This window comes from Nesterenkonia sp. F (assembly GCF_000220985.1).
Taxonomy (GTDB): Bacteria; Actinomycetota; Actinomycetes; order Actinomycetales; family Micrococcaceae; genus Nesterenkonia.
In genome coordinates this window covers 1-56,355 of the sequence record NZ_AFRW01000012.1, presented here as the reverse complement: position 1 = coordinate 56,355, position 56,355 = coordinate 1, and the positions used below count along the sequence as shown (strand labels likewise).

At 70.4% G+C, this 56,355-nt stretch carries 51 protein-coding genes, 2 tRNA genes and 1 pseudogene (1 of these 54 only partly in view); 13 read left to right on the top strand and 41 right to left on the bottom strand.

Annotation, left to right across the window (positions count from 1 at the left end):
• Together GU5_RS0100950 and GU5_RS0100945 are read right to left on the bottom strand one after the other, a co-directional pair.
• Positions 1-643: the 5' portion of a glycosyltransferase family 1 protein gene (locus GU5_RS0100950; RefSeq protein WP_029513902.1), read on the bottom strand. It extends 446 nt beyond the left edge of the window; 643 of the gene's 1,089 nt are visible here — the first part of the coding sequence; its start codon is at positions 641-643; its stop codon lies off the left edge, out of view.
• A gap of 63 nt (positions 644-706) precedes the next feature.
• Entirely contained in the window at positions 707-1,549 is an 843-nt protein-coding gene (locus tag GU5_RS0100945; protein WP_010523704.1) for a CDP-alcohol phosphatidyltransferase family protein, read from the bottom strand.
• A gap of 73 nt (positions 1,550-1,622) precedes the next feature.
• On the opposite strand from GU5_RS0100945, the gene GU5_RS0100940 reads away from it, so the two are divergent.
• The 4 genes from GU5_RS0100940 to GU5_RS16550 all read left to right on the top strand — a co-directional run bounded on the left by GU5_RS0100940 (position 1,623) and on the right by GU5_RS16550 (position 5,330).
• Complete coding sequence (locus GU5_RS0100940) at positions 1,623-2,723, top strand: zinc-binding alcohol dehydrogenase (RefSeq protein ID WP_010523703.1); 1,101 nt, start codon at positions 1,623-1,625, stop codon at positions 2,721-2,723.
• A 71-nt stretch (positions 2,724-2,794) separates the two neighbouring features.
• Positions 2,795-3,193, top strand: a complete 399-nt coding sequence (locus tag GU5_RS0100935; protein WP_033227680.1) for a 6-carboxytetrahydropterin synthase — start codon at positions 2,795-2,797, stop codon at positions 3,191-3,193.
• On the top strand, positions 3,190-4,374 hold the full coding sequence (locus GU5_RS16130; protein WP_010523701.1) for a glycosyltransferase family 4 protein: 1,185 nt from the start codon (positions 3,190-3,192) through the stop codon (positions 4,372-4,374). The genes GU5_RS0100935 and GU5_RS16130 overlap by 4 nt, the downstream gene beginning before the upstream one ends.
• A 20-nt stretch (positions 4,375-4,394) precedes the next feature.
• A complete protein-coding gene (locus GU5_RS16550; protein WP_158217708.1) occupies positions 4,395-5,330 on the top strand; it encodes a methyltransferase domain-containing protein in 936 nt (311 codons plus the stop codon).
• On the opposite strand, the gene GU5_RS0100920 is transcribed toward GU5_RS16550, so the two are convergent.
• The 4 genes from GU5_RS0100920 to GU5_RS0100905 form a co-directional block, all read right to left on the bottom strand.
• A tRNA-Ile gene (locus GU5_RS0100920) sits at positions 5,312-5,385 on the bottom strand. The genes GU5_RS16550 and GU5_RS0100920 overlap by 19 nt on opposite strands.
• 92 nt (positions 5,386-5,477) lie before the next feature.
• Positions 5,478-6,743 carry a glycosyltransferase gene (locus GU5_RS0100915; RefSeq protein WP_010523699.1) on the bottom strand — a complete coding sequence of 422 codons (1,266 nt, stop codon included), beginning with the start codon at positions 6,741-6,743 and terminating at the stop codon, positions 5,478-5,480.
• A 71-nt stretch (positions 6,744-6,814) separates the two neighbouring features.
• Positions 6,815-7,468, bottom strand: coding sequence for a CDP-alcohol phosphatidyltransferase family protein (locus GU5_RS0100910; protein ID WP_010523698.1), 654 nt, complete (start codon positions 7,466-7,468; stop codon positions 6,815-6,817).
• Positions 7,469-7,545: 77 nt separating this feature from the next.
• Positions 7,546-8,403, bottom strand: a complete 858-nt coding sequence (locus tag GU5_RS0100905; RefSeq protein WP_010523697.1) for a phage holin family protein — start codon at positions 8,401-8,403, stop codon at positions 7,546-7,548.
• Between the two features lie 151 nt (positions 8,404-8,554).
• Between GU5_RS0100905 and GU5_RS0100900 the strand changes: the two genes are divergently transcribed.
• Entirely contained in the window at positions 8,555-9,004 is a 450-nt protein-coding gene (locus GU5_RS0100900; protein ID WP_010523696.1) for a hypothetical protein, read from the top strand.
• Between the two features lie 73 nt (positions 9,005-9,077).
• On the opposite strand, the gene GU5_RS0100895 is transcribed toward GU5_RS0100900, so the two are convergent.
• From GU5_RS0100895 to GU5_RS0100880, 4 genes are all read right to left on the bottom strand, one after another.
• Positions 9,078-9,953, bottom strand: a complete 876-nt coding sequence (locus GU5_RS0100895) for a siderophore-interacting protein (protein ID WP_083830244.1) — start codon at positions 9,951-9,953, stop codon at positions 9,078-9,080.
• Positions 9,954-10,086: 133 nt separating this feature from the next.
• Positions 10,087-10,962: a formyltetrahydrofolate deformylase gene (gene purU / locus GU5_RS0100890; RefSeq protein ID WP_010523694.1), complete on the bottom strand. Its 876-nt coding sequence runs from the start codon at positions 10,960-10,962 to the stop codon at positions 10,087-10,089.
• Positions 10,963-11,092: 130 nt separating this feature from the next.
• Positions 11,093-11,641 carry a TIGR00730 family Rossman fold protein gene (locus GU5_RS0100885; protein WP_010523693.1) on the bottom strand — a complete coding sequence of 183 codons (549 nt, stop codon included), beginning with the start codon at positions 11,639-11,641 and terminating at the stop codon, positions 11,093-11,095.
• A 39-nt stretch (positions 11,642-11,680) separates the two neighbouring features.
• Positions 11,681-12,160: an NUDIX domain-containing protein gene (locus GU5_RS0100880; protein ID WP_010523692.1), complete on the bottom strand. Its 480-nt coding sequence runs from the start codon at positions 12,158-12,160 to the stop codon at positions 11,681-11,683.
• A 170-nt stretch (positions 12,161-12,330) separates the two neighbouring features.
• Here GU5_RS0100880 and GU5_RS0100870 point away from each other — a divergent pair.
• Positions 12,331-12,402: transfer RNA gene (locus GU5_RS0100870), tRNA-Asn, on the top strand.
• 262 nt (positions 12,403-12,664) lie between these two features.
• Here GU5_RS0100870 and GU5_RS0100865 read toward each other — a convergent pair.
• The 5 genes and pseudogenes from GU5_RS0100865 to dapE form a co-directional block, all read right to left on the bottom strand.
• A complete protein-coding gene (locus tag GU5_RS0100865; protein ID WP_010523691.1) occupies positions 12,665-13,396 on the bottom strand; it encodes an SDR family oxidoreductase in 732 nt (243 codons plus the stop codon).
• A gap of 34 nt (positions 13,397-13,430) precedes the next feature.
• A complete protein-coding gene (locus GU5_RS15725; RefSeq protein WP_255348830.1) occupies positions 13,431-14,540 on the bottom strand; it encodes a TRAP transporter fused permease subunit in 1,110 nt (369 codons plus the stop codon).
• Positions 14,541-14,625: 85 nt separating this feature from the next.
• Positions 14,626-15,081, bottom strand: a pseudogene (locus GU5_RS17735) (TRAP transporter large permease subunit); the annotation flags it as partial.
• A 515-nt stretch (positions 15,082-15,596) separates the two neighbouring features.
• Positions 15,597-16,601 carry a TAXI family TRAP transporter solute-binding subunit gene (locus tag GU5_RS0100855; RefSeq protein ID WP_010523690.1) on the bottom strand — a complete coding sequence of 335 codons (1,005 nt, stop codon included), beginning with the start codon at positions 16,599-16,601 and terminating at the stop codon, positions 15,597-15,599.
• A gap of 170 nt (positions 16,602-16,771) precedes the next feature.
• Positions 16,772-17,995: a succinyl-diaminopimelate desuccinylase gene (gene dapE, locus GU5_RS0100850; protein WP_010523689.1), complete on the bottom strand. Its 1,224-nt coding sequence runs from the start codon at positions 17,993-17,995 to the stop codon at positions 16,772-16,774.
• A 30-nt stretch (positions 17,996-18,025) separates the two neighbouring features.
• On the opposite strand from dapE, the gene dapD reads away from it, so the two are divergent.
• Entirely contained in the window at positions 18,026-19,000 is a 975-nt protein-coding gene (dapD, locus tag GU5_RS0100845; RefSeq protein ID WP_010523688.1) for a 2,3,4,5-tetrahydropyridine-2,6-dicarboxylate N-succinyltransferase, read from the top strand.
• 19 nt (positions 19,001-19,019) lie between these two features.
• Positions 19,020-20,033, top strand: coding sequence for a hypothetical protein (locus GU5_RS0100840; RefSeq protein ID WP_029513895.1), 1,014 nt, complete (start codon positions 19,020-19,022; stop codon positions 20,031-20,033).
• A gap of 122 nt (positions 20,034-20,155) precedes the next feature.
• On the opposite strand, the gene GU5_RS0100835 is transcribed toward GU5_RS0100840, so the two are convergent.
• The 7 genes from GU5_RS0100835 to GU5_RS15720 form a co-directional block, all read right to left on the bottom strand.
• Positions 20,156-21,334 (bottom strand): IS30 family transposase, encoded by a 1,179-nt coding sequence (locus GU5_RS0100835; protein WP_139084252.1) that lies wholly within the window; start codon positions 21,332-21,334, stop codon positions 20,156-20,158.
• Positions 21,335-21,618: 284 nt separating this feature from the next.
• Positions 21,619-22,902, bottom strand: a complete 1,284-nt coding sequence (locus GU5_RS0100830; RefSeq protein ID WP_010523685.1) for a citrate synthase — start codon at positions 22,900-22,902, stop codon at positions 21,619-21,621.
• A 186-nt stretch (positions 22,903-23,088) separates the two neighbouring features.
• Positions 23,089-24,186, bottom strand: coding sequence for a succinyldiaminopimelate transaminase (dapC, locus tag GU5_RS0100825; protein WP_010523684.1), 1,098 nt, complete (start codon positions 24,184-24,186; stop codon positions 23,089-23,091).
• A gap of 17 nt (positions 24,187-24,203) precedes the next feature.
• Positions 24,204-24,524, bottom strand: a complete 321-nt coding sequence (gene fdxA, locus GU5_RS0100820; protein ID WP_010523683.1) for a ferredoxin — start codon at positions 24,522-24,524, stop codon at positions 24,204-24,206.
• Between the two features lie 185 nt (positions 24,525-24,709).
• On the bottom strand, positions 24,710-25,297 hold the full coding sequence (locus GU5_RS16125; RefSeq protein WP_010523682.1) for a hypothetical protein: 588 nt from the start codon (positions 25,295-25,297) through the stop codon (positions 24,710-24,712).
• Positions 25,294-25,887, bottom strand: a complete 594-nt coding sequence (locus GU5_RS17820) for a hypothetical protein (protein WP_369750441.1) — start codon at positions 25,885-25,887, stop codon at positions 25,294-25,296. Before GU5_RS17820 ends, GU5_RS16125 begins: the two co-directional genes overlap by 4 nt.
• Positions 25,866-27,239, bottom strand: a complete 1,374-nt coding sequence (locus GU5_RS15720) for a GTP-binding protein (RefSeq protein ID WP_369750440.1) — start codon at positions 27,237-27,239, stop codon at positions 25,866-25,868. Before GU5_RS15720 ends, GU5_RS17820 begins: the two co-directional genes overlap by 22 nt.
• A 511-nt stretch (positions 27,240-27,750) precedes the next feature.
• Between GU5_RS15720 and GU5_RS13300 the strand changes: the two genes are divergently transcribed.
• Complete coding sequence (locus tag GU5_RS13300) at positions 27,751-28,407, top strand: GNAT family N-acetyltransferase (RefSeq protein ID WP_083830242.1); 657 nt, start codon at positions 27,751-27,753, stop codon at positions 28,405-28,407.
• On the opposite strand, the gene GU5_RS0100800 is transcribed toward GU5_RS13300, so the two are convergent.
• Positions 28,328-29,341, bottom strand: coding sequence for an EamA family transporter (locus tag GU5_RS0100800; protein WP_010523680.1), 1,014 nt, complete (start codon positions 29,339-29,341; stop codon positions 28,328-28,330). The genes GU5_RS13300 and GU5_RS0100800 overlap by 80 nt on opposite strands.
• A gap of 72 nt (positions 29,342-29,413) precedes the next feature.
• Here GU5_RS0100800 and GU5_RS0100795 point away from each other — a divergent pair, with 72 nt between their 5' ends.
• Positions 29,414-30,328 carry a LysR family transcriptional regulator gene (locus GU5_RS0100795; protein ID WP_010523679.1) on the top strand — a complete coding sequence of 305 codons (915 nt, stop codon included), beginning with the start codon at positions 29,414-29,416 and terminating at the stop codon, positions 30,326-30,328.
• 330 nt (positions 30,329-30,658) lie between these two features.
• Here the strand turns inward: GU5_RS0100795 and GU5_RS13295 are convergent, their stop codons facing one another.
• From GU5_RS13295 to GU5_RS0100715, 16 genes are all read right to left on the bottom strand, one after another.
• Positions 30,659-32,476: an ABC transporter family substrate-binding protein gene (locus GU5_RS13295; protein WP_237704634.1), complete on the bottom strand. Its 1,818-nt coding sequence runs from the start codon at positions 32,474-32,476 to the stop codon at positions 30,659-30,661.
• A complete protein-coding gene (locus GU5_RS0100785; protein ID WP_010523677.1) occupies positions 32,457-34,508 on the bottom strand; it encodes an ABC transporter ATP-binding protein in 2,052 nt (683 codons plus the stop codon). The genes GU5_RS13295 and GU5_RS0100785 overlap by 20 nt, the downstream gene beginning before the upstream one ends.
• Positions 34,505-35,356: an ABC transporter permease gene (locus tag GU5_RS0100780; protein WP_139084249.1), complete on the bottom strand. Its 852-nt coding sequence runs from the start codon at positions 35,354-35,356 to the stop codon at positions 34,505-34,507. The genes GU5_RS0100785 and GU5_RS0100780 overlap by 4 nt, the downstream gene beginning before the upstream one ends.
• Before the next feature lie 79 nt (positions 35,357-35,435).
• A complete protein-coding gene (locus GU5_RS0100775) occupies positions 35,436-36,392 on the bottom strand; it encodes an ABC transporter permease (RefSeq protein WP_237704633.1) in 957 nt (318 codons plus the stop codon).
• A 587-nt stretch (positions 36,393-36,979) separates the two neighbouring features.
• Positions 36,980-38,077: an ABC transporter ATP-binding protein gene (locus GU5_RS0100770; protein WP_010523674.1), complete on the bottom strand. Its 1,098-nt coding sequence runs from the start codon at positions 38,075-38,077 to the stop codon at positions 36,980-36,982.
• A complete protein-coding gene (locus tag GU5_RS0100765; protein WP_010523673.1) occupies positions 38,064-39,086 on the bottom strand; it encodes an ABC transporter ATP-binding protein in 1,023 nt (340 codons plus the stop codon). Before GU5_RS0100765 ends, GU5_RS0100770 begins: the two co-directional genes overlap by 14 nt.
• A gap of 65 nt (positions 39,087-39,151) precedes the next feature.
• Positions 39,152-40,147: an ABC transporter permease gene (locus tag GU5_RS0100760; RefSeq protein ID WP_010523672.1), complete on the bottom strand. Its 996-nt coding sequence runs from the start codon at positions 40,145-40,147 to the stop codon at positions 39,152-39,154.
• Positions 40,140-41,066, bottom strand: a complete 927-nt coding sequence (locus tag GU5_RS0100755; protein WP_010523671.1) for an ABC transporter permease — start codon at positions 41,064-41,066, stop codon at positions 40,140-40,142. Before GU5_RS0100755 ends, GU5_RS0100760 begins: the two co-directional genes overlap by 8 nt.
• A gap of 152 nt (positions 41,067-41,218) precedes the next feature.
• Positions 41,219-42,823 (bottom strand): ABC transporter substrate-binding protein, encoded by a 1,605-nt coding sequence (locus tag GU5_RS13290; RefSeq protein WP_010523670.1) that lies wholly within the window; start codon positions 42,821-42,823, stop codon positions 41,219-41,221.
• 260 nt (positions 42,824-43,083) lie between these two features.
• Positions 43,084-44,424, bottom strand: a complete 1,341-nt coding sequence (locus tag GU5_RS13285; RefSeq protein WP_010523669.1) for a YihY/virulence factor BrkB family protein — start codon at positions 44,422-44,424, stop codon at positions 43,084-43,086.
• Between the two features lie 144 nt (positions 44,425-44,568).
• The gene (gene mnhG / locus GU5_RS0100740; RefSeq protein WP_010523668.1) at positions 44,569-44,928 is read right to left on the bottom strand and encodes a monovalent cation/H(+) antiporter subunit G; all 360 of its coding nucleotides are present in this window, start codon (positions 44,926-44,928) and stop codon (positions 44,569-44,571) included.
• A complete protein-coding gene (locus GU5_RS0100735) occupies positions 44,928-45,194 on the bottom strand; it encodes a monovalent cation/H+ antiporter complex subunit F (protein WP_010523667.1) in 267 nt (88 codons plus the stop codon). Before GU5_RS0100735 ends, mnhG begins: the two co-directional genes overlap by 1 nt.
• On the bottom strand, positions 45,191-45,706 hold the full coding sequence (locus GU5_RS13280) for a Na+/H+ antiporter subunit E (RefSeq protein ID WP_010523666.1): 516 nt from the start codon (positions 45,704-45,706) through the stop codon (positions 45,191-45,193). The genes GU5_RS0100735 and GU5_RS13280 overlap by 4 nt, the downstream gene beginning before the upstream one ends.
• The gene (locus GU5_RS0100725) at positions 45,706-47,307 is read right to left on the bottom strand and encodes a monovalent cation/H+ antiporter subunit D family protein (protein ID WP_010523665.1); all 1,602 of its coding nucleotides are present in this window, start codon (positions 47,305-47,307) and stop codon (positions 45,706-45,708) included. Before GU5_RS0100725 ends, GU5_RS13280 begins: the two co-directional genes overlap by 1 nt.
• Complete coding sequence (locus tag GU5_RS16545; protein WP_010523664.1) at positions 47,304-47,894, bottom strand: sodium:proton antiporter; 591 nt, start codon at positions 47,892-47,894, stop codon at positions 47,304-47,306. The genes GU5_RS0100725 and GU5_RS16545 overlap by 4 nt, the downstream gene beginning before the upstream one ends.
• Positions 47,891-50,854: a DUF4040 family protein gene (locus GU5_RS0100715; RefSeq protein ID WP_010523663.1), complete on the bottom strand. Its 2,964-nt coding sequence runs from the start codon at positions 50,852-50,854 to the stop codon at positions 47,891-47,893. The genes GU5_RS16545 and GU5_RS0100715 overlap by 4 nt, the downstream gene beginning before the upstream one ends.
• Positions 50,855-51,412: 558 nt before the next feature.
• Here GU5_RS0100715 and GU5_RS0100705 point away from each other — a divergent pair.
• The gene (locus GU5_RS0100705; RefSeq protein WP_139084248.1) at positions 51,413-51,943 is read left to right on the top strand and encodes a hypothetical protein; all 531 of its coding nucleotides are present in this window, start codon (positions 51,413-51,415) and stop codon (positions 51,941-51,943) included.
• A 201-nt stretch (positions 51,944-52,144) separates the two neighbouring features.
• Complete coding sequence (locus GU5_RS0100700; protein WP_010523661.1) at positions 52,145-53,080, top strand: cation diffusion facilitator family transporter; 936 nt, start codon at positions 52,145-52,147, stop codon at positions 53,078-53,080.
• Between the two features lie 130 nt (positions 53,081-53,210).
• Here the strand turns inward: GU5_RS0100700 and GU5_RS0100695 are convergent, their stop codons facing one another.
• Positions 53,211-53,846 (bottom strand): DNA-3-methyladenine glycosylase I, encoded by a 636-nt coding sequence (locus GU5_RS0100695; protein ID WP_010523660.1) that lies wholly within the window; start codon positions 53,844-53,846, stop codon positions 53,211-53,213.
• Positions 53,847-53,949: 103 nt separating this feature from the next.
• Here GU5_RS0100695 and GU5_RS0100690 point away from each other — a divergent pair, with 103 nt between their 5' ends.
• Positions 53,950-56,085, top strand: a complete 2,136-nt coding sequence (locus GU5_RS0100690) for an alpha/beta fold hydrolase (protein ID WP_010523659.1) — start codon at positions 53,950-53,952, stop codon at positions 56,083-56,085.
• Positions 56,086-56,205: 120 nt separating this feature from the next.
• Here GU5_RS0100690 and GU5_RS17815 read toward each other — a convergent pair.
• On the bottom strand, positions 56,206-56,355 hold a 150-nt coding region (locus tag GU5_RS17815; RefSeq protein ID WP_010523658.1), incomplete at its 5' end, for an acylphosphatase.

Below are 56,355 nucleotides of genomic sequence, written 5' to 3'. Positions count from 1 at the left end.
GCCGGTGGTCGGGCAGCTCCTCGAGGGCACGCACCAGCGTCTCGACGTTCTTGTACGCCATGAAGGACCCCATGTAGACCAGGTCGCGGCTCGGAGCCTGCTCGGGATCGCGGGGCTCGGGCACAGGCTGCGGGGCATTCGGGATCAGCTCGATGGGCCGGCGCGCGAGCCGATGGTCGCGCATCAGTCCGCGCGTGGTCTCCGAGACGGTGGCCACGGCGTCGGCCCGGTTCAGCACGAATCGCTGCGGAAGATAGCTGAGGTGGTAGAGCCGCCAGCCCAGCCGCACCGGGGCCGGCAGATCCCGCGGCGGGGTCCGGTGCTCGTAGTAGATGAGGTCGTGCAGCGTGAGGATCAGCGGGTAGTTCCGCCCGAATCCACCCATGGTCTGCATCGGCGAGAAGACGACGTCGGGCCGGTGGGGATTGATCTGCCGGGCCACCCAGGGCTCGCGGGGCGAGGTCGGCGAGGAGATCCTCAGCCGGGGCAGCCCCTTCGGCAGCAGGTTCAGCTGTTCCTCGTCGCTGATGAGCAGGGTGACCTCGGCATGCTCGGCGGCGGCCTCGATGAGGCCGGCCGAGAAGCGGGAGATCCCGTCGTGGACCCGGGGGCGGGTGTAGCGGGCGTCGAAGAAGAGTCGCAGCACACCGCCATTGTGCCAACTGCCTGCGCAACAGCGTGGAGCGCCGTGTGGACCGGTGTGTGGTCAGCCGCGCCCCGGTCCGACGGCCCTCCGCTCCAGATCAGCGATGTCCCGGCCGAAGGAGACCGCGACGAGCAGCACCGCCAGCCCCGCGGCGACCAGACGCCCGTCCGCCGGGTCCGTCGACGGAGAGGCGTCGGTTCCGCAGAACCAGCGCGTCCAGTCCTCCCACGGCAGGGGCGCGATCGCCGCCAGCAGCAGCGCCCCCGGCGCCGTGCCCAGCGCCCGCCGCAGGCCGCTGGGACGCAGTGCACCGCGCCATCGACTGCGGAACCGCCCGCCGAGGGCGAACAGCGGCTTGGCCGCCCCGGCCAGCACCGCCCACCACTCCAGCAGTCCGCCCGCGGCCGCGGCGAGCACGAGCAGCACGACGGCGTCGGCGATGTCGTCGTAGTGACGTCCGGCCGTCGTGCCCCCGCCGCAGGCCCGGGCCACGGCACCGTCGGCCCCGTCCAGCAGCAGGATCACGACGGCGAGCGCCACCGCCGACCAGGAGAGCACCAGGTGCTCGGACGGAGCCGTCTCGGCGAGGAGCCGTCGGATCAGCACGGCGACGAACAGTCCCAGCAGCGTGGTGCGCAGCAATGTCACCGCATCAGCCGCACGGAAGGGGGCGGCGCCGACGAGCGCGTGCCGCTGACACAGCCCGAAGACGAGCAGCCCGCCGAGCACCGCCGTCCGGGGGAAGCCATCTCCCTCGCCGCCGGAGACGCCTCCCGGGGACGTCGGCCCCTGGTCGAAGATCGCGGCCAGCGGATCGCCCGACAGCGTCATCCCGCCGAGCAGCACCGCAGCGGCCCCCAGCACCGGCGCCAGGCCGCGTGCTCTCCCGACTGTCGGCTCCATGGCGGCGATCCTAGAGCCCCGTCGACGCCGGTCACAGCCCCTCCCGGCGGGGAAGACATGGCAGGATACGGCTATGGACCTCGGCACGTTCCGCTCCGGCCGCCCCACGGCCTCCCGGTCCGCCTCGGGGCAGGCCTCCGACGCAGATCCCGACGCGCCCTCCGACATGCCCTCCTCCCGCACCCCGCTCAGCCGCCAGTACTGGACCGTCGCCCCGGGACGCGGCGAGATCCGCCGAGCACCGGTGCCCGAGCCGGGTCCCGGCGAAGTGCTCGTCGAGACGCTGCTCAGCGGCGTCTCCCGCGGCACCGAGACGCTGATCCACCGCGGAGAGGTGCCCGAGACGATGGCGTCCCGGATGCGTGCGCCGCTGCAGCTCGGCGATCTGCCCCATCCGGTGAGCCACGGCTATCTGGCCGTCGGCGTGGTCCGAGCAGGGGTGGGCCCCGAGGCCGAGCAGCTGATCGGCCGGACGGTCTTCTGCCTCGGAGGACACCGCGACCACCTCGTGGTGCCCGCCGCCGACTGCCACCCGCTGCCGGAGGACTGCCCCGCCGACCGGGCGCTGCTGGCCGGCATCGCCGAGCCGGCACTCAACGCGATCTGGGAGGCGCCGGCGACGCTCGGCGACCGCCTCTGCATCGTCGGCGCCGGTCTCGTCGGCCTCACCACGGCTCTGCTGGCCTCCTCCCTGGGGCCCGAGCGGCTGCAGGTGATCGACGTCGACGGGGACCGCCGGGGCCTGGCCCGTCGGCTCGGGCTGGAGGCGACGACTCCCGAGGAGGCGGTCGGCGACGTCGACGTGGTCTTCCATGCCTCGGCGACGGAGGACGGGCTGGCCGCGGCGCTGCGGCTGGCCGGCGACGACGCCGTCGTCGTGGAGCAGTCATGGTTCGGCCGCACAGCGCCGGTCGTGCCGCTGGGAGCAGACTTCCACGCCCGTCGTCTGCGGCTCCTCGCCTCCCAGGTCGGCGAGGTCGCTCCACCGCGTCGGGCGCGACGCAGCCGGCGGCAGCGGCTGAGCCTGGCGCTGGGGATGCTCGACGCCCGCTGCGACGCGCTGCTGACCGGCCGCTCGCCGCTGGAGGAGCTGCCGACCGTGATGGACGCGCTGGGCGCCGGAGATCCCGCCTGGGCCTCGACCCTCTGCCATGTCATCGACCACATGAGGTGACGACGTCCGACCACGTGACACGAGCACGACCCGTGGACGGCCCCGTCCCGCTCGACCCGAAGGAGGTCCGGATGCCTCGACGCATCGCCCACCACCGCCTGACCGTCGATGATCACATCATGATCGCGCACAGTCTCGACGACCCGTTCTTCGGTCCCGCGCAGCGGCTGCACGGCGCCACTCTGCATGTCCACGCGACCTTCGAACGCACTCAGCTCGATCCCCACGGAGTCGTCATGGACATCGGGGCCGCTTCGGATCTGCTCTCAGTCGTGCTGGATCCGCTGCGGCACCGCAACCTCGACGAGCACCCGGCCTTCACCGGCACGGCCAGCACGACCGAGCGGATCATCGTCCATATCGCCGAGAAGCTGGCCGAGGCGCTGCCGAGCGACCACGGGCTGCTCGCCCTCGAGGTCGCCGCCGAGGAGAATCCGCAGGCCCGTGCCGCAGTACGGGTCGAGCTGTGAGCACTGCACGCTGCTCGCCCGAGGACGTCGGCTCCGACCGGCACGACGACCCGAGCCGGCCTTCGCCCGGCGGGGTGATCTGGGTGCAGCCGCGGCTGCCGGCACCCAGCGGCGGCGCGGTGTACAACGAGCAGGTGATCGCCGCCCTGGCGCATCACGGCCTCGACGTCCATCGCGTCGAGGTCTCCGGCGCCTGGCCGTGCCCCGACGAGTCGGCACGGCGGGAGCTGCACGCACAGCTCTCCGCGGTCCATGACCAGGTCGGGCGTCAGCCGGTGGTCGTCGACGGGCTCATCGGCGGCGGACTGCCCGAGCTGTTCTCCGCCGACGGTGCCGCCGATGGTGCTGCCGACAGTTCCGACGACAGTGCCGACAACAGTGCCGATCCCGACGCGGACGTCCTGCTGGTGCACCTGCCGCTGGCCGTCGAAGCCGGTCCGGAGTCCGCCGGGCTGGACGCCGCCGAGGGGCGGGCGGTGCGGCAGGCTCGTCGCGTGGTGGCCACGAGCCGGTGGGCCGCCGAGGAGATCCGTCGGCGGCACGGACGCCGCGCCGTCGAGGTCATCTCCCCCGGCGCGACACGATCGACGTCGGGCGCAGCCTCCGGCGCCGAGGCCTCCGCTCGCCGGCGGTCTGCGTCCCGGCCTCCGCGACTGACGATGGCCGCCTCCTTCACCCCGCGGAAGAATCATCGGCTCCTCGGCGAGGCCCTGGAACCCCTGCTCGACCGCGAATGGGTCCTCCAGCTCGCCGGCCCCGGAGCCGAGACTGCCGCAGGAGCCTTCGTGCTGGCTGAGCTGCGTCGACGCCTGCCCGGACGCGTCGACCACCGCGGGGCGCTGCCTCCCGAGGCGATGCCCGGGCTCTGGGAGCACACGGACCTGCTGCTGCTCCCCTCCTGGACCGAGACGTTCGGGATGGTGGTCACCGAAGCCTGCGCCCACGGCGTCGCCGGCGTCGTCTCGGCCGGCACCGGCGCGGAGGAGGCCCTGGGCGACGCCGGAGCCGCCTGCGATCCCCGGGACCCCCGGCAATGGACAGCGCAGCTGCGCGCCTGGCTCGACGATCCGACGCTGCGCCGCCGATGGGCCGAGACCGCCCGGAGGCGGGCGGATAGGCTTCAGCCATGGACACGGACCGCAGCAGACTGGCAGACCCTGATCCGGAGCGTGGCACGATGATCGACCCGCATTCCGGGCCCGTGACGGATCCCGATGCCGACGCGCCCGCCGAGCGCATCAGCGCCGACTGGCTCACGCTGCGCGAGGCCGCCGATGCCGCGGCCCGCGAGTCCACGCGCGGCCCCGTCGCCGATCTGCTGTCCGCTCGACGTCCCGGCCGCATCGTCGACGTCGGCTGCGGCACCGGCTCCGGCGGACGCTGGCTGCAGGATCAGCTGGCCGGCGACGAGGAGTGGGTGCTGCTGGACCACGACCCCGAGCTGCTCGCCGCCACGGCGCGCCGACTCCGTGCGCGCGGCGCGACCGGTCCGATCAGCACCCGCTGCGACGACGTCGCGGGTCTCGACGCGATCCTCACGGCCGCGCAGACCCCGACGCTGGTCATCGCCTCGGCCCTGCTGGATCTGCTCACCGCCGCGCAGATCGACCGGCTGGTCGCCGGAACCGCGCGTCACCGGACGCCGATGCTGCTCGCGCTGACGGTCACCGGAGCGATGACCGCCGACCCGCCGCATCCCGACGATCATCTGGTCTCCGGAGCCTTCGACCGGCATCAGCGCCGCGGGGGCCGCTGCGGACCGCAGGCCGCCGCGACGCTGGAGCAGGCCGCACAGGCTCGTGGGCTCCTCGTCGACCGCCTGGGGACGCCTTGGATCCTCGACGCAGCCGTCGGCGACGACGCCGCGCTGCTGGAACAGCTCGTTCCGGACCGCGCCAGGGCCGCCGCCGAGCAGCTGGCCGGAGAGTCCTCCGCAGCACCCGGCGCGAGGGACGAGACCGCGTCCGATCCCGACCGGGCGCGGCGCTGGGGCGAGGCCCGCCTGGCGCAGATCCGCTCCGGCGCCCTGCGGCTGCGGATCGACCACGTCGACGTCCTGGTGCGGGATCCGGCGGACGGCGCCCGCCGGGGGCGAGCCCGCGACGCGGCGGAAGTCGGTGGGGCGTGCGGGACTTGAACCCGCGACCAAAGGATTATGAGTCCTCTGCTCTGACCTGCTGAGCTAACGCCCCGCGGCCGCATCGTGCGCCGAGGACGCACAGCCGGGACGGCCGGGGACCATCCTATCGCCGATGCCCGGGCGTCCGGATTCGGCGCCCGCCTCTCAGCAGCCGAGGCGGTTGGGCTCGGCCCAGTCTGCGCCGCGGTAGAGCTGTTCGAATGCCGCCATGGTCTTCGCCTGGGAGTGCCGCTGGGCCATGGTGCGACTGTGTCGCCCCATCTCCGCCCGCTCCTCGGGGCTGCGGCGGAAGAGATCCTCGAGCTTCGCAGCCAGGTCGGCGACGTCGCCCGGGACGAACAGATGGCCGTTGCGGCCTTCCTCGACCAGATGCGGCAGCGCCAGCGCATCGGCGAGGATCACCGGTCGGGCCGCCGACATCGCCTCCAAAGAGACCAGCGACTGCAGCTCGGCAGTGCCGGGCTGGCAGAACGCGTCGGCACGGATATAGGCGCGCCGGAGCTCGTCGTCGTCGACATGGCCGCGCAGATGCACCCGGTCGCCGAGGCCCAGGCGTTCGATCTGCCCGGCCAGGCGGTCGCGCTGCTCGCCGTCGCCGACGATCTCCAGGCCGATGTCCAGCGCCGGGTCCGTCTGCGCGACGGCGTCGATCAGCACGTCGACGTGCTTCTCCACCGCCAGCCGACCGACGAAGAGCACCGTCGGCCGCGGATGCGGCTGGACCGTCTCGCCCTCCCGCAGGCTGTAGTGGTCGACGTCGATGCCGTTGGAGAGCGGCAGCACCCGCTGGAACCCGGCCCGACGCTTCATGGTCTCGGCCGCCAGCGGCGTCGGCGTGGTCACCACCGAGGCTTTGCCCATCAGCCGCGACATGTCCCGCCAGGAGTTCTCCGCGACGATCCGGCGGAACCACCCCGGGAACGGCAGGAACGGATCCAGGTTCTCCGGCATGAAGTGGTTGGTGGCGATGGTCCGGATCCGCCGCCGCTCAGCCGCCTCGAGGGCGGCCTTGCCGATCATGTAATGGCACTGCACGTGCACCACGTCGGGCCGGATCTCGGCGAGGAGCCGGTCCATCGCCGGCTCGACCTGCCAGGGCAGGCACAGCCGGTAGTACTCGTGGGTCGGGGCCTTGTGGGAGCGGAATCGGTGGACGCTCGCCTCCGGGGTCTCCTCCACGACGCCCGGCCCCGCAGTGTTGCGGGCGGCCGCGACGTGGACCTCATGGCCGGCCGCGGCCATGTGCCGGGCCAGCCGCTGGCAGAACACCGCCGCGCCGTTGACGTCGGGCGGGTAGGTGTCGGCGGCGATGAGGATGCGCAGCGGACGCGCGGCGGCGCCGTCGACCGCCGAGGGGTCGACGGCGGACTGGTCGGAGGGGGTCTCGGGGCTCGGCTCGGTGCTGGGCATCAGCGGGTCCTGTCCTCCTGGGCGACGACGGACGGCGGCGGGCGACGACGGGCGGGCATGCCGCGGGGTGGTCATGTCTGCTCCCCCGCGACCCACCGGGAGCGGTCCCGGGGGTCGATCCCCTGTGCGCGCAGCCGCCTCGCCTGACGGTGCGCACGTCGAAGATAGTCGACCGCGGCCAGGATGTGCATCAGACACCCCGCGGCCAGCACGCTCTCCGCGATCGGCGTCCACTCCGTGCCGGCCAGCACCTCGGCGCGGGCGAGCAGCACCAGCGGGGCGCCGACCATCAGCACGGCGGTGCGCACCTTGCCCAGCGCAGTCACCGCAAGCTCCGGGGAGCCGGCGAAGAGCACCGCCGCATTGATCGCCAGCACCGCGTCGGGGACGAGGATGCTGAGGACGAACCACAGCGGTGCGATGTCGACGGCGACCAGGGTCACCGCCACGATCGCCACCGAGAGCCGATCGGCCAGCGGATCCAGCCAGCGGCCGACGGTGGAGTGCTGGTCGAAGCGCCGGGCGATCCAGCCGTCGATCCAGTCGGTGCCGCCGAGGACGACCAGCACCACGAAGGCCGCCACCAGCTCCTCGGTCAGGGCCAGCTGGATGAAGACCGGCACGAGCAGGAACCGCAGGACGGTGACGATGTTCGGCACCGTCCAGAACGTCCTGCGCACGGTGTAGTCGAAACCCTCCCGGGTTCCGGCGCCGATCAGTCGCACGGTCTCCTCGTCGGTCGGATCGGCGAGGCTCCGGCTCGCCGGCGGAGATCGCGGCGCGCCGAATGCCGCACGGCGATCTATCTCTTGGTCAGCTCGCGCAGGAAGACCGCTCCGGCGGCCGTCGAGGCGCCCAGCACCGCCAGCGGCTTCCAGCGGGCCTGCACGTAGTCGGCCGCGCCGCCGCGCTCGCCGGACTCGGCGGAGCCCGACGAGTCGGCGCCTCGCCCGCCGTCGGAGTCGTCGGCGCCGGAGAAGCGGCGTCGGGCGGAGCCGGCGGCGCCGCGCAGCTCGGCCTTCAGCGACTCCTTGTCGAGGCGCGCGCGGACCTGGTCCTGCAGCGACCCGATGTGGTCGCGGCGCAGCGACGTCCGTCGCAGCAGCTCGCGATACGGCGGCTTCTTCGGAGCACCCTCGCCGGTCTGCTCTGCCTCGCGCTTCTTCCGCTCGGCGGCCTCCTTCTTGGCCTCCTCCTTGCGCCGACGCCGCTCGGCGTCCTCGCGGTCCAGAGTCTTCGGATCGAACCCGCTGCCCTCGCGCGCCACGCCCAGGTCCAGGCGCAGCCCGCGGATGGCGTCCTCGGGCAGCAGCGGCAGCGCCTTCTTCAGCCGCAGATAGCCGAAGAGGGCGAAGAGCAGCGCGATCAGCAGGAAGATGCCGGCCACGATCAGCGCGGCGGCCCAGACGTCGAAGATCAGGGCGAAGGCGCCGACGGCGGCGACGATCAGGGCCACGATCAGGAAGGTGACGAAGACCAGGCCGACGACCATGAGCCCGACGGCGACGCCGGCGGTGACGCCCTTGGTCTTCAGCTGGCCGATCGCCAGCTGGATCTCGTCGCTGATCTGCTTCGGCCCCAGACGCAGCACGACCTTGATGAGGTCGAACAGCGTCGGCCGAGGGGCGGTGCGCGTGTGCCCTGCGCCGTGCTGTGACAAGGCAGCTCCTCCGTCCTGGAAAGTGTGGTCGGACCTGCGAGCCTGCCGGGCAGACTCCCGGGTCAAAACTACCATCACCCCGGCTCGGCGACGGACGCCCCGGCGCCTGACCGGCGGGAAGCACCCCCGCTCGTCCCTCTAGGATGGATCCATGGCCGACGACTGGGACTTCGACGAGCTCTACGCCAACACCTGGACCGAGGAGGATCGGCGCACCCATGCCGACCGGCCGATCTCGACGAAGCGGTTCCCGGTCGCCTGGGGTCTGGCGCTGCTGCTCGGTCCGCTCGGCCTCGCCTGGTTCTACCTGGGCCGCCCCGCCGTCGGCACCGCCAAGCTTCTGCTCACCGCGGCCGGCGTCGTGCTGCTGCTCGCCCTCGAGCGCGCCGTCCTCGGCCAGACGCTGCTCGCGCTGGCGGCCGCCTGGGCGGTCATCGATCTGTTCATGCTGCTCGCCGGGGCGCTGCGGGACCGGCACGGGCGCCGACTGGCCGGCTACTCCCGGTGGGCCGGCCCCTGCGCCGCACTCACCGTGCTGCTGCTGGTCGGGCTGCTGGTGGCGGGGATGATCCTCGGCGGCATCGGCGCCGTCTCCGGGTGAGCGCCGCGAACCGGCGCGGCCGCCCGGCGCAGTCCGGGACGGCGCGATGCGGGTCGGCTCAGCCCGGGCCGGCTCAGTCCGGGTCGATGGCGCCGATCGGCTGACGCTTCTCCGCCTGGAACTGGTCCTCGACGCGGCCGTGGGCCCAGTAGGCCGAGAGCGACATCCCCTTCCGCGGCAGACCGCACTCATCGACCAGACGCCGACGCAGCCGCTTCATCTCCTCGCGCTCGCCGTGGACGAAGACCTGGACGTCGCCGTCGGGGATCTCGAGCTGCTCGACGTGCTCGGTCAGCCGGGTGGTCTCCGGGGTGAACGCCGCCCCGCGGTGCAGCCAGCGCACCTCGACGCCCTCCGGCGCGGTGAGCGGGACTTCGTCGGCGGCGGTGGGGACCTCGACGACGGCGACGCCGCGGGCGCCGGGGTCCATCGCCTCCAGCGCCGTCGCGATGGCCGGCAGCGCCGATTCGTCGCCGGCCAGCAGATGCCAGTCCGCCTCCGATCGCGGGGCGTAGCCTCCGCCGGGGCCGAAGAAGCTGATCAGATCCCCCGGACGGGCCTGCTCGGCCCAGGGACCGGCCAGCCCCTCGTCGCCGTGGGTGACCATGTCGAGCGCCAGAGTGCCGGCGGCGCGGTCGATCGCGCGGATCGTGTAGGTCCGGGTGACCGGCATCTGCGCCATCGGCAGCCGCTCACGCAGCGCCTCCATGTCATAGGGGCGCTCCAGGCCCAGGGCCGGGTCGGCGAAGAGCAGCTTGATGTACTGGTCCGTCGCCTCCTTGAATTCGATGCCGGCGAAGCCGTCCCCGCCGAGCGTCACCCGCACCAGATGCGGGCTCAGTCGGCGGACCGATTCGACACGCATCAGGTGCTGCACGCGCGGCTTCCGCGCCGCGGGCGATGCGGAGGAGCTGGAAGGTGCGGAGGAGCTGGAGGGTGCGGACGACATCGGCGGTTCCTTCCGGGAAGACGGCGCCTGCAGTCTACAGAAGAGGATCGCCTCACCTACATCAGGTGAATTGCATAATCCCTCTATGACGTAATGTCGCCCAGGCCGGCGACCCGCCTCCCGGCACGCCCGATCAGAAGACGATCGTGGTCTGCCCGTTGCGGATGATCCGGTCCTCGCAGTGCCACTGCACCGCACGGGAGAGCACCGCCCGCTCGACGTCGGCGCCGTAGCGGGTCAGCTGCGCGACGTCGTCCTCGTGCGAGACGCGGATGACGTCCTGCTCGATGATCGGGCCCTCGTCGAGGTCCTTGGTCACATAGTGCGCGGTGGCCCCGATCAGCTTCACGCCGCGGTCCCGGGCCTTCTGGTACGGCCCGGCCCCGATGAAGGCCGGCAGGAAGCTGTGGTGGATGTTGATCACCGGAGCGCCGACCTGCTCGAGGAAGTTCTCGGAGATGATCTGCATGTAGCGGGCCAGCACGATGACGTCGACGTTGCCCTGCAGCAGCTCCAGGTGCTTCGCCTCGGCGGCGGCCTTGTCCCCCTTCTCCACCGGCACGTGGAAGTACGGGATGCCGAAGGGCCGCACGTCGTCGGCGAGGTCCGGGTGGTTGGAGATCACCATGGTGATGTCCATGGGGATCTCGCCGCGGCGGTGCCGCCAGAGCAGGTCCAGCAGACAGTGATCGGTCTTCGAGGCGAAGATCGCCACCCGCTTCGGTGTGGCGGCGTCGGTGAGGCTCCACTCCATGTCGAAGCGGTCGGCCAGCCGGGTGCGGATCGCCTCCTCCACGCGCGGACGCTCGGCCGCCAGTCCCGGCAGATGGAACACGGTGCGCTGGAAGAACCGTCCGCCCGAGACCCCGGTGCTGTACTGGTCCAGCGTGGTGATGTTGCCGCCCAGATCCGTGATGACCTCCGAGACGGCGGCGACGATCCCCGGCTGGTCGGGGCAGCTGATGATGAGCCGGGCGACGTCGGTCGGGGTCGTGTCTGCAGCGGGCATGCTCACTCCTGATCGGCGGATTCCAGGCGCTCCGGGCGGCGGCCGGGGCCGTGGAGAGGATAGCAGTCGGGCGGGCCCGACGACCCGACGCGAACCAGCACGACGGCGACGCCGGCGGCGTCGATGATCGTCAGCCGGGGCGGCTCTCCTCCAGCAGGTCCAGCAGCGGCTCGACGTCCTCGCCGGTCCAGAGGCCCTCCCGCCGGCTGCGGGAGAGGAAGCCGGCTTCGACCATGTGATCGGCCAGCGCCAGCAGCGGCCGCCAGAACCCGGCGACGTCGAGCAGCCCCACCGGCTTGGCGTGCAGTCCCAGGTGTCGCCAGGTCCAGATCTCGACGAGCTCCTCCAGCGTGCCGACGCCGCCGGGCAGCGCGAGGAAGCCGTCCCCCAGCTCGGCCATGCGACGTTTGCGAGCGTGCATGTCCTCGACGACCTCCAGAGTGGTCAGCCGCGTATGGGCGTCCTCGTGGTCGACCAGGTGCCGGGGCATCACCCCGTGCACGACTCCCCCGGCGTCCAGCGCGGCGTCGGCGAGCACGCCCATCAGGCCCATGCGCCCGCCGCCGTAGACGAGCTCGACGTCGCGTCGGGCGAGCGTCGCCCCCAGCTGATCGGCGGCGCGCCGGTGGATGGGATCATGACCGGTGCTGGAACCGGTGAACACGGTGAGACGCGGCATGGGCCCTTCCTCCGGACGTCCGGCGGGGCGGACGGACGGTCAGACGACGGCGGCCTCGGCCTGCAGCGCCGGGGCGATCTGGTCGCGCAGCAGCGGGGCCAGATCCGCGGGCGGCTCCTCTGCGGTCATGTCGACCCAGCGCAGCTCCTCGATCTCCGCCGAGGGCGTGTGGTCGGCGCCGGCGGGCACGGCGTCGTGGACGAAGACCACACCCTCGACCTCACGACCGACCTCGTTCGCCGCCGGAGCGCGGAAAGTGCCCAACCGCCTCAGGTCCTCCTGCCACAGCTGGACGTCGAGCTCCTCGCAGCATTCGCGGGCGGCGGTCTGCAGCGGCGTCTCCCCCTGCTCGGGCTTGCCGCCGGGCAGCATGAAGCGGTCGGTGCCGGCCTTGCGCACGGTCAGCACCTCGCCGTCGGAATTGCGGATGACCACGGCGCTCACACGGATCGGCGCGGCGGCGTCGCCGGCCGCCGGAGCGGTCTGGGTGTCCTCATCGGGGGTCAGCACGCGCTCCATGGTACTGCTCGACCGCCGGACTGCCATGTCCGAAGCCCGGCTCCAGGTCAGCGGCCCGCCGAGGGGCGACCTCAGCGGTGCACAGCGGCCCGGCGGCGTGATGCTCCCCGCCATCCTCCGGGCAGATTTCGTCCCGCTGTCGTGATCCTGCTACACTTTTTCAGTCGCAATCCTCCATAGCTCAACGGCAGAGCACTCGACTGTTAATCGAGGGGTTGCTGGTTCGAATCCAGCTGGGGGAGCTTCTCGCTGAGGGTCCCGGTTAATGAGAACCGGGACCCTCAGTCGTTCCCGGACTACTCGGCGGCCCGACAAGCGGACCGGCGCTGAATCAGGGGACGACCGCAACGGCGTCCCGCTTCCGGACGCATCTCCGCCGCCACGTCGCCGAGATATGTCTCGAAGGTGGACACCGTCCGCGCTCGAGGCCCTCCGAACCGATCACGAGCCCTGCTCGCGAGGCGGGCGCGCCCCGATCGAGCACCCACCTCGCGGCGGAGTCGCTCACTGCGCGACCGGCCGGATCGACAGCTCCTCGACCATCGAGGCCGCCGGGGCGTCCACGGCGAGCCGCACCGTCTCCGCCACCGTCTCCGGGGCGATGTAGACGGTGCCGTCATAGTTCCTGTTGCCCAGCTGGGACTGCAGGTCACGCTGCATGTCGGTGTCCACGCGACCCGGGTGGATCGAGGTCACCCGCACGACGCCGCGCTCCTCGGCGCGCAGCGCGTCGGTGAGCGCGCGCAGGGCGAACTTGCTGCCCGCATACGGGCCGTTGCCCGCGCCCGACCTGTGCCCGGCCCCGGAGTTGATCGCGACGACCTGCCCCCGAGCCTGGCGCAGGGCCGGCAGCAGCCGCCGGGTCAGCTCGGCGACGGCGAAGACGTTGACCTCGAACACCCGTCGCCACTCGAGGGCCGGGATGGATCCGATCTCTCCGCCGAAGGCCACACCGGCGGAGTGGACCAGCAGGTCCAGCTTCTCCAGGCCCAGCGCCTCGACGGCGGCGTCGAGCTGGTCGGCGTCGGACAGATCGGCGACGAAGCCGGCGGCGTCGTCGAGGGAGTCGACGACCTCCTGCACCCTCTCGGGCGAGGTGCCGCCGACCAGCACCCGGTGAGTGCGGGCCAGGTCCTCGGCGACGGCGCGTCCGATCCCCCGCGTCGCACCGGTGACCAGGGCGATCGGACGGGGGTCGGACTCGGTGCGGTGCTCTTCAGCGCTGTTCTGTGTCATGGCCCCAGCCTAGCGCCGGCGCAACGGGCCCGCCTCAGCCCGGAGAGGACGCGGCGGCGGGCTCGGTGCGCACGGCCCCGGCCGGCCCGGAGTCCCCGGACTCGACCCCGGTGTCGGCATCTCCCCCGCCGCGTCGACGGCGGCCGAGCTGCAGCAGCAGGCCCAGCCCCATCGCCGCCAGACCGCCCAGCGAGACGACCAGATGCGGATAGATCAGCGCCAGGCCGCCGGCGACGAGCAGCACGCGCTCCAGCCAGGTGGCCCGCACCGCCAGATGCCCGGCGAGCCCGGAGGCGATCCCGACCATCCCGACGATCACCGTCACCAGCCCGATGAGCAGCTCCTGCCAGGATCCCTGCAGCAGCAGCGCCGGCTGGAGGATGAACACGTAGGGGATGAGGAACCCGGCCACCGCGATGCGCAGCGCCGAGACCCCGGCGGCCATCGGATTCGCATGCGCGATGCCCGCGCCGGCGTAGGCGGCCAGGCAGACCGGCGGGGTGATGTCGGCGAGGATGCCGAAGAAGAAGACGAACAGGTGCGCGGCGATCAGCGGCACGTCGAAGTTGTTGTACAGGATCGGCGCGGCGACGGTCGCGGTGACCACGTAGTTCGCCGTCGTCGGCAGCCCCATGCCGAGCACGATGCAGGCGATCATCACCATCACCAGCACCAGCAGGAAGTTGCCGCCGGCGAGCTCGACCAGCCCGCCGCCGAGCTGTCCGCCCAGTCCGGTGGACGTGACCGTGCCGGCGACGATGCCGGCGGTCGCGCAGGCGGCGATGACCGGCAGCGCGGTGCGCGCGCCGGCGGAGAGCAGCTCGACCATCCCGCGCAGGCCCAGCCGGGTCGAGGTCCGCAGGAAGCTCAGCAGGAAGGCTGTGCCGATGCCCAGCAGCGCCGCACGCATCGGCGACAGCCCGGAGAGCAGCGTGGAGATGATCACCACCAGCGGCAGCAGCAGGTCCACGCGCACCAGCAGCGAGCGCCAGCTGGGCAGCTCGTCGACCGGCAGACCCTTGATGCGGTGACGCTTGGCCTCGAAGTGGATGGAGAGGAAGGCTCCGAGGAAGTACAGCAGCGCCGGGATGACGGCGATGACGATCAGGTCGTTGTACTCCAGGTCCGGCACGTTCTGCGCCATGATGAACGCCGCCGCCCCCACTGATCGGCGGCATCAGCTGACCGCCGGTCGAGGCGGTGGCCTCGGTGGCGGCCGCGACGTGCGGCTTGAACCCGGCCTTCTTCATGATCGGGATGGTGAACGACCCCGACGCCACCGTGTTGGCCACCGAGGAGCCCGAGACCATGCCCTGCAGTCCGGAGGCGCCGATGGCGGCCTTCGCGGGTCCGCCGGTGTACTTCCCGGCCGCGCGGAAGGCCAGGTCGTTGAAGAACTGGCCGATGTTGGTGCGCAGCAGCACCACCGCGAAGAACAGGAAGAGGAAGATGAAGTTCGACGAGACCTGCAGCGGCGTGCCGAAGATGCCCGAGCCGATGGAGAGGAAGGTGTCGGTGGCGAAGCCCTCCAGCGTCATCCCCGCGTGCGAGAACAGCGGGCTGCGGTCGCCGAAGAGCGCGTAGGCCATCGCCAGCAGCGCGATGATCACGATCGGCACGCCCACGCAGCGGCGAGTCGCCTCCAGCACCAGCACGATCCCGAGGATCGCGACGAGCTGGTCCATGTCGCTGTAGCCCAGCACCTGCACCGAGTTGCCGGTCAGCCGGGTGTACTCGACGAAGATGTAGAGATTGCAGAACAGCCCCGCGGCGGCCAGCACCGCGTCGTAGACCGGCACCGAGCCGCCGGCGCCGGTCAGCGCCCGGCGCCACCGGGGCACCGGACCGACGGCGCGCAGCAGCCGGCGCGAGGCCGGATACAGCAGGAAGATCAGCGAGGTCGCCCCGGCCAGGTGCAGCGAGCCGTGCATCCAGTTGTTGAACGGCCGCTCCAGCGCCGCATAGAGGTGGTACAGCGTGAAGACGACGGAGATCGCCCCCACGATCCAGCCCCACCAGCCGATGTCGGTGCGATAGCGGCTGGAGGTGTCCTTCTCGCGGAGGACTTCGGCGGCCTGGTCCCGGCTCGCCTCGTCCTGAGCAGCGTCATCCCCGGCGGTCTCGTTCCGGGCGGTCTCGTTCCGGGGGCCGGCCCCCGGCTGCGGAGCAGCCGAGGGCCGGTCGGCGGAGGGGACGTCGGTCACGGCAGCTCGACGCCCTGCTCGTCGTAGTACCGCTCGGCGCCCGGGTGCAGCGGCACGTCGCCGATGCCGACCAGGGCCTCGTCCTGAGTGATCGAGCCGCCGACGTCGAGGGTGATCTGGTCGGAGTTCTCGAAGATCGCCTGGGTCATCTCATAGGCGACGTCCTCGCTGACCTGCGAGGTCGAGGCCACCAGCGAGGCGAAGACCGAGACGGTCTGGACGTCCTCGTCGAGGAAGTCGTAGGCGTCGGCGCTGATGTCGTAGGCCTCGGCGCCGGACTCCTCGGAGATGGTCTCCGCCTGCTCGTCCTCGACCGGCAGCAGCTCCACGTCGGTGGAGGCGGCCAGCTGGGTCAGCCCGGCCACCGGCGTGCCGACGACGAAGATCGTCGCGTCGATCTGCCCGTCGGCGAGCATCTCGGTGGAAGTGCCGAAGTCGGTGACCTCCGGCGTGTAGTCGCCCTCCTCCAGGCCATAGGCCGAGAGGATCGCGTCGGAGATGGCGCGGGTGCCCGAGCCGGCGTCGCCGACGGCGACCGTGGCGCCCTCGAGGTCCTCGACGGAGTCGATGTCCGCGTCCTCGCGGACGATGATGTGCGCAGCCTCCGGGTACAGGTTGGCGATCCAGCCGACGTTGTCGATCTGCTCGCCCTCCAGCCCCTCGAGCTCGCCGTTGACGGCCAGATTGGCCGTGTCGTTCTGGGTCATGCCCAGCTGCCACTCCTCCTGGTAGATCTGCCCCAGGTTCTCGGCAGAGGCGCCCGATTCGACGTAGTTGACCGAGACGTCGTCAATGCTCGACGAGAAGATGTCGGTCAGCTCGCCGCCGAGCGGATAGTAGGTGCCCGACGTGCCGCCGGTGCCGAAGGTCAGATCGGTGACGAAGTCGCCGTCGCCGGAGCCGCCGTCGCCTCCGGACTCGCCGTCGTCGCCGCCGCAGGCCGACAGGGCCAGCATGGCCGCCGCCGCAGTCGCCGCGGCCGCAGTGCTTCGGATCCTCATGGTCTCCTCCTGATGATGCGATGTGACGCGTCGTCACGGATCGGGGCGGGGTCGCCGCCGGTCCGGTCAGGCCAGACTAGGGCCGCAGGCCCCTCCGCAGAAGAGCGGTGATGACCTGGTGACCGAACCGTAATCCGTCTCACACCCGGAGGATATCCCGGACGACCGGCTCAGCCCAGCCAGCGGCTCAGCGCCGCGTGGCAGGCGCGCAGCGCGGTGGCCGAGACATGCTCGTCGTCGGTGTGGGCCAGCAGGGCGTCGCCGGGGCCGAAGTTCACCGCCGGCACGCCCAGCGCGGAGAAGCGCGCGACGTCGGTCCAGCCGTACTTCGGCTTCGGCTCGCCGCCGACGGCCTCGACGAAGGCCCGCGCCACCGGGTGGCCCAGCCCGGGACGCGCGGCGGCCGAGGTGTCGGTGACCTCGGTCTGCTCGTCGGACACTCCGGCGGAGCGCAGCAGCGCGCGGATCCGCTCGTGGGCCTGCTCCTCGGTGGTGTCCGGGGCGAAGCGGTGGTTGATCTCGATCGTGCAGACGTCGGGGATCACGTTGCCGGCGATGCCGCCGGAGATGTCCACCGCGTTCATCCCCTCGCGGTAGGCCAGCCCCTCGACCTCGACGGTGCGCGGCTGGTAGGCCTCCAGCGCGGCGAGCACCGGTGCGGCCCGGTGGATGGCGTTGCGCCCCATCCAGGCGCGCCCGGAGTGGGCGGCGGTGCCGTGGACGGTCGCCCGGATCCGGCAGGTGCCGTTGCAGCCGCCCTCGACGACGCCGTCGGTGGGCTCCAGCAGCACGGCGAAGTCACCGGTGAGCAGCTCCGGCACCCGCCGCATCACCCGTCCGAGCCCGGACAGGTGGGATGCGACCTCCTCATGGTCGTAGAAGACCCAGGTCACCTCCCGGTCCAGCGAGGCTCCGGCGGCCAGCGCCCGGACCTGCGCGGCGACCTCGGCGGCGAGCTTCAGCTGCACTGCGACGCCGCCCTTCATGTCGACCGCGCCGCGGCCGTAGAGGATCTCGCCCGCCCACTGCGGCGGCACGGTCCCGCGGGCGCGCTCCGGATGCGCGGAGCTCGGCAGCGGGACGGTGTCCAGGTGTCCGGCCAGCACCACCCGCTCGGCCGCTCCGGTGTCGGTGCGGGCGATGATCGTGTCGCCGTCGCGATGGAGGTCCAGCACCTCCAACCGCGCCAGCGCGGCCGCGACGGCGTCGGCCAGCGCGGTCTCCTCGCCGGAGACCGAGGCGCAGGCGATGATCCGCTCGGTGAGCTCGACGACGTCGGCGTCAGGGTCGAGCACCGTCGGCGAGACGCCGAGCGCATCCCGGCGATCCGCGGCATCGGCGGTTCCGGCGGATTCTGCGGACACGGACGGACTGGAGTCATGGCGCTCGGACATGCGCCCACTCTAATCCGTAGGATGGTGGACATGACTTCGCTGGACTCCTCCGCAGACGCCTCCGCCCGCCTCGCCTCCGGCCACGGCCTGGCCACCGTCGCCGCCGACGGCACGGTGCTCGACACCTGGTTCCCGGCCCCGGTGCTGGCGCCGCTGGTCGAGAACGACGACGCCGAGCTGCTCGCCTCGCTGCGCGAGGCCGAGTCCGAGGACCCCGACCGCGGGGTGTCCACCCAGGTGGTCTCGGTCGAGGCCGACCTGGGCGCCGAGGCGAGCTCGACCTCCGACGTCTGGCTGCGGCTGCACCTGCTCTCCCACCGATTGGTGCAGCCGCGCACCATCAACCTGGAGGGCATCTTCGCCCATCTGACCAACGTGGTCTGGACGAACTTCGGCCCCTGCGCGATCGAGGACTTCGAGACCACGCGGCTGAAGCTGCGTCGCCGCGGACACGTCACCGTCCACAGCATCGACAAGTTCCCCCGGCTGGTCGACTACGTCACTCCGAAGGGTGTGCGCATCGGCGACGCCGACCGGGTGCGGCTCGGCGCCCACCTCGCCGAGGGCACCACCGTGATGCACGAGGGCTTCGTGAACTTCAACGCCGGCACGCTGGGCACCTCGATGGTCGAGGGCCGGATCTCGGCCGGGGTCGTCGTCGGCGACGGCACCGACGTCGGCGGCGGCGCCTCGATCATGGGCACCCTCTCCGGCGGCGGCAGGGAGAAGATCACGCTCGGCGAACGGGTGCTGCTCGGCGCCAACGCCGGCGTGGGGATCTCCATCGGCGACGACTCGGTCGTGGAGGCGGGGCTGTACATCACCGCCGGCACCAAGGTCGCCGTCCTCGCCGACGACCGCACCGTGCGCGAGACGGTCAAGGCCTCCGCGCTCTCCGGGGTCTCCGACCTGCTCTTCCGCCGGGACTCCACCTCCGGCCAGGTCCAGGCGGTGCCGCGGATGGGCGAGAAGATCGAGCTCAACACCGCGCTGCACAAGAACTGAGCCGGGCCGCCGCCGTCCGATGAGCCGCTCCTCCCGCCCCATCGTGGCCACCCGCGACATGGTCCGTCGGCGCCGCCGCCGACGGGCCGTCGCGGTGCTGGCGGTGCTGGCGGTGCTCGTCGGCGGCACAGGATACGGCGCCTGGCGCTATATCGACGAGCAGGAGTATCTGCTCGACCCCGGCTGCACTGTGCCGCTCGGCGCCCAGGAGCACCATCTGGACCCCGAGCAGTCGGCGCATGCCGCACTCGTCGCGGCGATGTCGGCCGACCGCGGGCTGCCGGTCGAGGCGGCGGTCGACGCGCTGGCGATCTCGCTGAAGGAGTCCGAGCTGCGCGTCTCGCCCGGCGGCGAGGACCGTCCGGCGCGGGCCCTCTTCCGCGACTCCGGCCCCGACTGGACTGATCGTCAGCAGCAGGTGCAAGTCCTCGCCCCGGTGTCCGGGTTCTACGACTCCCTCGTCGAGGCCCGGGAGCGGGAGAAGCGCTCCTGGACGCCGCAGCTGGACGTCCAGCAGGCCGCCGACGTCCTCGACCGCCCGCTGGACCCCAGCGTCTACGACGAGCAGATCGATCCGGCCCGTGCCTTCGCCCCGCCGCTGACCGGCCGCCAGCCGCTGGGCGTCGCCTGCGAGTTCAGCCGGCAGGACGTGCCGGCCGCCGATCCGCAGGGCATGGACGCGCAGATGTCGGCCGTGCTGGGCCGCATCCTCGACCTCCCAGGCGGCGACGACCGTGACGACTCGGAGGAGCAGGTCATCCGCCGCGAGGACGGGGCCGACGGCGCGACTCGGCTGGTCGTGGAGATCTCCGAGACCGACGAGCAGCCGGCGCTCGACCGCGCCTGGCTGGTCGGCCAGTGGGCGGTGGCCACCGCCGACGTCCACGGCGTGTGGTCCGTGCAGGCGGCCGGCTACCAGTGGCGGCGCGAGACCGGCCGCTGGGAGCAGCTCGAGGAGGACGCCTCGGGCGACGACGCCGGGCAGGACGCCGGACCGCGCACAGTGCGCATCGGGTTCACGCCGCGGGACTGAGCCGACCGGTCCCCGATGGCCGCCGGCTCCGCCCCTCTGCTCGCCGCGCCGCCTCCGGCCGGCACGACGACGTCCCCGCCGGATGAGAGGCGGATTCAAGGGGTCGTCGCAACACCGAAGAACTAGATAAGTTCTAGCAGACGCTCGGCTGGGGAATCCCAGCCGAGCGTTTTGCGTGGTCGACGATTCAGCTTCTGCGCGACCATCTCGAGGTCCAACGGACCATGAGCTGAGAGATCGGTGCCTTTGGGGAAGTACTGTCGCAGCAGCCCGTTGGTGTTCTCATTGGAACCTCGTTGCCAGGGCGAAGCCGGATCACAGAAATACACCGGCACACCAGAGGAGATCTTGAAGCTCTTATGCGCGGCCATCTCCGAGCCTTGGTCCCAGGTCAGTGATCCCCTGAGGTGCCCGGGCAGGGTTGCCATCAGATCGACCAGCACGTCGCGGACCGTCTCAGCGGTGTGCTCGCCGGCGGGCAGGTGCCCCAGCATCACATAGCGGGTCGATCGCTCCACCAAGGTCACGATCGCGGACTTGTTGGCCGCGCCCATGATCAGGTCACCTTCCCAGTGCCCTGGTACGGCACGGTCCTCGATCTCTGCGGGGCGGTCGCTGATCATGATCATCGGATCTTTGAACCGCGGCTGGCGCTGGACAACACTGCGATGGGGCTTCCGGCGGGTACGTCCGGTGCGCAGCGCTGACTGGATCTCACGCTTGAGCCCACCACGGGCCTGGACGTAGATCGCTTGGTAGATCGTCTCGGTGCTCACCCTCATCGCCTCGTCATCGGGGAACTGTCGAGGCAGGATCCCACTGATCTGCTCCGGGGACCACTCTTCGGCCAGCATAGAGGCCACCGCATCCCGCAACGGCCCTGGTCGGGCCAATTTCGCCGTCTTCGGCCTGGACCTGGAGAGTGCAGACCGGCGGTGCGCCACCGAGGGCAGGTACAGGTCCTGGTCACTGGTGTGAGCATCTAGTTCACGTTTGATCGTCGAGGCCGCTCGGCCCAGGGGCTCGCCGATGGCCCGCAGCGACCAGCCTGCCCAAGGTAGATCCGCGATCTGCTCACGTTCTGACAACGACAACAGTCGAGGGCTGACCGCCTCGGGAACGGCGCCGGCCACCGGCACAGTAGAGTCCATAGCGACTATCTTCGTCTGCCCGGTGGTGTAGTCGACGAACCTGCCATCGGGGTAGTGCCGCCCGTTCTGGGCCCGGCGGATCCCGCGTTCCCAATCGCGGCCAGAGCGGGGATGAACCCCCGCCTGTTCAACCGCGGCGCGTTGAGTCAGTCCAAGATCACGCAGCTTCAGGTACTCGGCCTTGCTCGGATGCTCAATCCGGGTGGATTTGATGCCCGCGCTCCTGGCCCAGGAGTATCCAGTGTTGCGGTTCACGCCCAACTGACGTGCTGCCACAGTCACGCTTCCGACCTCGGCCAGCAGCGTGAGGAACTGTTTCTTTCTCTCTGCAAACGACACGGTGGTCGCAACCTCCTGAGAATCAGGGTGTTGCGACCACCGCTAGAACCCGCCAGACCGGCAGGGGCGTCGCGGTGGATCGAGCTCCGCGGTCCTCAGACCCCGGGGTAGTTCCGCTCGGTCGCGCCGGTGTAGATCTGGCGCGGGCGCCCGATCTTCGTCGACGGGTCCTGGATCATCTCGCGCCACTGGGCGATCCAGCCGGGCAGCCGGCCCAGGGCGAAGAGCACGGTGAACATCTTCTCCGGGAAGCCCATGGCCTTGTAGATCAGCCCGGTGTAGAAGTCCACGTTCGGGTAGAGCTTGCGCTCGATGAAGTAGTCGTCCTCCAGCGCCTTCTGCTCCAGCCGCTGGGCGATCTCGAAGAGCTCGTCGTCGCCGCCGAGCTTGGCCAGCACGTCGTCGGCGATGCCCTTCACCACACGGGCTCGCGGGTCGTAGTTCTTGTAGACCCGGTGGCCGAAGCCCATCAGGCGGACGCCGTCCTCCTTGTTCTTGACCTTCTCCATGAAGGCCTCCGGAGTGATGTCGCCGCCCTGGATCTGCCGCAGCATCTTCAGCACCGCCTCGTTGGCGCCGCCGTGGGCGGGACCGTAGAGGGCGTTGATGCCTGCGGAGATGGAGGCGAACATGTTCGCCTGGGCCGAGCCGACCAGCCGCACCGTCGACGTCGAGCAGTTCTGCTCATGGTCGGCATGCAGGATCAGCAGCGTGTCCAGCGCCTTCACCAGGTCCGGATCCAGCTCGTAGGGCTCGGCCGGCACGCCGAAGCAGCCGCGCAGGAAGTTCTCCACCAGCGTCAGGTTGTTGTCCGGGTAGAGCATCGGCTGGCCGATGGACTTCTTATAGGCATAGGAGGCGATGGTCGGAACCTTCGCCAGCAGCCGGTAGGTGGAGCGCTCGACATGCTCGGCGTCGTAGGGGTCGAGCGAGTCCGGGTAGTACGTCGACAGCGCCGAGACCGCCGAGGAGAGCACCGGCATCGGGTGGGCGTCCCGCGGGAAGCCGCCGAAGAAGTCCTTCAGCTCCTCGTGCAGCAGAGTGTGCCGACGGGTGACGTTGTCGAAGGCGCTCAGCTGGTCGGCGGTGGGGAGCTCGCCGTGGATGAGCAGGTAGGAGACCTCGAGGAAGTTCGAGTGCTCGGCCAGCTGCTCGATCGGATAGCCGCGGTACCGCAGGATCCCCGCATCGCCGTCGATGTAGGTGATCGCGGAGGTGGTGTTCGCGGTGTTCATGAAACCGGGGTCATAGGTGACGTTGCCGGTCGTGCCGCGCAGCGGGGCGATCTCGTAGCCGTCGTTCCCCTCCACGGCGGCCTTCACCGGAAGCTCGAGGTTCTGATCGTCGTGGATCAGACGAGCTGGTGACTGCTCTGTCATGCGGTCTCCTTGTCGGGCACACTCATCTGGCAACACAGCTAACCTACCTGGTCGTCACCTCGTGGGCCAGTTCGTGCACAGCATCGATGGTCGGTGATGGTCGGCCGCACCGGACGGAGTCGTCCGGCCCGGCACAGCGGGGATCGACGCATCTCGCGCCCATCCCGCGGGGCTGCCGCGGTCCGGTCAGCCCAAGCGTTCGACGGCGGCGTCGACGCGCTCGTCGGCGGCGGTGAGCGCCACCCGGACGTGCCCGGCCCCGTGGTCGCCGTAGAAGACCCCGGGGCCGACGACGAGACCCTCGTCGGCCAGCGAGGACACGATCCCCCAGGTGTCCGAGGAGCCGTCGGAGCACCACAGGTAGAGCCCGGCCTGCGACCCGGTCACCTGCAGTCCTCGGGCCTGCACCGCCGACAGCAGCTTCTCCCGACGCCGGCGGTAGATGTCCCGCTGGGCGGCGACGTGCTCGTCGTCGGTCAGCGCGACGCGCAGCGCCTCCTGCACCGGGGCGGGCATGATCATCCCGGCATGCTTGCGGGTGTTGATCAGCCCGGCGATCAGCTCCCCGCATCCGGCGACGAACGCCGCCCGGTAGCCGGCGAGGTTCGACTGCTTCGAGGCCGAGTAGACCGCCAGCAGTCCGCGGTGGTCTCCCCCGCAGACCCGCGGGTCCAGGATCGAGGGGACCTCGTCGACGGTCCAGGGCAGCTCCGCGTAGCACTCGTCGGAGGCGACGACCGCGCCGATGCGGCGGGCCAGCTCGACGATGGCGCGCAGCTGCTCGGCGGTCTTCACCTCACCGGTGGGGTTCGACGGCGAGTTGACCCAGATCAGCTTCACCCGCGCCAGCGTCTCCTCGTCCAGCGCCGCCGGATCCTCGGCCGCGACCGCCTCGGCCCCGGCGATCTGCGCACCGATGTCATAGGTCGGATACGCCACCTGCGGACGCAGCACGACGTCGCCGACGCCGAGGCCCAGCAGCGTCGGCAGCCAGGCGACCAGCTCCTTGGAGCCGATCGTCGGCATCACCGCCTCCGGGTCGAGGCCGGCGACGCCGCGCCGTCGGGCGAACCAGCCCGAGACCGCCTCGCGGAGCTCGCGGCGGCCGTGCGTGGTCGGGTAGCCGGGAGCGTCGGCGGCGGCCGCCAGCGCCTCGCGGACCACCGGCGGAGTGGGGTCCACCGGCGTGCCGATGGACAGGTCGACCACGCCGTCCGGATGCCGTCGGGCCCGCTCGCGGTACGGGACCATGGCGTCCCAGGGGTATTCAGGGAGGGTCAGCATGCGCGCGCCGGCCGTCCTCAGTGTTCCTGCGGCGGCAGCGCGGTGATGACCTCGTGGTCCTTCTCGATCATCCCGACCTTCGCGGCGCCGCCCGGCGAGCCGACGTCGTCGAAGAACTCGACGTTGGCGCGGTAGTACTCCTGCCACTCGTCCGGGACGTCGTCCTCGTAGTAGATGGCCTCGACCGGACACACCGGCTCGCAGGCGCCGCAGTCGACGCACTCGTCGGGATGGATGTAGAGCGAGCGCTCGCCCTCATAGATGCAGTCCACCGGGCATTCCTCGATGCAGGCCTTGTCCTTCAGGTCCACACAGGGAAGGGCGATGATGTAGGTCATGGACTCCTCTGTCTCTCCTCAGCCGCCGAGGGCGGCACGGGATCGGCCGATCGTGGGCGAGGCGATCGACTGTGCTTCTCGGGTGCTCTCCGACCGGCCCGGCGTCGAGCGCGACGGGGGCGACGTCCTCGGACGATCGGTTCCCCCAGTCTACCGAGCCCCGGCCCCGATGTCCTGACCGGGGGTCATGGTCGCGTCACAGTCCCGCCGGGCGCGGGACCGAAGTCGACGCCGGCCCCGGTGCTGTCCGCGGTGCTGTCCTCGGCGCGGTCTGCGACACCGGCCTCGACACCGTCCTCGACACCGGCCTCGGCACCGGCGTCCGATCCCTCGGCGGGCAGCGGCTCGCGGGCGATCAGCCAGCGCACCGCCAGCATGCTGACGAAGGTGACTCCCACCGAGCCGAACCACCAGACCAGCGAGGCGATCGTCGGACCCGGCAGCGCCTGCATGGCCTCGGCGCTGTAGGGCACCGCCAGCTGATCGGCGCCGGGCCAGACCATGGTGACCGTGACCAGCGAGAAGGTCACCACCCCCATCGTCGTCGATTCGACGACGGAGTCCGCCCGGAGACCGATCCACAGCTGGGCGAGCAGGCAGATCAGCAGGGCCAGGGCCGCGCCCCAGGGGAGCACCAGACCGCCCTGCGTCTCGCCGATCACCCAGATCCCGGCGTGCAGGGCGGTGCCGAGCACGCCGAGCACCGCGCCGATGCCGATGGCCAGGCCCATCAGCACCGGGCGGAAGCCCCGGCGCGGATGCGCCGTCGTCACTGGGCCGCGCTCTTCTTCTTCCGGGACTGCTTGCTGCGCTCGGAGGAGTCCAGGATCACCTTGCGGATGCGCACCGCCTCGGGGGTGACCTCCACGCACTCGTCCTCGTTGGCGAACTCCAGCGACTCCTCCAGCGTGAGCTTCGTCGGCGGGGTCAGCCCCTCGAAGCTGTCCGAGCCGGCGGAGCGCATGTTGGTGAGCTTCTTCTCCTTGGTGACGTTGATCTCCATGTCCTCGTTGCGCGAGTTCTCGCCGACGACCATTCCTTCGTAGACCTCGTCCTGCGGGTCGATGAAGAAGGTGCCCCGCTCCTGGATGTTCATCATCGCGAACGGGGTGGCCGTCCCGGAGCGGTCGGAGACCAGCGAGCCGGAGATGCGGTACTCGATGTCGCCCTTCCACGGCTCGAAGCCGTCGGCGTAGGACGAGGCGATGCCCGCGCCGCGGGTCTCGGTGAGGAACTTGGTGCGGAAGGCGATCAGGCCGCGGGCCGGCACGCGGAACTCCATGCGGATCCAGCCGGTGCCGGTGTTGTTCATCGTCTCCATGATGCCCTTGCGCCCGGCCATCAGCTGGGTGATCGCACCCATGTACTCCTCGGGGGCTCGATGATCATGTGCTCCATCGGCTCCTGCATCACCCCGTCGATCTCCCGGGTGAGGACCTTGGGCTTGCCGATGGTCAGCTCGAAGCCCTCGCGACGCATCTGCTCGATGAGCACCGCCAGCGCGAGCTCGCCGCGGCCCTGGACCTCCCAGGTGTCGGGGCGGTCGGTGTCCAGGACCTTCAGCGAGACGTTGCCGATGAGCTCCTTCTGCAGACGGTCCTTGACCTGCCGTGCGGTGACCTTCGCGCCCTTGACGCGGCCGGCCATCGGCGAGGTGTTGATGCCGACGGTCATCGAGATCGCCGGGTCGTCGACGACGATGTCCGGCAGCGCGTGCGGGTCCTCCGGGTCGGTGAGCGTCTCACCGATCATGATGTCGGGGATGCCGGCGACGGCGACGATGTCGCCCGGTCCGGCCTCCTCGGCGGGGACGCGCTCGAGCCCCTCGGTGATGAGCAGCTCGGTGATCTTGACGGTCTTGTGGGAGCCGTCCTTGCGGACCCAGGAGACCTGCTGGTTCTTGCGCAGCGTGCCGTTGAAGACGCGCAGCAGCGCCAGCCGGCCCAGGAAGGGCGAGGCGTCGAGGTTGGTGACGTGGGCCTGCAGGACCTGCTCGGCGTCATAGCGCGGGGCGGGGACGTGGCGCAGGATCGCCGAGAACAGCGGCTCCAGGTCTTCGCTCTGCGGCAGGCCGCCGTCCTCAGGCTGCTCGAGCGAGGCGCGGCCGGCCTTGCCGGAGGCGTAGACGACCGGCACGTCGAGCACGGTGTCCAGGTCGATGCTCGGGTCCTCCTCGGCGATGTCCGAGGCCAGACCCAGCAGCAGGTCCTGCGAGTCGGAGACGACGCCGGAGATGCGGGCGTCGGGCCGGTCGGTCTTGTTGACCACCAGCAGGACGGGCAGCTGAGCGGCGAGCGCCTTGCGCAGCACGAAGCGGGTCTGCGGCAGCGGACCCTCCGAGGCGTCGACGAGGAGGACGACGCCGTCGACCATGGACAGCCCGCGCTCGACCTCGCCGCCGAAGTCGGCGTGGCCGGGGGTGTCGATGACGTTGATAGTGACCTTGTCGACCCCGGCGTCCTCCTGGGCGTGCGGCCCGGAGTAGAACACGGTGGTGTTCTTGGCCAGGATCGTGATGCCGCGCTCCTTCTCCAGCTCGCCGGAGTCCATGACGCGGTCCTCGACGTCGCCGTGGCCTCCGACCGCCTTCGTCTGGGACAGCATGGCGTCGACGAGGGTGGTCTTGCCGTGGTCGACGTGGGCGACGATCGCGACGTTGCGCAGATCCCGGCGCTCGTCAGAGCCGAGGTGGGCGCGGGCGGCGGTGATGGTCATGGTGGAGTGCGTACCTTCCAGAAAGGGGTGTTCGGCCAGCACGACGGACCGGGACGACGACGTCGCCCCGCGGTGGTGCGGGCATCAGCTCCTCCCAGTCTACTGGTCCGCCGGGCCAGCGCCGCACCGGGCGGTGTGCAGGGATCGTGGGGAGGGCGGTCTCGGGCCGTGGTGCCTGCCGGTTCTCCCCGTCCAGCTGGGCGGGGCGATGCGGCGACCGCCCGGTCGACCAGTTGTCCCCGTCCAGTTGGGCGGGGTCGCCGATCCGCCCGCCCGGCCGACCAGTCCTCCCCGTCCAGCTGGAAGGGGCCACCGATCCGCCCCGTCCTGTTTCATATTCCCCGTCCAGTTGGAGGGGGCTCGGGAAACTCGACGGGGCGGAGCGGTCCACGACGTCTCGGGGACGAGCCGGCCGGCGGTGCACACGTCGAGGCCGGGCCCGCCGGCGAACAGCAGGACGTCGACCGAGCCCGGCGCCGCGAGGCCCGGCCCCGCCGGATACAGTGGCACCATGCCCGCGGCTCCCCCTTCCGCCCCCGCGTCCGACGCCAGGGGACCCTCCCCGTTCGACGGGGACGCCCTCCGGCCCCTGCGCCGCGCCGATGCCGAGGCGGTGCGGCGGGCCTTCGCCGCCGATCCGCAGATGGCCCGGCAGGGCGACGTGGACGACCTCGAGTCCGCACGAGCGTATGTGCTGCACGTGACCGACGCCTCCCGCGGCCGGCATGCCGCGGCGGTCGACGTCGACGGCGCGGCAGTCGGCGTCGTCGGGCTGCGGGTCACCGCCGAAGACCGGCGCGGCTGGCTGTTCTACTGGGTCCGCCCGGAGCATCGCGGTTGCGGGCTGGCCTCCGCCGCCGCGGCGACGACGGCGCACCACGCACTCTCGACCGCCGCGGACGAGGCCGCCCGGCCCACGACCGCGCCGGTGCTCCGCGCCGGCGGGCCCGTGACCGGCCTGGAGCGGCTGGAGCTGGGTCACCGGGCCGACAATCCGGCCTCCGGCGTCGTCGCGCGAGCCGCCGGATTCGTCCGGGAGGGACTGGAGCGCGGCAAATTCCTGGTCGACGGCGAGCGCGTCGACGTCGTCACCTACGGACGTCTGCGGGACGATCCGGCCCCGTCGACCCCGCTGCTGCCGTGGGACCGGGCGCCGGCTCCGGACTGACCGGGCCGCCGCCCGTCGACGTCGCACCGGCCGGATGCGGACGGGACGGTCGCCGTCGGCCCGGGATCGACAGGCTCCGGCGGCTCCCCAACAGCACTCCGCCGACCACCAGGGCCCCGCCCAGCAGCTCCGGCACGGTGACCCGCTCCCCCAGCACGATCCAGGCCGCACTCATCCCGACCACCGGGACCAGCATGGAGAACGGCGAGACCACTCCGGCCGGGTGACGGGCCATCAGCCCGTTCCAGATCCCGGAGGCGACGACGGTGCCCAGCACCACGGTGTAGAGCAGCCCGAGCAGCGCCGGCACGGCCTCGGGCGTCGCCGCAGAGGCCAGCGAGTCGTGGATCGTCTCGGGACCTTCGACGACCAGTGAGAGCAGCAGCATCGGCAGCGGCGGCACGATCGACATCCACATCGCGAAGCGCATCGGCTCCGCGGCGGCCGCCTTCCGGTTGCAGAGGTTGCCCACCGACCAGCTCAGCGCCCCGGCGACGACGAGCAGGAAGGGCAGCACGCCGCTGAGCTCGGCGCGCTGGATCCCGACCACGATCAGGCCGACGACGGCGACGACGATGCCGACGATCTGCACGCCGCGGACGCGCTCGCGCAGCAGCACCGCCCCGAGGACCAGGGTGGCCGGGGCCGAGGCCTGCAGCACCAGCGAGGCGATGCCGGCCGGCAGCCCCGCGGCCATGCCCCAGTAGAGGAAGAGGAACTGGAAGGTGCCGAAGCCGAGCCCGTAGCCGATGAGCCAGCGCCAGGGCACGTCCGGGCGCGGGACGAGCAGCAGGGTCGGGATCGCCAGCAGGGTGAAGCGCAGCGCGACGAGGAAGAACGGCGGGAAGTGTCCCAGCGAGGCGTCGATGGCCAGGAAGTTCAGACCCCACAGGGCCGCGACGACGAGAGCCAGGAGGCGGTGGCGGATCGGCATGGCTCCAGTCTGCTCACCAGGGGCGCTGAAGCACTATCGAATTCTCCTGCATCGTCGCTGTAGCCTGACTTCATGGACGTGCGTCATCTGGACCTGCTCCGCGAACTGGCCGACCGCGGCAGCATCACCGCCGTCGCCGAGGCCACGCATCGCACCGCGTCGGCGGTCTCCCAGCAGCTCAAGGCCGCCCAGCGACAGGCCGGGATGGCGCTGGTCGAGCACCACGGCCGCGGACTGCGGCTGACCGACGCCGGCCGGGTGCTGGCCGAGGCCGGCGAGGAGGTCAGCACCGCGATCGCCGCCGCCCAGGCGCGCTGGGACGCCTTCCGCGCGCATCCGACCGGCAGGGTGGGGCTGGCGATGCTGCCCAGCGCGGCCGCCGTGCTGCTGCCCCGGACGCTGCGCGCGGCGCACGCCGAGGGGATCGAGCTGGAGTGCCACGACGCCGACATCGCCGAGGCACGCTTCGCCGAGCTGACGCTGGACCACGACGTCGTCGTCGCCCACAGCCTCAGCGGCCCCCGCCCGGCGGGCACCGAGGGGCTGACCGTGGTGCCGCTGGCGCGCGAGCCGATCGACGTCGCCCTGGCCGCCGATCATCCGCTGGCCGCCGCCGCGGAGGTCACCGCCGCGCAGGCCGCGGAGTGCGCCTGGTACGGGGTGCCGCGCGACTACCCCTTCGACACCGTGCTGCAGGAGATCGCTCGCGCCGCAGGAGCCGAGCTGCGGGTCCTGCAGCGGCTGCGGGACAACCGCCTGATGGAGGCGCTGGTCGCCGACGGCTCGGGACTGGCGCTGCTGCCTCGGTTCACCTCGCCGATGACGGCGACGACGACGCTGCGTCCGCTGGCCGACGTCGATGCCCGGCGCCACATCAGTGCGATCATGCGCCCTGACCGGGCCGAACGCTTGGCCGTGCGCCGGGTGCTCGAGGCGCTGCGCGACGCCGGCGCCGAGGCCGAGGGCCGCCACGGCGACGGGGCGTGAGGCCGCCGTTGCGAAGCAGCGGCCCGAGGGATGCCTCCATCAGCGATCCACGATCCGCTCGTGGCCAGTCTCTGGGCGACAAACGCCCCCGAATCATCACTCCGACTGGGAGGCAGACGATCATGTCCAGAGACCGTACCGGTCAACTCTGCTCATCCTTCCGAAGAAGCAGCACCCTGAGGAGCTGGCGGGGGCAGGACCTTGTTGAACAGCGGACGCCCCACAACAGCAACAACTAGTGCCCGAACACACGAGCGGTGGGAGGACCTCGAGCCTCCCACCGCTCGTGTCACGGTCAGGCAGTGTCCGTCCGGAGTGGTTCTGCCGAGATCAGCTCTCCTCGGAGTCGCTCTCCGAGGCTCCGGCGCTGTCCTTCTCCCAGCCGACGTTCTCGACCGGCGTGACGCCGAAGAGGTCGAGGCCGGTATACGGCTCCGGGGTGAGGTTCGCCAGGCCCTCCTTGGCCGTCATGATGGACGGGCCGTTGTACAGCGGCATGATACCCCAGGTCTTCTCCACAACCTCGGCTTCCAGGTCCATACCTTCGGAGATCTGCTCCTCCGCCGTGGGCAGCGACTGGACCTCCTCGATCTGCTTGTCCAGCTCCTCCGTGCCGGTGCCAGAGAGGTTCAGGCCCGAGCCGGTGCAGTACACCTGGCACATGTAGGCCACTCCGTAGGGATCGGAGCTGGTGAAACGCAGTGTGAAGATGTCCCAGTTCTGTCCTGTGTAGTCCTCGGAGAAGTCGGCGGCGGCACGCGGATCGATCTCCACCTCGACGCCGATCTCCTTCATCTGCTGCTGCATGGCGCGCGCCCGAGTCTTGGCGACGGGGTCATCGCCGAAGAGTGGCAACGTGGCCGTCAGACGCGTGCCGTCCTTGGAACGGATGCCGTCCTCGCCCTCGGTCCAGCCAGCCTCTTCGAGCATCGCGTTGGCCTCCTCCGGGTTGTGCTCCAGCCCGGCCTCCTCATAAGCGTTCTCGTACCCCTCTTGGAAGGGATAGAGGTTGAAGGAGCCGGCCGGCTCTTCCTCATAGTCGAGCCCGTCGAAGGAGACCTGCTTCAGCTGTTCACGGTCGATGCCCATCATCATCGCCTGACGGACCTCCAGGTCCGAGAACTTCTCGCGCGTGGCGTTGATGGTGAACAGGTTGTTCTGCGGGGCCACAGAGCGGTAGGTGGTCACGCCGTCCATGTCTGCGACCTGGGCCAACCGATCCTTTGTGCCTGTGCCGGTCATGTCGACCTCGCCGGACTTGAAGGCGTTGATCGAAGCAGTCGGTTCGAGCTGTCTGAAGACGACCTGGTCCAGCATCGGCGCATCGCCCCACCAACCGTCGTTCGGCACGAAGGTCAGCGTGCCGCCGTTCGCGTCGAACGTGTCGACCATGTAGGGCCCAGCCCCGTACTCGGGGTTCGGCTCCTCGATATAGGCGTTGTTGAATTTCTCCGGCGTGTCGATCTCCGGGTGCATGAGGTTCCAGAACAGTCCCTCGGTCCAGGGGTACTCGGTCTCGAACGTCACCACGGCCTGACGCTCGTCCTCGCCCTGCTCGACGGATTCGATCTTGCTGTAACCGTCGGTCGAGCTGGGCTGGTACTCGTCGTTCTCCCCGCTCTGCGCCTTCCAGGCGTTCTCGTACGAGACCCATGTCATCGGCGTCCCGTCATTCCACTGAGCGTCCGGGTTGATCGTATAGGTGACCACGGTCTTCCCGTCGACGACTTCAGTAGTGATGTCCTCGAGGTAGGCAGGGTTCGGCTTCGCTTCCCCCTCCGGCGACATCAGAATCATCTGCGGGTTGTACCAGGTCCAGACCCGGGATGTGTCGGCGGATCCCTGCGCATGGTTCGGGTTCATCTGCTCGGGAATCTCACTGATCGGGAAGGTCGCAGTACCACCCTGCTGGAGATTCTCGCGCGGCTGCGGGTTGTAATCCGCCTGCTCAACCTCTGAACTGCCGGAAGTGCCGCCGTCGGAGTCGGCCCCACCGTCGCCTCCGCCGCAGCCAGCCAGAGTCAGTGCGAGGACGCCGGTGATGGCGACCGTGCCTTTCGTCTTCCTCATCATGGTGTTTCTCCTTTCGTGCCTGTCGGCATGGGAATGAGTGATCTTCTTGGAAGGGTCAGCGGTAATGGCAGGCATTCGTGTGCAGACCTGCCTCCCCCGTCAGACGCGGGACTTCACTCGTGCACCGCGCCTGATCCGCGGCGTTGAGCGTCTGATACAGCGGACAACGGCTCGCGAAGGCGCAGCCCGAGATGTCCTCCGTGGGACTCGGGAGGTCGCCGGCGAGCACCACGCGTTCCCGGGCCCTCTCGACAGCGGGGTCGGGCACGGGCACCGCAGAGAGCAGCGCCCGCGTGTAGGGGTGCCGGGGACTGTCGAAGACGGGGTCGACGTCACCCTCCTCGACGAAACTCCCCAGGTACATGACTGCCACGCGGTGCGCGAGGTGCCGGACCACGGAGAGATCATGGGCGACGAAGAGGTAGGACAGCCCAAGTCTGGCCTGCAGCTCCTGCAGCAGGTTGATCACGTCCGCCTGGATCGAGACATCGAGGGCCGAGACCGGTTCGTCGAGCACCAGCACCTTCGGTTCCGTGGACAGTGCGCGGGCGATAGCGATGCGCTGGCGCTGACCGCCGGAGAAGGCGGTCGGGAACCGGTCGCTGTGCGCCGGGTCGAGCCCGACCAGCTCCATGAGCTCCTCGACTCGCTCCACCGCATCCGAGGCCTTCACGCCGAAGCTGCGCAGCGGCTCGGAGATGAGCTCGTAGACGGTCATGCGCGGGTCCAGGGACCCCATCGGGTCCTGGAAGACGATCTGGATGTCCCGCCGCAGCTCGCGCTCCTGACGTCGGTTCTTCACCGTCGCGACATCGGTTCCGGCGATCTCCATGCGGCCGTCGTCGAGCGTGACCATATCCATGATCTGCAGCAACGTGGTCGACTTGCCACAGCCGGACTCACCGACGATCGCCAGCGTCTCGCCCTCACGGATGTCGAAGGTCAGCCCCTTGACCGCTTTCACCTCGCCGACCTTGCGCTTCAACAGCGAGCCCTTCATCAGCGGGAACGTCTTCGCCAGGTTCTCGACGTCGAGCGTCACCCGTCGCTGGTCGCGGGGGATGCTCTCAAGCTGTCCCTCGACGGCTTCGGGCACCGGGAAGACGGGTTCCCCGTCGACCGCTCCGGCCGCAATCTCCTCGGCGCGGCGACACGCGGCCTGATGGCCCGGTCGACCTTCTACGTCGACCAGCACCGGCTCGCCCTGCCGGCAGGCCTCCTGGACGATAGGACACCGGTCGGCGAACGGACAGGCGTCGGGGAGCTCGATGAGCATCGGCGGATTGCCCCTCACCGGCACCAGCGGCTGCTTCTCCTGCTTGTCCACGCGCGGCACGGCCCCGAGCAGCCCGAGAGTATAGGGCATGCGGGGATCGTCGAAGAGCACGTCGGCCGGGGCCATCTCGATCGCCCGGCCGGCGTACATGACCATCACGTCATCGGCGACGTCGGCCACGACGCCGAGGTCGTGGGTGATCATGATGACCGCCGCACCAGTCTCCCGCTGAGCGGTCTTCAGCAGGTCCAGGATCTGCGCCTGGATGGTCACATCCAGGGCGGTGGTCGGCTCATCGGCGATGATGACCTTCGGATCGTTGGCCATCGCGATGGCGATCACCACACGCTGACGCATGCCTCCGGAGAACTCGTGCGGGAAGGACTTCAGACGCGCGGTCGCGTTCGGAATGCCTACAAGCTGGAGCAGCTCGACAGCACGGTCCCAGGCGGCCTGCGTGGAGATCTTCTGATGGCTCTTCAACGCCTCGACGATCTGGTCGCCGACGGTGTAGACCGGAGTGAGTGCGGTCAGCGGATCCTGGAAGATCATCGAGATCCCGGATCCGCGCAGCTGCGAGAGTTCCTTGTCCGACTTCCCGATGAGCTCCTCGCCGTCGAAGGAGATGGATCCGCCGATGGTGGCGTTGTCGTCCAGCAGGCCCATGACCGCCATCGACGTGACGGACTTTCCGGATCCCGATTCACCGACGATGCCGAGGGTCTGACCCGGCTTCAGCTCGAAGGAGACACCCCGCACGGCATCGACGCGCCCGGCCTCGGACGGGAAGCTCACCGCCAGGTCCTGCACTGAGAGAAGAGAGGAAGTCATGCATGGCCTCCTGCGCCGGACGTCGGGTCGAAGGCGTCACGGAGCCCGTCGGAGATGAGCGCCAAGGACACCGTCAAGAGTGTGAGGACGGCTGCTGGGAAGTAGAACAGCCACGGAGAACTGGTGATCGTGTCGGCGCCGACGCGGATCAGCGAGCCCAGCGACACGTCAGGGAGCTTGACGCCGAAGCCGAGGAAGGAGAGAGCGGTCTCCATCTGGACGGCCTGGATGACGCCGAGCGTCCAATTGACGATCAGCAGCGAGGCGATGTTCGGCACCATGTGACGCAGCACGATCATCACCCCCGGCACGCCCATGTAGCGCGACGCTGTGATGAACTCGCGCTCGCGGAGCGACAGCGACAGCGTCCAGATGGTGCGCGCCAGGAAGAACCAGGTCATGAAGATCAGCACCAGCGAGATGACCCGCCAGTCGCCGCCGGAGTCCTCGGACATCATCGCCACGATGAGGAATGTCGGCGTGGCCATGAGGAAGTGGATGAATCCGACGAGAGCCTTCTCCACATTGCCGCCGAAGTAGGCCGCCGAGGCTCCGACGAGAGCCGCCAGCACCGTCGCTCCGCTCGAGACGGCCAACGCGATCATCAATGAGCGCTGGAGACCGAAGACCACCTGGGCGAAGAGGTCATTGCCACCCGAGTTCGTGCCGAACCAGTGGTCGGCACTGGGCCCCTCGCTCAGCGCGAGAAAGTCCAACTCGACGTGGTCGTACCTCTGGAAGAACGGGCCGGTCAATGCGAAGGCGACGATGAGGCCGAACACCACCAGACCGACGACGGCCGACTTGTTCCGCATGAACCGTCGTGTATACAGTTTGGTCTTGCTCATCGGCCGGCGCGGCCGCCGAGGCCGCGTCCCATCGCCGGTGGCCCCGCCGCTCGCCTGGACGGTCGTCACGTTGCTCATCTCAGCTCACTCTCACTCGCGGGTCGAGTGCGACCACGGCCACATCAGCGATCAAAGCTCCGATCGCCGTCATCAGCGCCGCGAAGGCGGCGACGGCGACGACGCCGTGGATGTCGTTGTCGCCCAGTGTGGTGATGAAGTACTCCCCCATCCCGTTCCAGGCGAAGATCTTCTCCGTCAACACGGCTCCGGTGAAGATCGCCGGGATCTGGAAGGCGACCTGGGTGGTGACCGGGATGAGCGAGGTCCGCAGCGCGTGACGACGGATCGCCTGCTGCTTCGTCAGTCCCTTGGCCCGGGCAGTGCGCACATAGTCGGCCTTGATGTTGTCCAGCAACAACGTCCGCTGGAGCAGGTGGTATCCCGAGTAGCCGATGAAGATGATCGCGATCGTCGGGAGCAGCACATGCTGGAGCCGGTCGACCAGGACGGGGAAGAAGCCCTCGACGCCGAGCGATTCGGACCCGGTCACGTAGAGCACATGCGTGCCGACCGCATCATTCAGCGCGATCGCACCCAGCACGAGAGCCAGAGCGATGACCGGCAGCGGGATGTTCATCGTCACCGTGGAGGAGCCGATGCCCAGCCGGTCCAGGAGCGAGTACTGGCGGGAGGCGGTGAACACGCCCAGGGCGACGCCGATGAGCACCTGGAAGACGGTCGCCCCCAGGACCAGCATGGCGCTGACCCAGATGCGGTACTCGATCTGGTCGTTGACGGACCCTCCCGCAGGACTCAGGCCCCAGTCCCAGTGCACGAGGATGTCCGTCAGCCAGGTCCACCACCGCTCGAAGAGCGGGACGGAACTCGCGAGATTGCGCGGCTCCAGGATGTTGTTGATCTCGCCCGAGGTCAGCGGAGGACGATGTCCCATGAAGTTGCTGTGCGGGTCGAGATACGCCCAGGCCAGGAAGTACGTGGCGTTGGTCGCCACGAAGATCATCCCGACCCAGGTCAAGATGCGTCGTGTCAGATAGCGGATCAACGGAGTCCAGGTCTTTCGGCTCGGTCGTGCTGTGGCTGCGTGGCTGGATCACGGCGTCAGCGCCGTGCCCGCCCCGCGATGCCTTCGACGGTCGCCGGAATCCGAGCACTGCTCATGGGGTTCTCCTCCCTGCCTCTGCGGACCACGGAATCAGGAACGTCGCACATGCTCTGCATGACGTGATGCACCTAACACCATGGCTGGACAAGCACCAGAATACGGCCGCTCCGCGTGACGCCAAGATGTCGAGATGCCCCGTGATCCGATCGTTACTGCCCGGTCACTCCGCTCGACAGCTCGCCGAAGGGTCGAGATGACCCAGGTCACACCGCGCAACGAAACCTGCCGGCAACAGCGCCGCCGTCGCGCGTTCTGCAAGATTCCTTTCAGAGTTTCCCGCGATCACGCCGATCCGACGACCCAGCCTGCGCCCGGCCGACGCACAGTCCGTGACCAGCGTCACGACCTAATGCACCGCACGACGAAACACCCGGGATACACCACGAGGGCCCCGGAGTCATCTCCGAGGCCCTCGCCGCATCGTCGTTCATGACAGGATGTTACGCAGAATCGTCGTTCCGCCGCGCGTCGTCCGGCGCTCCCTCGACCTCCCAGTCGGGTGCGGCATGGTGACAGGCTGAGAGCTGCGAGACGCCGGGCCGGGAGACCAGCTGCGGCTCCTGGGTCGTGCAGATATCGGTGGCCTTCCAGCAGCGCGTGCGGAAGCGGCATCCCGACGGCGGGTCCGCCGGATTCGGCGGATCACCGGCGAGCACGATCTGCTCCCGCTGTCCGCGCAGCGTCGGATCCGGCACCGGCACCGCCGAGAGCAGCGCCTGGGTGTAGGGATGCGACGGCTCCCGGTAGATCTCCTCCTCGGTGCCCAGCTCGGCCAGCCGCCCCAGGTACATCACCCCGACCCGGTCGGCGATGTGGCGCACCACCGAGAGGTCGTGGGCGATGAAGATGTAGGACAGCCCCAGCTGCTGCTGCAGGTCGTCGAGCAGGTTCATCACCTGAGCCTGGACCGAGACGTCCAGAGCAGAGACCGGCTCGTCGCAGATGATGACGTCCGGGTTCAGCGCCAGCCCGCGGGCGATGCCGATGCGCTGACGCTGTCCGCCGGAGAACTGGTGCGGATAGCGGTTGATGTGGTCGGGATTCAGCCCGACCAGCGCCAGCAGCTCCTTCACCCGGTTCCGCACTCCCTGGGCCGGCTTCTCCTCCGGGTGGAGGGAGAACGGCTCGGCGATGATGTCGCCGACCGACATCCGCGGATTCAGCGAGGTGTAGGGGTCCTGGAAGATGATCTGGATCTTCCGCCGCAGCCGGCGCAGATGCTCGCCCTTCGCGGCGAGGAAGTCCTCGCCGCGGAAGGACACCGCGCCGGCGTCGGGATCCTCCAGCCGCATCAGCAGCTTGGCCAGCGTGGACTTGCCGCAGCCGGACTCGCCGACGATGCCCAGCGTCTCGCCCCGGCGCAGCTGGAAGCTGACGTCGTCGACGGCCTGCACCGCCCCGACTCTGCGCTGAAAGACGATGCCCTGGGTCAGCGGGAAGTGCTTGACCAGGTTCTGCACGTCGAGGACGACCTCGGCGTCCGCGAACGGATCTTCTCCGCGGCCCGCGGCCGCGGACGTCGTCTCAGGCAGGCTCATGCTGGTCCTCCTCGGCGGTGATGAAGTCCTCCGCGTAGTGGCACGCGGCGGTGTGCCCCGCGGCGATCTCGCGCAGCTCCGGCCGCTCGGTGCGGCAACGGTCGGTGGCGAAGGCGCAGCGGGGACTGAACGGACAGCCCGGCGGCATGTCGGTCAGCGCCGGAGGCAGCCCCGGGATGGCGTCGAGGCGCTCGTCCGCACCGTCGACCCGCGGGATAGAGGCCAGCAGCCCGCGCGTGTAGGGATGCGCGGCGCTGCTGTAGATCGAGTACACGTCGGAGGCTTCCATGACCCGGCCGGCGTACATCACGGCGATCTTGTCGGCGACGTCGGCCACCACGCCCAGATCGTGGGTGATGAGGATGAGTCCCATGTTGAACTCCTCCTGCAGCTGTTTCAGCAGCCGCATCACCTGCGCCTGGACGGTCACGTCCAGCGCGGTCGTCGGCTCGTCGGCGATGAGCACGTCCGGGTCCAGAGCGATCGCCATGGCGATCATGATGCGCTGGCGCATGCCGCCGGAGAACTGGTGCGGGAAGTCCCCGGCGCGCTTCTCCGCCGCCGGGATGCCGACCCGCTCCATCATCTCCACGGCCTTCTGCCGCGCCTCGCGACGCTTCACCCCGCGGTGGACGCGGAACATCTCGCCGATCTGCCAGCCGACCGGCAGCACCGGGTTCAACGAGGACAGCGCGTCCTGGAAGATCATCGAGATGTTCATCCCGCGCAGCCGCCGACGTCGCTCGTCGGGCATCTGCAGCAGGTCCTCGCCGCGGTAGCGGATCTCGCCGCCGGCGATGTGTCCGGGCGGCATGTCCAGGATGCCCATGATCGCCTGGGCGGTCACCGACTTGCCGGAGCCGGACTCGCCGAGGATGGCGAGCGTCTCGCCGGCGTGCAGCGTGACGTTCAGGCCGTTGACGGCCTGGGCCGTGCCGGCCTTGGTGCGGAACTCCACCTGGAGATCGCGCACCTCGAGCAGCGGCTCGGCGGTGGAGGAGTTGGTCATCGTCTCGTCCTTCGCGGAGGAACACTGGGGTGTGGACTGGGCTGGATGCATCGGCGTCGCTCCCCTCAACGCTTCGACTTGGGGTCGAGGGCGTCGCGGACGGCGTCGCCGAGCGTCATGAACGCGAAGACCGTCACGCCGACGAAGATCACCGGGAAGAGCAGCAGGTGCGGCGAGGAGGTCACGTAGCTCTGCGCATCGGTGAGCTGCAGACCCCAGGAGATCGCCGGCAGCTGCAGACCGACGCCGAGGAAGGTCAGCGTGGCCTCGGCGCCGATGATGATGCCGATGAACACCGTCGAGTAGCCGATCAGCGGGCCCAGCGAGTTCGGCAGGATGTGCCGACGCATGATCGTCAGGTGTCCGGCGCCCAGCGCCTTGGCGGCCATCACGTACTCGGAGTTGACCACCGACATCACCGAGCCGCGCATCAGCCGGGCCGACGTCGGCCAGGTGAAGAGCATCAGCACCAGGGCCACCTGGATCGGCCCGCGGGTGTCGATGATGTTCAGGAAGACCAGCGCGCCGAGCATGTACGGGATCGCGAAGATCATGTCGGTGATCCGCGAGAGCAGCCCGTCGACCCAGCCGCCGAAGTACCCGGCCAGCAGGCCCACGACCACGGCGAAGGCGAAGACGCCGATCGAGACCACGACGCCGACGATCATCGAGTTCCGAGCCCCATGGATGACCCGGGTGTAGTAGTCGCAGCCCTGGATGTCGGTGCCGAACCAGTGCTCGGCCGACGGAGCCTGCCGGCTCTTCGACAGGTCGCAGGAACCGGGGTCCACCGAGGTGAAGAGCTGGGGCACGATCGCCATGGCTACGATGACCACCAGCAGCGCGCCGGAGACGAGGAACCAGGGGTTCCGCCGCAGCGAGCGCCACGCGTCGGCCCAGAGGCTCGCCTCGGTCTCCTTGCCGCCGCCTGATCCGCCGGCCGGGTCCGGGGCATCGGGCGTCGCGGCCGCGGAGCCCGTCGACGACGCCGGCGCCGTCGGATGAGTCGCGGTCCCGTCGGTGCGGGCCGCGGCGTCGTCGAGTTCGGTCTTCTCACTCATAGCGGATCCTCGGGTCGAGCAGGGCGTACAGCAGGTCGACGATCAGATTGACCGTCACGAAGAACAGCAGGAACAGCGTCACGATGCCCACGACGACGGTGCCCTCCTGCCCCTTGATGGAGTCGACGATCATCGCGCCGAGACCGGGGATGTTGAACACCGTCTCGATGACCATGGTGCCGCCGAGCAGCGTCGCCAGGTCCGCGCCGAGGAAGGTCACCACCGGGATCAGCGAGTTGCGCAGCCCGTGTCGCAGCACCACGCGCCGCCGGGAGAGCCCCTTGGCGGTGGCGGTGCGCACATAGTCCGACTGCAGAGCGTCGACGAGCTCGCCGCGCACCATGCGGGCGGCCATGCCGGTGGACACGGCGGCGAGGGCGATCCCGGGCAGGATGTAGCTGACCAGACCGTCGCGCGTGCCGGCGATGGGGAACCAGTCGAGGTTCAGCCCGAAGATCAGCTGCAGCAGGAAGCCGATGACCAGTGTCGGCAGCGCCACCATGACCACTGTGGTGACCTGCACGAGGCGGTCGATGAAGCGGTCCTTGTAGAGCCCGGCCAGGATCCCGGCGATGATGCCGATGACCGCCTGGATCGCGAAGGTCACCGCCGCCAGCATCAGTGTGGTGGGAAGCCGCTGGGCGATGATGTCGGACAGCGGCCGGCCGGAGAACGTGCTGCCGAAGTCGCCGGCGGTGATGATGCCCCAGATGTATTTGCCGTACTGGACGAGGAAGGGGTCATTGAGGTTGTACTGCTCGCGCATCGTCGCGATGGCCGCCTCGCTCATCGGCCGTTCGCCGGCGAGGGCGCGGATGGGGTCGCCCGGCATGAGGAAGTTCAGCGCATAGACGATCAGCGTGGAGACGAGCACCACGGGGATGAACTGGAGCAGACGCCGAATGATGTAACGGGTCATGGATGTCCTTGGAGTGCGGACGCCGACGGTCGGTCCGTCGACGGTGGGCGGTGTCGAGGGGCGGGGAGACCGCACACCGCAGGGCGCGACCCGCGCCCCCGGCCCTCAGGCCGGGGAGAACGTCGCGGACCGCGCCCTGGGCGGGCTGAGGGTCACTCGGTGAGCTCGAGGTCCTCCACGCGGACGAAGGTCCGGTAGTCCATGACCACCGAGGAGTCGTCGACCCGCTCGCTGGTGACCACCGGGTAGGACTTGAACCACAGCGGGATGAGCGGCATCTCCTCCATGAGGATGTCCTCGGCCTCCTGGTAGGCGGTGGACGCCGCGTCCTGGTCGGTCGCGGAGTTGCCCTCGTCGATCAGCGAGTCGAACTCCTCGTTCGAGAAGCCGGTGTAGTTCGACGACTGGTCGGTGGTGTAGATGGGCTCCATCGCGTACTGCGTCGCGGGGTAGCTCAGCACCCAGCCCAGACGGAACGGGCCGGTGATCTCGTCGTTGTCGTGCAGGTCGAGGTACTGGGCGAACTCCATGGATTCGAACTGCACCGACTCGACCCCGAGGTTCTCCTGCCACTGGTTGGCCACGGCCTCGGTCCAGGCGTCATGTCCGGCGCCGGAGTTGAAGTACAGCGTCAGCTCGGAGGGGCCGCCGGCCTCCTCGTAGAGCTCCGCGGCGCGGTCCGGCTCGAAGCTGCAGGTGTCGCAGGCGTCGTCGCGGTATTCGGGCATCATCGGCGGGATCACGCCGGAGGCCGGCACGTTCTGCCCGTCGAAGATCTGCTCGATGATCTCCTCGCGGTCGATCGCCATGGACAGGGCCCGACGCACATCGACGTCCTGGAACTCCTCCTGGTACAGCGGGAAGCCCAGGTACTCGAAGGAGGAGGTCTCGAAGGACTGCTGGTTGTCGCCGAAGTCGCCCTCCAGCTGACCCCAGTGGTTCGGCGTCACCTCATCCATGACGTCGAGCTCGCCGGACTGTGCGTCCAGGTAGGCCGCTTCGGCGTCGGCGTAGATCCGCCACTCGATGTTCGCCGGCTTGCCGGCCTCCTCTCCGGCGTAGTCCTCATACCGGGTGAGATTGATGTGCTGGTCGTGCACCCACTCCCCGTCCATCTGGTACTGACCGTTGCCGATCGGTGCCTGCTCGTAGGAGTCCGGGTCCTCGAAGGCCTCCTGCGGCAGCGGGTAGAAGCCGGTGTAGGACAGCATCAGCGGAAGCGGGGAGAACGGTTCGTTCAGCTCGATCTCCAGCGTGTAGTCGTCGACGGCGCGCACGCCCTCGAGCTCCTCGGCCTCGCCGTCGACGACCGCCTGGTAGCCGGCGATCTTGTCGTAGAAGCCGGCGTTCTGCTGGGCGTTGTCCGGGTCGACCGTCCAGTTGAAGGTGTCGACGAAGGTCTGAGCGGTGATCTCCTCACCGTTGTGGAAGGTCCAGTCCTCGCCCAGGTGGAAGGTCCAGGTCTCGTTGTCCTCGGTCTCCCATTCCTCGGCCACGCCGGGGACGGCCTCGTAGGACTCGAAGTCCACCCCGGTCAGACCGGTGTAGAGCTGCTCGAGCACCTTGGAGCCGCAGACCTCGGTGGAGTTGCCGGGCATCAGGTTCTGCGGCTCGCAGTTGTAGATGCTCACGGTGCCGCCGTCGGCGGCGGCGTCGCCGCCGCTCCCGCCGTCGCCGCCTCCGCAGGCGGTCAGCGTCAGCGCGGCGGCGGCCGTGGTGGCCACGGCCGCGCGCCGCATGGTCGCGTTGTGTCGCATAGTCGGTCGTCTCCTCATCAGGGGTGCGCGGGGCGGCGTCACACCGACGCCGTCCCGGGATCCTCGTGGTCGGTGCCCTCGCAGAGGGCCCATGACGGGGATGACATGGGCGCCGCCCGCAGTCGCCTGCGCGTGTTGCCCACGTCACCGGATGCTGGAGAGTCTAGCAACGATTCGTTGCACAAGTGTTTCAGATCTCGCCGACACTCCGTGACGCACGCCACGAAACCCGCTGTGACGAGGAACGGCCGGCCGGCGGCTCACCGACGCCAGACGTCGTCGGGCTTCGCCGTCCGACCCTCGGTCAGCCGCAGCGCCTGGCCCTGCGCGACGAGCTTCTCGTACTTGGTCGCCGCCTTGTCCGCCGCGGCCGTGGAGCGCAGCGGCAGCATGATCGTCCGCTCCGCCTCGATGCCGGCCTGCAGCTGGCGTCCGCGCTCCAGCTCGGCATCGACCTCGGCGCCGAGGAGCAGCACGACGTTGGCGATGTAGATCCACAGCAGGAAGATGATCACGCCGGCCAGGGCGCCGTAGGTGGCCTCGTAGTTGCCGGCGTTGGTGATGTAGACGGCGACGCCGATCGTCGCCAGGATCAGCACCACGATGGCCAGCAACGCGCCCCCGGCGACCCACAGCACGCCGGGCTGCCGGATGTTCGGCGTGGTGTGGTAGAGCAGGGCGATGCAGGCGGCGGCGATCACCAGCAGGGCCGGGTAGCGGGCATAGCTCCACACCAGTTCGGCCGTGCTGCTGAGTCCGATCTGCTCGCCGATGGCTTCGACCACCCCGCCGGAGCCGGCCAGCAGCGCCGCCGAGAGCGCCACCAGCACGACCAGCGCCGCGGTGACGCCGTAGAGGACGGGACGCAGCACGAGCGGCGACCGTCCTTCCGGCACCTCGTAGATGCGGTTCATCGCCCGCGAGAAAGCGTTGACGTAGTTCGACGCCGTCCACAGCGCGGTGAGGATGCCGACGGCCAGCCCGATGCCGGCGCCGGGCGCCTCGGTGAGCACCTTCAGGATCGTCTGCACCACGCTCATGCTCTCGACGTCAGCCTCCAGCAGGTCGTCCAGCGTGGTCAGCAGGAATTCCCGGGTGCTCTTCCCCTCCCCGACCACGGAGAGCAGCGAGACCAGCGCGATGAGCGCGGGGAAGACCGAGAGCACCGCGAAGTAGGTCAGCGCCGCCGCCGAGTCCGGACACTGGTCGCGGCCGAACTCGGCGATCGCCCGGCGGAGGGAGTACCACCAGGTCGCCGGCCGCAGGCTGAAGGGCGTGCGCGGCTTGGCGGCGTCGCGCCCGGAGGCGGCATGCTCCTGGCGCTGGCGGGTCTTCAGCCGATCCGGCTGGTCGGCGGCCGCGGCGACGGTCCCGGGACGATCGGCGTCGGCGTAGACGACGTCCTCGCCGAAGACGTCGTGGTCGGCCGCCGATCGCGGGCTCGCCCGATGCGGGGCGAGCCCTCCGGTCGCGGAGCCGGGGGAACCCGCCGAGGACGACCACGCGCCGTCCGCGGCGGCCTCCTCGACGAGTGCGGCGTCATGCGAGTCGCGGGCGTCGTCGGCCCCGGTGCGGCGATCCTGGGTCTCCTCTGCGCTCATGCGCCCAGAGTAGCCCAGCGCCGCGCGTGATCAGCGACGATCCGCGCGCCGCAGCCCACATCCTGCACGGATCGTCGCGAGAGCATCCGTCCCGGTCCGTCGCGGACCGACCCGACCCGTGCCGATCCGTGCCGGGGAGAGGCGTCAGACCTCGACGTCGTCGCGGCGGGTGTCGCGCAGCTCGTCCGGGCTGGTGATCGCCGCCGGCGGGGAATCGTGCAGATACCCGGAGCGGGCGATCGCCATCGATCCGACCGCCGAGGTCAGCAGCTGCGCGATCACCGCGATGATCGCCTTGATCAGATTGGGCCAGGTGAAGTCGATCAGCAGCGCACCGACGACGATCAGCGCCACGCCCAGGCCGGCCGAGGTGCCCACCGCCGAAGCGCGCAGGTACAGGTCCGGCAGACGGTAGAGCCCGATCGCGGATATCAGCAGGACGGCGAGGCCGAGGAAGATCAGCACTGCGCCGACGATGTGAGCGGGGTTGGTCAGGTCCAGCATCAGCGTCGTCCTCCCGATCCCAGGCGAGCCATCGAGATCGCCGACATGAAGCCCAGCAGCGTCGCGATGAGGATGATGTCGAAGAGCGCCTCAATCTGTTGATGAAGCGAGATCAGCGTGATGAAGCCGATGATCGCGAAGAAGATGAGGTCGGCGGCGACGGCGCGGTCGGCCGTGCGCGGGCCCAGGAAGCCGCGGAGGGCGGCCAGCAGCATGCTCAGCGCCAGGATCACCAGCGCCGCCTCCAGCAGGTGCTCGGCGATCATGCGTCACCTCCTGCCGGACGTCCGGCGTCGTTCTCCGTGCCCTCGGACTCGGCGGTCCCTGCGGACGCGCCGCCGGTCCGGTCATCGGCCCGGTCGCCGGCCCCGGCCGCCGCGTCCGCGGCCGGACGCACCGTCGGTCGGGCCAGCGGGCGGGAGAGGTCGCCGGGCTCGCGGCGCATCGCCCGCAGCAGCCGGTCCTCCATCTCCTGGATCTCCTCGGCCAGCCCGTCCCGGGAGGCGGCGAACATCCCGTGGACGTAGAGCACCGCGTGGTCGCGGGAGTAGGTGATCGTCAGCGTGCCCGGGGTCAGCGTGACCAGCGAGGAGATCAGCGTGTACTCGCTCGCCGTCCGCGAGGCCGCCGGCACCGCGACGATCGCGGGGTCGGTGCGCATGCGCGCGCTCGGTCGCAGGATGTCGGCGGTGACCTGCAGGTTGGCCAGGAGGAACTCCTTGGCGTACCAGAGCAGGAAGCCGATCATCCGCACCGGCCAGGTCAGCCAGCTGTTCATCAGCCGATCACCGCCTTCACGTAGTCGCTGGGGTCCATCAGGCCCTGCGCGGCCTGCTCGGCGAGCTGCATCAGCACCTCGGCGCCGAGGCCGAGGCCGAGGGTCACCACCGCGAGCAGCGCGGCCGGCACGATGAGCTTCGGCGTCACGCGGGCATGCCGCTCGCCGCTGATCACCGCCGCCGTGCCGGTCGTCGGCGGCCCGACCTGCAGCGTGGGCTGCTCGGCCTGGGCCTCCACCCGCAGGTACCGCTTGCCGTGGATGGCCTGCTGGTAGGTCAGCGCCCGACGTTCCAGTCCTTCGGGCTCCGGCCCCATGAACACCGAGGTCCAGATCTTGAGCATCGCGACCATGGAGATCAGGCTGACGATCACGGCGACGCCGCCGATGATCCACTGCTCGGCCTCGAAGGTCGCCCCGATGAGGGAGAACTTCGCGACGAAGCCGGAGAACGGCGGCATGCCCACCAGCGAGAGCGCGGCGACCATGAAGATCACCGCCACCAGCGGCTCACGCTTGAGCATCCCGCCCAGCCGGTCCAGCCGGGCCGTGCCGTAGGTCTCCTCCAGCGCGCCGGTGGAGAGGAAGAGCGAGGCCTTCACGATCATGCCGTGCAGCAGGTAGAAGATCGCGGCGGTCAGTCCGAGCGTGGTGAACAGCCCGACGCCGATCATGATGTAGCCGACGTGGCTGATCATGTGGAAGACCAGAATCGAGCGCGTCGAGTTCTCCCCGACCGCGCCCAGGGAGCCGACCACCATGGTCACCGCCGCGACCGTCAGCCCGACCCAGAGGAAACGCTGATCGCCGTCGAAGAGCATCGCGTAGATCCGGTAGATCGCGTAGATCGCGATCTTGGTGTGGATGCCGGAGAACAGCGCGGTCACCGCCGGCGAGGTCATCGGATAGGTCCGCGTCAGCCAGCCGTGGACCGGCACGACGGCGGCCTTGATGGAGATCGCGGTGAGCACCACCGCCCCCGCGATCGCGATCGCCGGGTCCTCTGCCGCCGCGCCCTGCAGCTCGGCCAGGTTCACCGTGCCGGCGGTGGCGTAGACCAGGCCGACGCCGGCCAGCAGCAGCGTGGAGGCCAGCAGGTTCACCGTGACGAAGATCCGCGCGCTGTCGGCGCCGAGCTTCGCGCCCATCATCGCCATCAGCCCGTAGGAGGGCAGCAGCATGACCTCGATGAACACGAAGAGGTTGAAGATGTCGCCGGTCATCACCGCCCCGGCCACGCCGGCCATGAGGATCAGCACGAACGGGTGGTAGAAGCGCGCCCTGGCCTCATGGGTGGCCATCGCGAAGAGCACGCTGGCCAGCGCCAGCACGGCGACGAACGCCAGCATCAGCGCCGAGAGCGTGTCGACGACGAAGGGGATCGCCACCCCGGCCTCCCAGAGGCCGACCTGGTGGGCCAGCACCGTGCCGTCGGCGGTGGCCACCACCAGCAGGATCGAGGCGGCGAGCATCGCCAGCAGCGTGATCAGGCTGATCCCGTGGCGGATCCTCTGGCTGCGGCGCAGCGCGGCGGAGAAGGCCCCCAGGAACAGCGGTCCGACGACCAGCAGCGGCAGCAGAGTGGAGAGCATCTCGTTCATCGGTCCTCTCCTTCGTCGGCGGAACGGCCCCGGGAGGCGGCCTCGTCCTCGTGCTGCACGTCCTCCTGCGGCGACTCCTCGGGTCGACGCCCCTCCTCGAGGGTCGTCGCGACATCGGCGTCGACGTCCTCCTCAGTGCCGGCCTGGGTGCCCAGCAGCTCGGCGTCCGAGGACGGGCCGTCGGGCTCGTCGCCGGGCCCGACGGCGGCGGTGGACACCGTCGGATCGTGTCCGGTGCGCTTCAGATGCGCGACGGCGGCGAGCTTCGCCGGGGCCGTCGGCGCGGCCTCGGTGTCGTCGTCGGTGGTGGTGGTGATCGCCAGAGTGACCATGAACATCGAGATCGCGAAGGCGATGACGATGGCGGTCAGCACGAAGGCCTGCGGCAGCGGGTCGGCCCGCTGGGCGGGATCGTCGACGTGCGAGAACGGCATCCCGCGGAAGGCCACGTCGCCGGCGGAGAAGAGCAGCAGGTTCGCCGCGTGCGAGATGAGCACGAAGCCCAGCACGATGCGGACCATGCCGCGCTGCATGAACAGGTAGACGGAGGCGGCGGTGAGGATGCCGACCATCAGGGCGACGCTCATCGGACCTCCTCCTGACCGCCGCGGCGGCCGCTCGACGTGGTGTGCAGCGGTGCCGACTCCTCGGCGACCTCCGGCGGGACGTCGCCGGGATCCAGCGGCGCCGCGCCGCTCCGCCGACGCGCGGCGGCCTCCGGGTGGGTGCTCAGGTACGTCTGCAGCAGCTCCGAGGGGTAGCGCTGGACCTGCCCGAGGCGGTCGAGCGCCACCAGCACCGCGCCGATGACGGCCAGGTAGATGCCGACGTCGAAGACGATCGCGGTGGTGAAGTGGTAGTGGCCGCCGCCGGGCAGCGGGATGTCGGCGGTCAGCGGCTTGAGGAAGGAGCCCTCGACGAGGCCGAGCAGCCCGGTGGCCGCGCCGACGAGGATGCCTCCGATGATGACCAGTGCGTAGTCCCAGCGCAGCTTCACCGCCGAGTCCGACGGCGCGACCAGGTAGCGCAGCGCGAAGAAGCCGCCGGCCACCAGCGCCGCGATGAAGCCGCCGCCGGGCTCATAGTGGCCGCGCACCAGCAGGATCAGCGAGAAGAGCACGATCAGCGGCGCGACCCAGTTGAAGATGGTGCGCATCGACGTCGTGTTGTCCACCGCGTCGTCCAGCGGGGTCCCCACCCAGGCCCGGGAGGTGTGCGGCTCGTTGTCCGAGGTCGCGAAGGTCGAGTTCAGCACCGCCAGGATCGCGAAGCCGGCGACGCCCAGCACGGTCAGCTCGCCGAAGGTGTCCAGCGCGCGGAAGTCGACGAGGATCGAGTTGACGATGTTGTCCGCACCGGTCTGCTCGTAGGTGTTCTCCTGGTAGTACTGGGCGATGTCCGACTGCCCGCGGCGGCCGGTCAGCGCGTACGTGGCCAGGAAGGCCGCCGCGCCGAAGGCGATCGCCACGATCGCCGAGACCGCCGTGCGCGAGCGCGGCACTCGGTGGAAGCGCTTCGGCAGCTTGCGCAGCACCAGCACCAGCACCACCACGGTGAGGATCTCCACCAGCAGCTGGGTGATGCCGACGTCGACGGCGCCGAGCATGAAGTAGAAGGAGGCGACGACGAACCCCGCGCCGCCGGCCAGCACGACGGCGGCCGCCCGGTCCTTCGAGAGCACCGTGCCGAGCAGGAACGCCGCCAGCAGGGTCAGCAGGATCCAGTCGGCCGGGCGCGTGCTGCCCGCGGACGGCGATCCGACCGCCGGAGAGGCGATCAGCCCGGCGATGAGCACGCCGAGCAGGAAGATGCCCGGCAGCGTCAGGTGCAGAGCGTGGACGTCGGTGCGGGTGAGGTCGCCGACGCGGCGGCCGCCGCGGATCAGCGCCAGGCGCAGCGATTCGACGGCGTCGACCCCGGTGAAGGGCAGGATCCGGCGGGGCAGCAGCGCGTCGACCCGGGCGCGGCCGAGGACCATCAGCAGCCCGCCGCCGATGACCACTGCCGAGAGCAGCAGCTCGACCGAGAAGCCGTGCCACAGCGCCAGATGCGCGTGATGCTCGCCGCCGGAGGCGGCCGTCGCGGCGTCGGACACCAGACCGTCGAAGATCCCGGGGACGAAGCCCAGCAGCAGTCCGGCGGCGGCCGGCAGCATCGCCGGCAGCCAGAACGTCCAGGCGGCCTCGTGGGAGGCCTCGGGTGCCATCGGCTCACGGGGCTCGTCGCGCGGACCTGCTCCGGTGAAGGAGGTGAAGCTGCCCAGGACGATACGGCCGCAGTAGGCGAAGGTGCCGATCGCGGCGACGACGGCGACCAGCGTGATGCCCCAGGTCATCACGGAGGAGAACTCGGCCGAGTGGAAGCCGCCGAGCAGCCCCTCCTTGGAGACGAAGCCGAGCATCGGCGGGACCCCGGCCATCGACAGCGAGCCCAGCGTGGTGATCACCAACGAGACCCGCATCGTGCGGTGCAGACCGTGCAGCACGCGGATGTCGCGGCTGCCGGACTCGTGCTCGACGATGCCGACCATCATGAACAGCGAGGCCTTGAACAGCGCGTGGGCGATGACGTGCACGACCGCCGCGGCCAGCGCCTTCTCGGTCCCCACGCCGATCACCGCGGTGAGGAAGCCCAGCTGGCTGATCGTGGAGAAGGCCATCATCTCCTTGATGTCATGGCGCTGCAGGGCGAAGAGCGCGCCGATGACCGCCGTGATCAGCCCGGAGCTGATCAGCAGCACCTGCCAGGTCGTCGAGTCCGACAGCGCCGGCGAGAAGCGCAGCATCAGGTAGATGCCGGCCTTCACCATCGCCGCGGCGTGCAGGTAGGCGCTGACCGGCGCGGGGGCGACCATCGCGTCCGGCAGCCAGAGGTGGAACGGGAACTGCGCGGACTTCGACAGGGCCGCCGCGGCGATGAGCACCGCGATCATCGCCGTGAAGCCCGGATCGGTGCTCCAGACGTCGGAGGCCAGCGCCTCGGAGATCCGCGTGGTGCCGGTGCGGGTGATGATCAGCAGGGCCGCGGCCAGCAGGCCGAGCCCGCCGCCCATGGTCAGCAGCAGCGAGCGCCGCGCCGGACCGGGGGCCTTCTCCCCGGACCGGTTGATCAGGAAGAAGGAGCACAGCGTGGTGAACTCCCAGAAGAGGAAGAGCACGATGAGGTCGTCGGCGACGACCATGCCGGTCATCGAGAAGACGAACAGCAGCATCCAGACGTAGTAGTCGCCGGTCTTCGCCGCCGTCGAGAAGTAGCGGGCCGAATAGGCCATCACCAGGGCTCCGATGAAGAGCACCAGGAAGAGGAAGACCAGGCCGAGCCCGTCGAGGCGCAGCGCCAGCGAGACGTTCAGCGTCGGGATCCAGGGGATGGTCTCGACGACGGCGCCGCCGTGGTGGACCGACTGCAGCCAGGGCAGCGTGAGCAGCCCCACCACCAGCAGCACGGCCGCGGCGGCCCAGCCGGTGTCCCGGCCCAGCAGCCGGTGCATCGAGGCCGCGGCGGGCACCAGCACCAGCACGATCAGCAGCAGCAGGACCAGCGTCATCGGATCGCCCCCGTCGCGGCGCCCGTCCGCCGGGGCATGAGGAGGACACGGAGCAGCGGCGCCCCGAGCACCGGGGCCTCCGGCGTCAGGGGCGCGGCGCGGCGCCCGGCCTGGCGGCGGGACGTCGAGCGGGCGAGCGGATGCATCGTGCCTCCTGTCGGTGCGGTGGAACGCGGAGCGGGCGCCGCAGGGCGGCCTCCCGGACTCCGGGGACTGCGGATCAGGGCTCCGCGGACGCGCTCAGATTCGCCGACCAGTCTTCCCGGCACACCGACGACGACTCTACCGATCCGCGCACAGCCGCGGCAATTCGCCGCCCCGGTCACGGTGCGGTCTGCGGCGGCCTGACGAGCGACGACGCCGCCGGCCCCGCCGCTCATGCCGTCGTCCCGATGACCCGCGAGCGCTTCGTGGACCCGGAAGGTGCTGCCCGAACCATGCCGCCCACGATACCGTCGCCGATCCGGCGGCGGACTGACGACGACCCGCCGCGCCGACGGCGGCGCGCCCGACGGAACCCCGCGAGGACGCGGCGGCGCGGCTAGGATGGGGAGCATCATGGGCATCTTTCAGGACACCCCCGGCGTCGTCTCGGCCTACCGGCTGCCGCCGCGCTGGCCGCGCCGCGTCTCCGACCTCGTGCCGACCACCGGCCCGAGCGTGCTGCTGCAGTCGGGGCGGCTGCCGCTGACGGTGCGGATCGCCTGCTTCGGCCTGCTCTGCGTGGTGGGCATCACCGTGCTCTTCATGCTGCCCAGCTTCCTGATCCATCTCGCCGGACTGCAGTCGCTGATGCGACTGGCCGGCGTGCTGGCCGGTCTCGCCGGCCTGCTGGCCCTGGGGGTCAACATCGTGCTGGCCGGGCTGCAGATCGTGCTCGCGCTCAAAGTGCCCGAGCGCCTCGAGTGGGTCCGCGCCGCACTGACCGTCACCGTGCTGATCTCCGGGCTCGAGGCGGTGCTGCGCGACTGGGCCTATCCCAGCGTGCTGGAGATGGGCTTCCGCTGGGATCTGCTCATCATGGCCGCCATGGTGGCCATGCTCTGGCTGCCCTCGGCCAACCGCTGGTTCACCGCCGAGGGTGCCTGAGCACCCCACCGGCCCGTGCTGACCGGCCTGTGCTCCCCGGCCTGCACCCCCTCATGCTGAGAATGCTTCTGGACAGCAGTCGCACCTTATGCTCGCGCACCCTCTCGGCCGTAAAATGATCACGCAGGCATGATCTTTTTCCGCTCTCCCGCGCCGCCGGCGCGACGACGAGGACGACGGGCCGACCGAGGAGGTGCATCGATGGGTGCAGGGCATTCCCACGCCGGCGGAGTCGACGACGTCGCCGCCGGCGGCCGGCGCCACCGCCGCCGCCTTCAGCTGGTGCTGCTGGTGACCCTCGGCGTCGTCGCCGCCCAGTTCGTCGGCGCCTGGCTGACCGGCTCGCTGGCGCTGCTCACCGACGCGGTCCACTCGCTGACCGACTCCGTCGGGCTGATCGTCGCGCTCGCAGCGGCGATGCTCGTGGGCGCGGCGGCGACGTCGACGCGCACCTGGGGCTTCCGCCGGCTGGAGGTCCTCGCCGCGGCGGTGCAGGCGCTGATGCTGCTGGGCATCGGCATCTACGCCGCCGTCGACGGCGTCGGCCGGCTCGCCGCTCCCCCGCATGTGCCGCCGATGGAGCTGCTGCTCTTCGGCGTCGTCGGACTGGTCGGCAACACCGTCTCGCTGGGCGTGCTCGCCGCCGGACGGCGGGAGAACCTCAACCTGCGCGCCGCCTTCCTCGAAGTCGCCGCCGATGCCCTCGGCTCGCTGGGCGTGATCATCGCCGCGGCGGTGATGGCGCTGACCGGCTGGCAGCAGGCCGATGCCGTGGCCGCGCTGGCCATCGCCGCGCTCATCGTCCCCCGCGCGGCGCTGCTGCTGCGCGAGACCGGACGCATCCTGCTGGAGTTCGCGCCGCGCGGCATCGACCTGGAGGAGGTGCGTACGCATATGCTCGCGATGCCCCACGTCCGCGAGGTCCACGACCTGCACGCCTCCACTGTGGCCACCGGCCTGCCGGTGATCAGCGGTCACGTGGTCCTCGACGACGACTGCTTCCACGACGGCCATGCCCCTCAGGTGCTGCAGGATCTGCGCACCTGCGTCGCCGAGCACTTCGACGTGACGCTGGAGCACGCGACGTTCCAGCTGGAGACCGCCGACGTCGCCGCCGGCGAGCCGCACGCCCACTGAACGTTCCGACGGCGCGACCCGTCGGCTTGTCACGTCCTGGCCCTGTTGTCACGCCACCACAGGGACGTGACAACAGGGCCAGGACGTGACACCTGCGGAGCCGGAGCTCGGCCGAGGGGCGGCCGGACGCTCAGTCCGGCCAGATCCCGGAGGCTCCGCGCCGGTGCGAGCCGACCAGATGCGTGTCGACCAGGCCGACGGCCTCCATCAGCGCGAACATCGTCGTCGGCCCGACGAAGCGGAATCCGGCGGCCCGCAGCCGCTTCGCCAGCGCCTCGGACTCCGGCGAGCGGGTGGGGATCTCCTCCACCACCTGCGGCCGCGGCGTCGTCGCCGGCCGGTATGACCAGATGAGCTCGGCGAGACCGCCCTGCTCACGCAGCGTCACCGTCGCCCGGGCGTTGCCGATGGTCGCGGTGATCTTGCCGCGGTGCCGGATGATGCCGGCGTCGGCCAGCAGCCGTTCGACGTCGGTCTCGTCGAAGGCCGCCACCGCGTCCGGGTCGAAGTGCGCGAAGGCCCTCCGGAAGTTCTCCCGCTTCGCCAGGATCGTCGCCCAGGAGAGGCCGGACTGGAAGGCCTCCAGACTCAATCGCTCGAAGAGCCCGCGCTCGTCGCGGACGGGCATCCCCCATTCCTGGTCGTAGTACTCGCGCATCATCTCGCCGCCCAGCGCCCAGGGCGTGCGTGGCAGCCCGTCCTCGCCGAATGCGACGCCGGTGCCGGCGGGTTCGGTGCTGTCGGGAGTGCGGTGCGGCTCGCTCATCCGATCAGCGTATCGCCCGGCCCAGGGCGCACGACGACGACACGGCGCGCCGTCAGTTGCCCGACGCAACCTGTTCGTCACGTCGCGATGATAGAACCGAACTATGAGTGACACCACATCCACGTCGCGCGCCGGCAACACCCCCGCCGGCGCCCGCGAGTTCCACGACCTGGACCACTACGTCGCCTTCCCGCGGCTGGCCGGGCTGACCATGAGCCCCGACGGCGAGCGCCTGGTCACGACCGTCTCCACGCTCGACGCGAAGGGCACCGGCTACACCACCGCCCTCTGGGAGGTCGACCCGCACGGCGAGCGCGAGGCGCGCCGACTCACCCGCGGCTCGGCCGCCGAGTCCGGGCCGACCTTCTCCGCCGCCGGCGATCTCTGGTTCACCTCCGTCCGCGGCGACGAATCCGGCTCCGCGGACGACGCGAAATCCGCCGCGCTCTGGCGGCTGCCCGCCGACGGCGGGGAGGCCGAGGTCGTCAACCGGCGCCCCGGCGGGGTGAGCTCGGTGCTCTGCGCGGACGACGCCGACGTCGTGCTGGCCGCCGCCCCGCTGCTGCCCGGCGCCGCCGACGAGGACCAGCACGCCGCGCTGCAGACCGGCCGCGCCGAGCGCGAGGTCCAGGCGATCCTGCACACCGGATACCCCGTCCGGCACTGGGACCACGACCTGGGCCCCGCGCGTCCGCACCTCTTCGCCGTCGCCGGCGAGGAGACCCCCGACGACGCCGTCCCGACCACCGTCCAGCCGCGCCGCCGGCGGCTGCGCGCGCTGACCGCCGACCTCGGCGCCCACTACGGCGACGAGACCTTCCTCAGCCCCGACGGGACCCGCGCCCTGATCGCGGTGACCGTCCCCGAGCCCGCCGCCGACCAGCGCACCGGCCTGGCCGTCGTCGACGTCGCGACCGGCGCGCGCCGGATGCTCGCCGACGACCCGGCCTCGACGTACTCCCCCGGCCCGATCGGCCCCGACGGCCGCACCGCCGTGGTGACGGTGACCCGCCGGCCGGTCCCCGAGCGCGCGCTGCGGCCGGTGCTGCATCTGCTGGACCTCGAGACCGGGACGCTGACCCCGCTGGTCGACGAGTCCTCGTCGGAGGCCGAGCTGTGGTTCACCCCCGCGGACTGGCTGCCCGACGGCTCGGCGGTGATCGCCCTGGCCGATCGCGACGGACGCGGCCCGGTCTTCCGGCTCGACGTCGCCGACGGGACGGCCACCGTGCTCACCGACGACGAGGCCACCTGGTCGGAGGCGGTCGTCTCCCCCGACGGCGCCCACGTCTACGGCGTGCGGGCCAGTTACTCGTTCCCGAACGAGGTCGCCCGCCTGGACCTGGCCGACGGAACGGTCACGCGGCTGGAGAACCCGGTGCGCCGCCCCGAGCTGCCCGGCCGGCTGACCGAGGTCGAGACCACCGCCGAGGACAGTGCCCGCGTGCGCGCCTGGCTGGCGCTGCCCGAGCCGGACGCCGAGGACGCGCCGTCGTCGCCGGCTCCGCTGCTGCTCTGGATCCACGGCGGCCCGCTGAACTCCTGGAACGCCTGGTCCTGGCGGTGGAACCCGTGGCTGCTGGTCGCCCGCGGCTACGCGGTGCTGCTGCCGGATCCGGCGCTGTCCACCGGCTACGGCCAGGAGTTCATCCAGCGCGGATGGAACGCCTGGGGCGAGAAGCCCTACACCGACCTGCTGGCCATCACCGACGCCGCCGAGGCCCGCGACGACGTCGACGCCTCGCGGACCGCGGCGATGGGCGGGTCCTTCGGCGGCTACATGGCCAACTGGGTCGCCGGCCACACCGACCGCTTCGACGCGATCGTCACCCACGCCTCGCTGTGGGCGCTGGACCAGTTCGGCCCCACCACCGACATGTCGCCGTTCTGGCGCCGACAGATCGACGCGACCATGGAGGCCGAGCACTCTCCCCATCGCTTCGTCTCCGAGATCACCACGCCGATGCTGGTCATCCACGGGGACAAGGACTACCGGGTGCCGATCGGCGAGGGGCTGCGGCTCTGGTACGAGCTGCTGGAGCAGTCGGGCCTGCCCGCCGACGCCGACGGGAACACCGTCCATCGCTTCCTGTACTTCCCGCAGGAGAACCACTGGGTGCTCACCCCGCACCATGCGAAGCTCTGGTACCAGGTGGTCATCGCCTTCCTGGCCGAGCACGTCCTCGGCGAGACGCCGGAGCTGCCGACGACGCTGGGGCTGACCCCGCCGGCGGAGTGACTCCGCCCCGGGACGACTCCGCCCCGAGATGACTCGGCGGAACGTGTGGGAATACGTCGCCTTTCCCACACATTCCGCCGAGTCATCGCGGGGCGGGCGACGACGGACGGGCGGCGCGGCTCAACGCCGGATCTCGAAGTCGTCCTCCGAGATCGAGGCGCGCTCCTCCTCGGTGGCCCGACGCACGGCGAGCTCGTCGACGACGGCTCGCTCCGGGCCGCGGCGACACCAGGCGACGAACTCCTCGACCGCCTCAGGGTCACCCGCGGC

What these genes read in the sequence shown, in the direction of transcription:
- GU5_RS0100700 (WP_010523661.1), top strand. Translation starts at nt 52,145, where the DNA reads ATGGGTGCAGGGCATTCCCACGCCGGCGGAGTCGACGACGTCGCCGCC.
- GU5_RS0100945 (WP_010523704.1), bottom strand. Translation starts at nt 1,549, where the DNA reads ATGGAGCCGACAGTCGGGAGAGCACGCGGCCTGGCGCCGGTGCTGGGG.
- GU5_RS0100840 (WP_029513895.1), top strand. Translation starts at nt 19,020, where the DNA reads ATGAGCCGCTCCTCCCGCCCCATCGTGGCCACCCGCGACATGGTCCGT.
- GU5_RS0100755 (WP_010523671.1), bottom strand. Translation starts at nt 41,066, where the DNA reads ATGACCCGTTACATCATTCGGCGTCTGCTCCAGTTCATCCCCGTGGTG.
- GU5_RS0100935 (WP_033227680.1), top strand. Translation starts at nt 2,795, where the DNA reads ATGCCTCGACGCATCGCCCACCACCGCCTGACCGTCGATGATCACATC.
- GU5_RS0100940 (WP_010523703.1), top strand. Translation starts at nt 1,623, where the DNA reads ATGGACCTCGGCACGTTCCGCTCCGGCCGCCCCACGGCCTCCCGGTCC.
- GU5_RS0100795 (WP_010523679.1), top strand. Translation starts at nt 29,414, where the DNA reads ATGGACGTGCGTCATCTGGACCTGCTCCGCGAACTGGCCGACCGCGGC.
- GU5_RS0100855 (WP_010523690.1), bottom strand. Translation starts at nt 16,601, where the DNA reads ATGAGGATCCGAAGCACTGCGGCCGCGGCGACTGCGGCGGCGGCCATG.
- GU5_RS0100880 (WP_010523692.1), bottom strand. Translation starts at nt 12,160, where the DNA reads ATGGAGCGCGTGCTGACCCCCGATGAGGACACCCAGACCGCTCCGGCG.
- GU5_RS0100780 (WP_139084249.1), bottom strand. Translation starts at nt 35,356, where the DNA reads ATGAGCAAGACCAAACTGTATACACGACGGTTCATGCGGAACAAGTCG.
- GU5_RS0100770 (WP_010523674.1), bottom strand. Translation starts at nt 38,077, where the DNA reads ATGAGCCTGCCTGAGACGACGTCCGCGGCCGCGGGCCGCGGAGAAGAT.
- GU5_RS15720 (WP_369750440.1), bottom strand. Translation starts at nt 27,239, where the DNA reads ATGACCATCACCGCCGCCCGCGCCCACCTCGGCTCTGACGAGCGCCGG.
- GU5_RS0100800 (WP_010523680.1), bottom strand. Translation starts at nt 29,341, where the DNA reads ATGCCGATCCGCCACCGCCTCCTGGCTCTCGTCGTCGCGGCCCTGTGG.
- fdxA (WP_010523683.1), bottom strand. Translation starts at nt 24,524, where the DNA reads ATGACCTACATCATCGCCCTTCCCTGTGTGGACCTGAAGGACAAGGCC.
- GU5_RS0100900 (WP_010523696.1), top strand. Translation starts at nt 8,555, where the DNA reads ATGGCCGACGACTGGGACTTCGACGAGCTCTACGCCAACACCTGGACC.
- GU5_RS0100785 (WP_010523677.1), bottom strand. Translation starts at nt 34,508, where the DNA reads ATGACTTCCTCTCTTCTCTCAGTGCAGGACCTGGCGGTGAGCTTCCCG.
- GU5_RS0100865 (WP_010523691.1), bottom strand. Translation starts at nt 13,396, where the DNA reads ATGACACAGAACAGCGCTGAAGAGCACCGCACCGAGTCCGACCCCCGT.
- GU5_RS13290 (WP_010523670.1), bottom strand. Translation starts at nt 42,823, where the DNA reads ATGCGACACAACGCGACCATGCGGCGCGCGGCCGTGGCCACCACGGCC.
- dapC (WP_010523684.1), bottom strand. Translation starts at nt 24,186, where the DNA reads ATGCTGACCCTCCCTGAATACCCCTGGGACGCCATGGTCCCGTACCGC.
- GU5_RS0100705 (WP_139084248.1), top strand. Translation starts at nt 51,413, where the DNA reads ATGGGCATCTTTCAGGACACCCCCGGCGTCGTCTCGGCCTACCGGCTG.
- GU5_RS13295 (WP_237704634.1), bottom strand. Translation starts at nt 32,476, where the DNA reads ATGCCTGCCATTACCGCTGACCCTTCCAAGAAGATCACTCATTCCCAT.
- GU5_RS0100895 (WP_083830244.1), bottom strand. Translation starts at nt 9,953, where the DNA reads ATGTCGTCCGCACCCTCCAGCTCCTCCGCACCTTCCAGCTCCTCCGCA.
- GU5_RS13300 (WP_083830242.1), top strand. Translation starts at nt 27,751, where the DNA reads ATGCCCGCGGCTCCCCCTTCCGCCCCCGCGTCCGACGCCAGGGGACCC.
- GU5_RS0100690 (WP_010523659.1), top strand. Translation starts at nt 53,950, where the DNA reads ATGAGTGACACCACATCCACGTCGCGCGCCGGCAACACCCCCGCCGGC.
- mnhG (WP_010523668.1), bottom strand. Translation starts at nt 44,928, where the DNA reads ATGCTGGACCTGACCAACCCCGCTCACATCGTCGGCGCAGTGCTGATC.
- GU5_RS0100915 (WP_010523699.1), bottom strand. Translation starts at nt 6,743, where the DNA reads ATGCCCAGCACCGAGCCGAGCCCCGAGACCCCCTCCGACCAGTCCGCC.
- GU5_RS0100885 (WP_010523693.1), bottom strand. Translation starts at nt 11,641, where the DNA reads ATGCCGCGTCTCACCGTGTTCACCGGTTCCAGCACCGGTCATGATCCC.
- GU5_RS0100760 (WP_010523672.1), bottom strand. Translation starts at nt 40,147, where the DNA reads ATGAGTGAGAAGACCGAACTCGACGACGCCGCGGCCCGCACCGACGGG.
- GU5_RS0100765 (WP_010523673.1), bottom strand. Translation starts at nt 39,086, where the DNA reads ATGACCAACTCCTCCACCGCCGAGCCGCTGCTCGAGGTGCGCGATCTC.
- dapE (WP_010523689.1), bottom strand. Translation starts at nt 17,995, where the DNA reads ATGTCCGAGCGCCATGACTCCAGTCCGTCCGTGTCCGCAGAATCCGCC.
- GU5_RS15725 (WP_255348830.1), bottom strand. Translation starts at nt 14,540, where the DNA reads ATGGCGCAGAACGTGCCGGACCTGGAGTACAACGACCTGATCGTCATC.
- GU5_RS13285 (WP_010523669.1), bottom strand. Translation starts at nt 44,424, where the DNA reads ATGAGCGCAGAGGAGACCCAGGATCGCCGCACCGGGGCCGACGACGCC.
- GU5_RS17820 (WP_369750441.1), bottom strand. Translation starts at nt 25,887, where the DNA reads ATGGGTGCGATCACCCAGCTGATGGCCGGGCGCAAGGGCATCATGGAG.
- GU5_RS0100735 (WP_010523667.1), bottom strand. Translation starts at nt 45,194, where the DNA reads ATGATCGCCGAGCACCTGCTGGAGGCGGCGCTGGTGATCCTGGCGCTG.
- GU5_RS0100715 (WP_010523663.1), bottom strand. Translation starts at nt 50,854, where the DNA reads ATGACGCTGGTCCTGCTGCTGCTGATCGTGCTGGTGCTGGTGCCCGCC.
- GU5_RS0100830 (WP_010523685.1), bottom strand. Translation starts at nt 22,902, where the DNA reads ATGACAGAGCAGTCACCAGCTCGTCTGATCCACGACGATCAGAACCTC.
- purU (WP_010523694.1), bottom strand. Translation starts at nt 10,962, where the DNA reads ATGCCCGCTGCAGACACGACCCCGACCGACGTCGCCCGGCTCATCATC.
- dapD (WP_010523688.1), top strand. Translation starts at nt 18,026, where the DNA reads ATGACTTCGCTGGACTCCTCCGCAGACGCCTCCGCCCGCCTCGCCTCC.
- GU5_RS13280 (WP_010523666.1), bottom strand. Translation starts at nt 45,706, where the DNA reads ATGAACAGCTGGCTGACCTGGCCGGTGCGGATGATCGGCTTCCTGCTC.
- GU5_RS0100725 (WP_010523665.1), bottom strand. Translation starts at nt 47,307, where the DNA reads ATGAACGAGATGCTCTCCACTCTGCTGCCGCTGCTGGTCGTCGGACCG.
- GU5_RS16545 (WP_010523664.1), bottom strand. Translation starts at nt 47,894, where the DNA reads ATGAGCGTCGCCCTGATGGTCGGCATCCTCACCGCCGCCTCCGTCTAC.
- GU5_RS0100695 (WP_010523660.1), bottom strand. Translation starts at nt 53,846, where the DNA reads ATGAGCGAGCCGCACCGCACTCCCGACAGCACCGAACCCGCCGGCACC.